The sequence below is a fragment of the Mesobacillus jeotgali genome (genome assembly GCF_031759225.1).
GTDB lineage: Bacteria > Bacillota > Bacilli > Bacillales > Cytobacillaceae > Mesobacillus > Mesobacillus jeotgali_B.
This window is the reverse complement of the sequence record NZ_CP134494.1, coordinates 57,672-115,342: the sequence shown is the minus strand read 5'-3', so window position 1 is coordinate 115,342 and position 57,671 is coordinate 57,672. Positions and strand designations below refer to the sequence as shown.

Sequence of the window (57,671 nt, the reverse complement as noted above, 5' to 3'; positions counted from 1 at the left end):
AGTATTTTGCTGCCAGTCTCGTTTAAGATGATTGCGCCATCCATCTTTGCCAGTTCATAAAGATAGCTGGGACTGAACCTGCAGTTGATTTCAAAGCCGCCGTCGACCAGGTTTTTGACTTTTTCATTGTATCCAAACACAATCAATCCGCCTGTCTTGGCCCGGAGCACATTATCGATTCCATCCCTTAGAGGTGTACCTGGAGCGATAAATTGAAGGATTTCACCTAACTCTTTTTCCTCAAGCTCTCTTTGTTCCAATCCATCAACCCCCTAAGGTGACTTTTAATGCATGGCTGACCGATGATACCCCGATAAGCTCCACTCCCCTTGGCGGTGTCCATCCGCCAAGATTATTCTCCGGCAAAATAATTCTTTCAAATCCAAGCTTCGCTGCTTCCTGGACGCGCTGTTCAATCCTCGAGACCCTCCTGACTTCACCGGTCAGGCCTACCTCGCCGATGATGCAATCCGAAGCACGAGTCGGTTTATCCCTGAAGCTTGAAGCAATGCTGACAGCCACCGCAAGGTCAATTGCCGGTTCATCCAGCTTCACTCCCCCTGCTACCTTCAAATAAGCATCCTGGTTAGCCAGCAGCAACCCGACACGCTTCTCCAGCACCGCCATCAGCAGCGAGACACGGTTGTGGTCGATACCTGTAGCCATGCGCCTTGGATTCCCAAAGCTCGTTGGCGAGATCAGCGCCTGGATTTCAACCAATACAGGCCGCGTTCCTTCCATAGACGCCACCACGGTTGAACCTGAAGCACCTTGGGATCTTTCCTCTAGAAAAATCTCAGATGGATTTGCCACTTCTTCAAGCCCGACTTCCTTCATTTCAAAAATACCCATTTCATTCGTCGATCCAAATCGGTTTTTTACAGCCCGGAGGATCCGATACGTATGGTGCCTTTCGCCTTCAAAATAGAGAACGGTATCAACCATATGCTCAAGCAGTCTTGGTCCTGCAATTGAGCCTTCCTTCGTTACATGCCCGACGATAAAAATCGCGATTCCCTTTGTTTTCGCAATCCTCATTAACTCGGCTGTACATTCTCTCACCTGTGACACGCTCCCTGGAGCAGAGGTCACTTCCGGATGGAAGATAGTTTGAATCGAATCCACAATGACAAAGTCGGGATTGCTGTTTTCGATCGTAAGGCTGATTTCTTGCAGGTTTGTTTCCGAATATACAAGCAGGTTATCCGATGTCACGCCAAGCCGGTCTGCGCGCAGCTTCGTTTGCCTCATCGACTCCTCACCGGAAATATAAAGGACTGAATGAGCTTTCTTTGCCAGCTGGTAAGAGACCTGCAGCAATAAAGTCGACTTCCCGATACCAGGGTCCCCGCCTATCAGCACAAGCGACCCTCTGACTACTCCGCCGCCAAGTACACGGTTCAACTCATTCAAGTCTGTCGTAATCCGCGGCTCGCTTACCGTTTCAATACTGGTGATCGGAGTGGCCTTTGCGGCAACACTCGTATTTCCTGTATTGGCAAAAGCACCTCTTCTTGTCGATCCAGTGCTTTCCACTTCCTCGACCATCTTATTCCATTGCCCGCATCCCGGACATTTCCCCATCCATTTCGGAGATTCATAGCCACATTCCTGGCACATGAACTTTGTTTTTCTTTTTGCCATTTTCTTAGCCTCTCAATAAAAAAAGTTATTATCTTTATAATAAAGCCAAACAAGTAATAAAAGAAATGATAGCGACTGAAGTCGGTATGTAATTTTTTGTGGCACCTAGTTTACTTAAATTATGTTCATATTCAGATGATGCGATTCCAACTATTTTAGAAAGACAGTATGGGCTTTTACGAATACGAACTTGCATTCGACATTTTATAGGTGGCAAACTTTTTGAGGGGGATTCAGTAAAACTTTCCTTTAGTAAAAAAGGGGTACACGTATTTGTACGTATACCCCTTTTGTTAACATGTTAAGCCATTTTAAGCTTTTGCGGTTTCTTCTGGAGCTTTGACTACAAATTCGCCATTTTCTACATCTATGACGACATTTTGTCCTGTGAGGACGGTGCCCTTGAGCAATTCTTCAGACAGCTGGTCTTCGATGTGCTTTTGGATCGCCCTGCGCAATGGGCGTGCGCCGTATTCTGGATCGTAACCTTCCTCGGAAATCTTCTCTTTAGCCGCTTCTGTCAGTTCTAGCGTGATTTCCTGCTCCTTCAAGCGCTTCACAAGCTGGTCGGACATCAATGTCACGATTTCTTTTAAATGTGGCTTTTCAAGCGCATGGAAGACGATGATTTCATCGATACGGTTCAGGAACTCAGGACGGAATGCTTTTTTCAGCTCTTCCATCACTTTGCCTTTCATATCTTTGTAATCCTGTTCGCCATCCTGGATATTGAAGCCAACATATTTATTACGCTTCAACGCCTCTGCTCCGACATTGGATGTCAGGATCATGATCGTATTGCGGAAATCGACTGTCCGGCCCTTTGAGTCAGTCAAACGGCCATCCTCAAGCACCTGCAGCAGAATATTGAACACGTCTGGATGCGCTTTTTCAATCTCATCCAGCAGGATAACGGAGTATGGCTTTCTGCGTACCTTCTCAGTCAATTGGCCCCCTTCATCATATCCAACATAACCTGGAGGTGAACCAACAAGACGTGAAGTTGAATGCTTCTCCATGTACTCTGACATATCGACGCGAATCATCGCATCTTCATCGCCAAACATGGACTCCGCAAGGGCTCTCGCCAATTCAGTTTTACCGACGCCTGTTGGGCCAAGGAAGATGAAAGAACCTATTGGACGTTTCGGGTCCTTCAAGCCTGCACGAGCACGTCTTACTGCCTTGGAAACAGCTTTTACAGCTTCATCCTGGCCAATGACACGTGAGTGTAGGATTTCCTCAAGGTTCAGAAGTTTATCTGTTTCTGTTTGCGCAAGCTTGGATACAGGAATATTCGTCCAGCTGGACACCACATGCGCGATGTCTTCCACCGTCACTTCACTGTTCTCCTTGCCCTGCTTTTCTTTCCACGACTTCTTCGTATTTTCCAGCTGTTCACGAAGGCGCTGTTCTGTATCTCTTAATGAAGCAGCCTTTTCAAACTCCTGGCTTTGTACAGAAGCATCCTTCTCCTTGCGAACTTCCTCCAGCTTCACCTCAAGCTCTTTAAGGTTTGGCGGAGTTGTATAGGAACGCAGGCGAACTTTCGAACCCGCTTCATCAATTAAGTCAATCGCTTTATCCGGTAGGAAACGGTCAGAAATGTATCGATCAGATAATTTTACCGCCGCTTCAATTGCCTCATCCGTAATTGAAACTCTGTGGTGAGCTTCATAGCGGTCACGAAGCCCTTTTAAAATTTGCACTGACTCCTCAGCTGTTGGCTCATCAACAGTGATCGGCTGGAAGCGTCGTTCTAGTGCAGCATCTTTTTCGATGTATTTCCGGTATTCATCCAATGTCGTCGCGCCGATACACTGCAGTTCTCCGCGAGCCAATGAAGGCTTCAGGATATTGGAAGCGTCGATCGCACCTTCTGCTCCGCCGGCACCGATCAGTGTATGAAGCTCATCGATGAAAAGAATGATATTTCCGGCCTGACGGATTTCGTCCATGACCTTTTTCAAGCGGTCCTCAAACTCACCGCGATATTTCGTTCCTGCAACCACAGTTCCCATATCAAGCGTCATGACACGCTTGTCACGGAGGATTTCCGGCACCTCGTTATTGACGATTTGCTGTGCCAATCCTTCCGCAATCGCTGTTTTACCAACGCCTGGCTCCCCGATCAAGACAGGGTTATTCTTGGTACGGCGGCTTAACACTTCAATGACGCGCTGGATTTCCTTGCTGCGGCCGATGACCGGATCAAGGCTGCCTTCCCTGGCGATTGCCGTTAAGTCTCTTGCAAGGCTATCAAGTGTCGGCGTATTGGCATTAGCCGTTCCGCCTCCCTGATGTCCGGAAGTTTCATTGCTTCCTAGAAGCTGAAGAACCTGCTGGCGCGCTTTGTTGAGGCTGACACCAAGATTGTTCAATACTCTTGCAGCCACGCCCTCTCCCTCTCGAATCAATCCAAGGAGGATATGTTCTGTGCCGACATAGGAATGGCCCAGCTTCCTTGCCTCATCCATGGAAAGCTCGATGACCTTCTTAGCCCTTGGAGTATAGTGGATAGTCTGGGAAGTTTCCTGTCCGCGGCCAATCAGGTTTTCAACTTCCTTCTGGATTTTCTCCGCTCCCAGACCAAGTCCGTAAAGCGCCTTTGCCGCAATGCCCTCACCTTCACGCACCAGGCCAAGTAAGATGTGTTCTGTGCCGATATTGTTATGTCCAAGGCGAATGGCCTCTTCCTGTGCGAGTGCCAATACTTTTTGTGCTCTCTCGGTAAATCGTCCAAACATCATAAGATCATCCTCCTGACTCGTCTTTTGTTTCCATTTTCAAACGTTCTCTTATTAAAGCAGCCCTGCGGATATCCCGCTCATTGGGTCTTAACGGCCCTCCTGCATATTGCTGTAAAAACCCGGGCTGAGTTAATATCATCAATTCATTCAAAATCGATTTTGATATATTTTTTATGAAACCCATATCTATTCCAAGCCTTAAATCAGACAGGCAACGGGCGGCTTCCTTCGTTTCAATGATCCTGCTGTTGGCAAGTGTTCCATATGACCGAAACACTCTGTCTTCTAATTGTATGTTCGAAGTCTTCGCTAATGCTTCCCGCGCCGACCTTTCCTGAGATATAATCTGGCTTACAACACTTTTTAAATCGTCTACGATGTCCTCTTCCGATTTCCCGAGCGTTATTTGGTTCGATATTTGAAAAATATTGCCGAGCGCTTCACTGCCCTCGCCGTAAATACCTCTTACCACCAAACCAAGCTGGTTAATCGCCGGAACAATCCGGTTCATTTGCTGAGTCAAAACAAGGCCAGGCAGGTGCATCATCACCGATGCCCTAAGACCGGTCCCCACATTCGTAGGACAGCTGGTCAAGTATCCAAATTTCTCATCGAACGCATAATTGACATATTCCTCGAGCCAATCATCGATTTCATTGGCCGCCTGTAAAGCTTCACTTAACTGGAAACCTGGGAATATACATTGAATCCTGATATGGTCTTCCTCATTGATCATGATGCTGACTTCTTCATTATCAGATAATAGGACGGCACCATGAACGGAGTTTTCCGCAAGATGCGGACTGATCAAATGCTTCTCAACCAACACCCTCTTCTGCAACGGTGGAATATCATCCATCTTGATTGTTTCCAACTGACCAAATGCAGCTGCTGATGAATTACTGGCACGTTCCATGATCGTACCAATCACTGCTTCTGCCTCTCCATTGGTGAACAGAGTCGGAAAATTATATTCATCAAGATTCCTTGCAAAGCGAATGCGGGAGCTAAGGACGATATCCGAATCAGGTCCATCATCACTCATCCAGGAGCTGACAGCCTGATTGATGAATTTCTCCAATGACAAGGCTACTCCCCTCCCTCTAGACCTGCTGACAATTTCCTTTCAAGTTCCCTTATTTGGTCCCTTGTCTCAGCAGCTTTCTCAAATTCCTCCGCTGAAATGAGGTTTTTCAAGGTTTGCTTAAGCTGGTCAACTGTCTTTCTTAGATGAAGGTCGCCACCGATCCTTTTAGGAATTTTTCCATTATGGACGGAATTTCCGCTATGGAGTCTCCTGACAATCGGGGTCAGCTGTTCGCGAAAAGCATCATAACAAGTCGCACAGCCAAACCTGCCTACCTTTACAAACTGCGGAAACGTCATTGAACATTGCGGGCATTGCACAACCTGCTCCGCTTCAAAAGCTTCCTTTTTCTTTTCAGGAAAAGCAGGCTCCATATTCAGCAAACCAGCAAGCAAGCTATTGATCGAAAAAGCAGGGCCGTTGTTCACCATAAACAATTCGCCTTTTTCTTGTGCGCATATTTCACACAAGTGCAATTCTGATTTTTCTCCATTTGAATAATTCGTGAAGTGCAGCGTTGCCGGCCTTTGATTACACTCTTGGCAGATCATGCCCTCACCTCTTTATCTGCTATGATATTATTTATACTTCAATGCCATAAGCATTGCCTTCAACATCCTCGCACGCAGCTCATCACGCTGCGGAAGCTCTATATACAGGACGGACCTGTCGAGCACACTCAGCATGATCTTCGCCTCACGGTCAGTGACTACATCCTCCTCAACAAGACGGAAGATGACATGCTCAGCGCTGCTTTGCGAAATTCGTGTCTGAATCAAAGACAGTAAATCATCAATCAAATGTGCATGATCATATGCCTGGACTTTGATGATCCGGATGTAGCCTCCGCCACCCCGTTTGCTCTCAACAAGATAGCCCCGTTCAATCGTGAACCTTGTATTGATGACATAATTGATCTGGGACGGCACGCACTGAAATTTATCGGCGATTTCACTTCGCTTGATCTCAACGATGTCCTTATCGCTCATTTCTAAAACCTGCTTAAGGTAATGTTCTATGATGTCCGATATATTCCTCACTAAACCTCCCCCAATCTGACTTTGACTATATTTGACGTTAATTATACAAAAAAATTTTTCCCGTTGCAATGAAAGCATCCTGGATTATGTTCGTCAAAATTATGTATGCCAAAACATGACAATAAGGGGTGTGTTGGTTATTATACCCATTTTAAGGTAAGTGGAAACTTATATCAGAGAACAACCATGAAAAATTTGTGATCAGGAACAGCTTAGGATTGCAGCTGGCAGAAGCGAAGGAAACAATGCAGCTTGAATTTGTATTTGGATGGGATAGAGTAATATGGGTAATTTGATATGAAAATGATTGATATATCTTATTGTCTAAGGATTTAACCTGTGCCTGTATCCACTAACTTGCTAACCTACCAAAGAAGATAATGAAAGCTAAAAATGCTGAAAGCCCTAATGTCAGTAAGATTGTTAATAAACTCCTGGCCATGCCCTTCCAATCTTTCATACCTGAGAGGCCGATGACTCCAATAAATAAAGTCAGTAAAGTGGCACCTAAAAGCAGGACGTGTGGATATGCTCCAAAATGATGTAATCATTTGGGCCTGTAGAGGAAACGACGAAAAATAGTAAAACCCAGATGATCGATAGAAAGAATGACCAATAATTCAATTGTCTTGTCATGGGTTCCTCCTATTAGCATTATAGATATTTGATCTATCTATTAAAGAAACAACAGTAGCTTATGATTTAATTAATTCAACAAAAGATTCATTTATCCTTCTGTGCTATATAGACACGGTTGTATTATTCTATGTATATAGATATCGACTGAGTTCCAGTCGTATATGGTTGTTTGCCAACATCAAGACCATTTCGCCTTTTTGTGGCGGAAGTTGCTTATAGTTCTTACAGAATTTTATGCTGCTGCTCCAAACTTGTCTTAAGTTGTGCTGGGTTAAGACAACTTTTCTACTTTTTCCTCCAAACCTGTCTCAAGTTGCCTCATCTTCTGACAACTTTTCTACTCTTCCTCCAAACTTGTCCGAAGTTGCCTCAAGTTCTGACAACTTTTCTACTTTTTCCTTCAAACCTGTCTAAAGTTGCTTCTACTTCTGACAACTTTTCCTCCTTTTCCACCAAACCTGTCTGAAGTCGGCTCATCTTCTGACAACTTTTCCTGCTTTCTCTCCAAACCTGTCTGAAGTTGCTTCTACTTCTGACAACTTTTCCTGCTTTCTCTCCAAACCTGTCTAAAGTTGCTTCTACTTCTGACAACTTTTCCTCCTTTTCCACCAAACCTGTCTGAAGTTGGCTCATCTTCTGACAACTTTTCCTGCTTTCTCTCCAAACCTGTCTAAAGTTGCTTCTACTTCTGACAACTTTTCCTGCTTTTCCACCAAACCTGTCTAAAGTTGGCTCATCTTCTGACAGCTTTTCATGTTTTTCCTTCAAACCTGTCTGAAGTTGGCTCATCTTCTGACAGCTTTTCCTGCTTCTCTCCAAACCTGTCTGAAGTCAGCATAAATATATTCAGTTGTTGCGATATTTCCCGCTTCCTTCTTATAAATCTGCACACAAAAAAAGAACAGCCATTACAGCTGTTCTTTCGTTTGCCCGGCGGCGTCCTACTCTCACAGGGGGAAACCCCCAACTACCATCGGCGCTGAGAAGCTTAACTTCCGTGTTCGGTATGGGAACGGGTGTGACCTTCTCGCCATCGCCACCAGACTATTTGATTGGAAGGAAATTATTTATTCCTTCAAAACTAGATAATGTTGTAAGAAGAATTCAAGAAGAACGAATGATCAATTTGGTTAAGTCCTCGAACGATTAGTATCAGTCAGCTCCACACGTCACCGCGCTTCCACCTCTGACCTATCAACCTGATCATCTTTCAGGGTTCTTACTAGCTTGCGCTATGGGAAATCTCATCTTGAGGGGGGCTTCATGCTTAGATGCTTTCAGCACTTATCCCGTCCGCACATAGCTACCCAGCGATGCCTTTGGCAAGACAACTGGTACACCAGCGGTGCGTCCATCCCGGTCCTCTCGTACTAAGGACAGCTCCTCTCAAATTTCCTGCGCCCACGACGGATAGGGACCGAACTGTCTCACGACGTTCTGAACCCAGCTCGCGTACCGCTTTAATGGGCGAACAGCCCAACCCTTGGGACCGACTACAGCCCCAGGATGCGATGAGCCGACATCGAGGTGCCAAACCTCCCCGTCGATGTGGACTCTTGGGGGAGATAAGCCTGTTATCCCCGGGGTAGCTTTTATCCGTTGAGCGATGGCCCTTCCATGCGGAACCACCGGATCACTAAGCCCGACTTTCGTCCCTGCTCGACTTGTAGGTCTCGCAGTCAAGCTCCCTTGTGCCTTTACACTCTGCGAATGATTTCCAACCATTCTGAGGGAACCTTTGGGCGCCTCCGTTACTCTTTAGGAGGCGACCGCCCCAGTCAAACTGCCCACCTGACACTGTCTCCCGCCCCGATCAGGGGCGCGGGTTAGAATTTCAATACAGCCAGGGTAGTATCCCACCGACGCCTCCACCGAAGCTGGCGCTCCGGTTTCTCAGGCTCCTACCTATCCTGTACAAGCTGTACCAAAATTCAATATCAGGCTACAGTAAAGCTCCACGGGGTCTTTCCGTCCTGTCGCGGGTAACCTGCATCTTCACAGGTACTATAATTTCACCGAGTCTCTCGTTGAGACAGTGCCCAGATCGTTACGCCTTTCGTGCGGGTCGGAACTTACCCGACAAGGAATTTCGCTACCTTAGGACCGTTATAGTTACGGCCGCCGTTTACTGGGGCTTCGATTCAGAGCTTCGCGTGAGCTAACCCCTCCTCTTAACCTTCCAGCACCGGGCAGGCGTCAGCCCCTATACTTCGCCTTGCGGCTTCGCAGAGACCTGTGTTTTTGCTAAACAGTCGCCTGGGCCTATTCACTGCGGCTCATCCGGGCTATTCACCCAAATGAGCACCCCTTCTCCCGAAGTTACGGGGTCATTTTGCCGAGTTCCTTAACGAGAGTTCTCTCGCTCACCTTAGGATTCTCTCCTCGCCTACCTGTGTCGGTTTGCGGTACGGGCACCATTTATCTCGCTAGAGGCTTTTCTTGGCAGTGTGGAATCAGGAACTTCGGTACTATATTTCCCTCGCTGTCACAGCTCAGCCTTCACGCAAGCGGGATTTGCCTCACTTGCAGCCTAACTGCTTAGACGCGCATATCCAACAGCGCGCTTACCCTATCCTCCTGCGTCCCCCCGTCGCTCAAACGATAAAGAGGTGGTACAGGAATATCAACCTGTTGTCCATCGCCTACGCCTTTCGGCCTCGGCTTAGGTCCCGACTAACCCTGAGAGGACGAGCCTTCCTCAGGAAACCTTAGGCATTCGGTGGATGGGATTCTCACCCATCTTTCGCTACTCATACCGGCATTCTCACTTCTAAGCGCTCCACCAGTCCTTACGGTCTGACTTCAACGCCCTTAGAACGCTCTCCTACCACTGACATCTAAGATGTCAATCCACAGCTTCGGTGATACGTTTAGCCCCGGTACATTTTCGGCGCAGAGTCACTCGACCAGTGAGCTATTACGCACTCTTTAAATGGTGGCTGCTTCTAAGCCAACATCCTGGTTGTCTAAGCAACTCCACATCCTTTTCCACTTAACGTATACTTTGGGACCTTAGCTGGTGGTCTGGGCTGTTTCCCTTTTGACTACGGATCTTATCACTCGCAGTCTGACTCCCACGGATAAGTCTTTGGCATTCGGAGTTTGTCTGAATTCGGTAACCCGATGAGGGCCCCTAGTCCAAACAGTGCTCTACCTCCAAGACTCTTACAACGTGAGGCTAGCCCTAAAGCTATTTCGGAGAGAACCAGCTATCTCCAAGTTCGATTGGAATTTCTCCGCTACCCACACCTCATCCCCGCACTTTTCAACGTGCGTGGGTTCGGGCCTCCAGTTGGTGTTACCCAACCTTCACCCTGGACATGGGTAGATCACCTGGTTTCGGGTCTACGACCACATACTCATTCGCCCTATTCAGACTCGCTTTCGCTGCGGCTCCGTCTTCTCAACTTAACCTTGCATGTAATCGTAACTCGCCGGTTCATTCTACAAAAGGCACGCCATCACCCATGAACGGGCTCTGACTACTTGTAGGCACACGGTTTCAGGATCTCTTTCACTCCCCTTCCGGGGTGCTTTTCACCTTTCCCTCACGGTACTGGTTCACTATCGGTCACTAGGGAGTATTTAGCCTTGGGAGATGGTCCTCCCAGCTTCCGACGGGATTTCACGTGTCCCGCCGTACTCAGGATCCACTCAGGAGGGAACGAAGTTTCAACTACAGGGTTTTTACCTTCTCTGACGGGCCTTTCCAGACCACTTCATCTACCCCGTTCCTTTGTAACTCCATGTAGAGTGTCCTACAACCCCAAGAGGCAAGCCTCTTGGTTTGGGCTATGTCCCGTTTCGCTCGCCGCTACTCAGGGAATCGCGTTTGCTTTCTCTTCCTCCGGGTACTTAGATGTTTCAGTTCCCCGGGTCTGCCTTCAATACCCTATGTATTCAGGTAAAGATACTGTTCCATTACGAACAGTGGGTTTCCCCATTCGGAAATCTCCGGATCAAAGCTTACTTACAGCTCCCCGAAGCATATCGGTGTTAGTCCCGTCCTTCATCGGCTCCTAGTGCCAAGGCATCCACCGTGCGCCCTTTCTAACTTAACCTAAAAGGTCATTTCTCTATTGAATAGAGAGAAAACTAAAATGGCGATCACTCGGTTTTTCTTGGTTCTTCTTACTTACGATTATCTAGTTTTCAAGGAACAAAAAAGCTTTGAGAGAATTGCTCCCTCAAAACTAAACAAACAAGCTAGTCAACAGTACGAATCGTAAGATTCGCATTCCGATTGCCATTACGGCAATATCCTTAGAAAGGAGGTGATCCAGCCGCACCTTCCGATACGGCTACCTTGTTACGACTTCACCCCAATCATCTGTCCCACCTTAGGCGGCTGGCTCCAAAAGGTTACCCCACCGACTTCGGGTGTTACAAACTCTCGTGGTGTGACGGGCGGTGTGTACAAGGCCCGGGAACGTATTCACCGCGGCATGCTGATCCGCGATTACTAGCGATTCCGGCTTCATGCAGGCGAGTTGCAGCCTGCAATCCGAACTGAGAATGGATTTATGGGATTGGCTCGACCTCGCGGCTTCGCGACCCTTTGTTCCATCCATTGTAGCACGTGTGTAGCCCAGGTCATAAGGGGCATGATGATTTGACGTCATCCCCACCTTCCTCCGGTTTGTCACCGGCAGTCACCTTAGAGTGCCCAACTGAATGCTGGCAACTAAGATCAAGGGTTGCGCTCGTTGCGGGACTTAACCCAACATCTCACGACACGAGCTGACGACAACCATGCACCACCTGTCACTCTGTCCCCCGAAGGGGAACGCCCTATCTCTAGGGTTGTCAGAGGATGTCAAGACCTGGTAAGGTTCTTCGCGTTGCTTCGAATTAAACCACATGCTCCACCGCTTGTGCGGGCCCCCGTCAATTCCTTTGAGTTTCAGCCTTGCGGCCGTACTCCCCAGGCGGAGTGCTTAATGCGTTTGCTGCAGCACTAAAGGGCGGAAACCCTCTAACACTTAGCACTCATCGTTTACGGCGTGGACTACCAGGGTATCTAATCCTGTTCGCTCCCCACGCTTTCGCGCCTCAGCGTCAGTTACAGACCAGAGAGCCGCCTTCGCCACTGGTGTTCCTCCACATCTCTACGCATTTCACCGCTACACGTGGAATTCCGCTCTCCTCTTCTGCACTCAAGTTCCCCAGTTTCCAATGACCCTCCCCGGTTGAGCCGGGGGCTTTCACATCAGACTTAAGGAACCGCCTGCGCGCGCTTTACGCCCAATAATTCCGGACAACGCTTGCCACCTACGTATTACCGCGGCTGCTGGCACGTAGTTAGCCGTGGCTTTCTGGTCAGGTACCGTCAAGGTACCGGCAGTTACTCCGGTACTTGTTCTTCCCTGACAACAGAACTTTACGACCCGAAGGCCTTCATCGTTCACGCGGCGTTGCTCCGTCAGACTTTCGTCCATTGCGGAAGATTCCCTACTGCTGCCTCCCGTAGGAGTCTGGGCCGTGTCTCAGTCCCAGTGTGGCCGATCACCCTCTCAGGTCGGCTACGCATCGTTGCCTTGGTGAGCCGTTACCTCACCAACTAGCTAATGCGCCGCGGGCCCATCTGTAAGTGACAGCCGAAACCGTCTTTCAGCTTTCCCTCATGTGAGGGAAAGGATTATCCGGTATTAGCTCCGGTTTCCCGAAGTTATCCCAGTCTTACAGGCAGGTTGCCCACGTGTTACTCACCCGTCCGCCGCTGATCTTCAAAAGCAAGCTAATGAAGATCCGCTCGACTTGCATGTATTAGGCACGCCGCCAGCGTTCGTCCTGAGCCAGGATCAAACTCTCCAAGAAAGAGTTATGAGTTAGCTCATAAGTTAAAACGTTGGCTCATGATCTTCTATAATAGAAGCCATGAAAATTTATTGTTTGTTGACGCTTGTTTGTTTAGTTTTCAAAGAACAATTCACCGACCAATTCATCACGTCAGCTTTAATATACTAACATGTATGTTTAATATGGTCAAATGTTTTTTGGTGGAGCCTAGCGGGATCGAACCGCTGACCTCCTGCGTGCAAGGCAGGCGCTCTCCCAGCTGAGCTAAGGCCCCGTATTATTTAGGAATAAGATGGTCGGGAAGACAGGATTCGAACCTGCGACCCCTTGGTCCCAAACCAAGTGCTCTACCAAGCTGAGCTACTCCCCGTTAAATGAGAAAAAATAATGGCGCGCCCGAAAGGAGTCGAACCCATAACCTTCTGATCCGTAGTCAGACGCTCTATCCAATTGAGCTACGGGCGCATATATAGAATTTTAAGCTTGCTTGGTGCCGAGGACCGGAATCGAACCGGTACGGTAGTCACCTACCGCAGGATTTTAAGTCCTGTGCGTCTGCCAGTTCCGCCACCCCGGCTAAGAAATGGAGCGGAAGACGGGATTCGAACCCGCGACCCCAACCTTGGCAAGGTTGTATTCTACCACTGAACTACTTCCGCAATATAGAAAGTTTTTCGCGTTAGCAAAAAACTTTGATGCGGGTGAAGGGAGTCGAACCCCCACGCCTTGCGGCGCCAGATCCTAAGTCTGGTGCGTCTGCCAATTCCGCCACACCCGCATATGAAATTATGAATCCGCCGAAGCAGAAGTTAAGGAAGATTATTTTCGCTGGCGCGAAAAAATCTTGGTGAGCCATGAAGGACTCGAACCTTCGACCCTCTGATTAAAAGTCAGATGCTCTACCGACTGAGCTAATGGCTCGTACAAAAGGTGCCGGCAAGAGGACTTGAACCCCCAACCTACTGATTACAAGTCAGTTGCTCTACCAATTGAGCTACACCGGCAAGTTAGTTAAGATGAGTTTCACTTAGTGAAATATATGGTGGAGGATGACGGGATCGAACCGCCGACCCTCTGCTTGTAAGGCAGATGCTCTCCCAGCTGAGCTAATCCTCCATATATATGCCCGGCGGCGTCCTACTCTCACAGGGGGAACCCCCAACTACCATCGGCGCTGAGAAGCTTAACTTCCGTGTTCGGTATGGGAACGGGTGTGACCTTCTCGCCATCGCCACCAGACTATTTGATTGAAAGAAAAGTATTTATTCCTTCAAAACTAGATAATGTTGTAAGAAGAATTCAAGAAGAACGAATGATCAATTTGGTTAAGTCCTCGAACGATTAGTATCAGTCAGCTCCACACGTCACCGCGCTTCCACCTCTGACCTATCAACCTGATCATCTTTCAGGGTTCTTACTAGCTTGCGCTATGGGAAATCTCATCTTGAGGGGGGCTTCATGCTTAGATGCTTTCAGCACTTATCCCGTCCGCACATAGCTACCCAGCGATGCCTTTGGCAAGACAACTGGTACACCAGCGGTGCGTCCATCCCGGTCCTCTCGTACTAAGGACAGCTCCTCTCAAATTTCCTGCGCCCACGACGGATAGGGACCGAACTGTCTCACGACGTTCTGAACCCAGCTCGCGTACCGCTTTAATGGGCGAACAGCCCAACCCTTGGGACCGACTACAGCCCCAGGATGCGATGAGCCGACATCGAGGTGCCAAACCTCCCCGTCGATGTGGACTCTTGGGGGAGATAAGCCTGTTATCCCCGGGGTAGCTTTTATCCGTTGAGCGATGGCCCTTCCATGCGGAACCACCGGATCACTAAGCCCGACTTTCGTCCCTGCTCGACTTGTAGGTCTCGCAGTCAAGCTCCCTTGTGCCTTTACACTCTGCGAATGATTTCCAACCATTCTGAGGGAACCTTTGGGCGCCTCCGTTACTCTTTAGGAGGCGACCGCCCCAGTCAAACTGCCCACCTGACACTGTCTCCCGCCCCGATCAGGGGCGCGGGTTAGAATTTCAATACAGCCAGGGTAGTATCCCACCGACGCCTCCACCGAAGCTGGCGCTCCGGTTTCTCAGGCTCCTACCTATCCTGTACAAGCTGTACCAAAATTCAATATCAGGCTACAGTAAAGCTCCACGGGGTCTTTCCGTCCTGTCGCGGGTAACCTGCATCTTCACAGGTACTATAATTTCACCGAGTCTCTCGTTGAGACAGTGCCCAGATCGTTACGCCTTTCGTGCGGGTCGGAACTTACCCGACAAGGAATTTCGCTACCTTAGGACCGTTATAGTTACGGCCGCCGTTTACTGGGGCTTCGATTCAGAGCTTCGCGTGAGCTAACCCCTCCTCTTAACCTTCCAGCACCGGGCAGGCGTCAGCCCCTATACTTCGCCTTGCGGCTTCGCAGAGACCTGTGTTTTTGCTAAACAGTCGCCTGGGCCTATTCACTGCGGCTCATCCGGGCTATTCACCCAAATGAGCACCCCTTCTCCCGAAGTTACGGGGTCATTTTGCCGAGTTCCTTAACGAGAGTTCTCTCGCTCACCTTAGGATTCTCTCCTCGCCTACCTGTGTCGGTTTGCGGTACGGGCACCATTTATCTCGCTAGAGGCTTTTCTTGGCAGTGTGGAATCAGGAACTTCGGTACTATATTTCCCTCGCTGTCACAGCTCAGCCTTCACGCAAGCGGGATTTGCCTCACTTGCAGCCTAACTGCTTAGACGCGCATATCCAACAGCGCGCTTACCCTATCCTCCTGCGTCCCCCCGTCGCTCAAACGATAAAGAGGTGGTACAGGAATATCAACCTGTTGTCCATCGCCTACGCCTTTCGGCCTCGGCTTAGGTCCCGACTAACCCTGAGAGGACGAGCCTTCCTCAGGAAACCTTAGGCATTCGGTGGATGGGATTCTCACCCATCTTTCGCTACTCATACCGGCATTCTCACTTCTAAGCGCTCCACCAGTCCTTACGGTCTGACTTCAACGCCCTTAGAACGCTCTCCTACCACTGACATCTAAGATGTCAATCCACAGCTTCGGTGATACGTTTAGCCCCGGTACATTTTCGGCGCAGAGTCACTCGACCAGTGAGCTATTACGCACTCTTTAAATGGTGGCTGCTTCTAAGCCAACATCCTGGTTGTCTAAGCAACTCCACATCCTTTTCCACTTAACGTATACTTTGGGACCTTAGCTGGTGGTCTGGGCTGTTTCCCTTTTGACTACGGATCTTATCACTCGCAGTCTGACTCCCACGGATAAGTCTTTGGCATTCGGAGTTTGTCTGAATTCGGTAACCCGATGAGGGCCCCTAGTCCAAACAGTGCTCTACCTCCAAGACTCTTACAACGTGAGGCTAGCCCTAAAGCTATTTCGGAGAGAACCAGCTATCTCCAAGTTCGATTGGAATTTCTCCGCTACCCACACCTCATCCCCGCACTTTTCAACGTGCGTGGGTTCGGGCCTCCAGTTGGTGTTACCCAACCTTCACCCTGGACATGGGTAGATCACCTGGTTTCGGGTCTACGACCACATACTCATTCGCCCTATTCAGACTCGCTTTCGCTGCGGCTCCGTCTTCTCAACTTAACCTTGCATGTAATCGTAACTCGCCGGTTCATTCTACAAAAGGCACGCCATCACCCATGAACGGGCTCTGACTACTTGTAGGCACACGGTTTCAGGATCTCTTTCACTCCCCTTCCGGGGTGCTTTTCACCTTTCCCTCACGGTACTGGTTCACTATCGGTCACTAGGGAGTATTTAGCCTTGGGAGATGGTCCTCCCAGCTTCCGACGGGATTTCACGTGTCCCGCCGTACTCAGGATCCACTCAGGAGGGAACGAAGTTTCAACTACAGGGTTTTTACCTTCTCTGACGGGCCTTTCCAGACCACTTCATCTACCCCGTTCCTTTGTAACTCCATGTAGAGTGTCCTACAACCCCAAGAGGCAAGCCTCTTGGTTTGGGCTATGTCCCGTTTCGCTCGCCGCTACTCAGGGAATCGCGTTTGCTTTCTCTTCCTCCGGGTACTTAGATGTTTCAGTTCCCCGGGTCTGCCTTCAATACCCTATGTATTCAGGTAAAGATACTGTTCCATTACGAACAGTGGGTTTCCCCATTCGGAAATCTCCGGATCAAAGCTTACTTACAGCTCCCCGAAGCATATCGGTGTTAGTCCCGTCCTTCATCGGCTCCTAGTGCCAAGGCATCCACCGTGCGCCCTTTCTAACTTAACCTAAAAGGTCATTTCTCTATTGAATAGAGAGAAAACTAAAATGGCGATCACTCGGTTTTTCTTGGTTCTTCTTACTTACGATTATCTAGTTTTCAAGGAACAAAAAAGCTTTGAGAGAATTGCTCCCTCAAAACTAAACAAACAAGCTAGTCAACAGTACGAATCGTAAGATTCGCATTCCGATTGCCATTACGGCAATATCCTTAGAAAGGAGGTGATCCAGCCGCACCTTCCGATACGGCTACCTTGTTACGACTTCACCCCAATCATCTGTCCCACCTTAGGCGGCTGGCTCCAAAAGGTTACCCCACCGACTTCGGGTGTTACAAACTCTCGTGGTGTGACGGGCGGTGTGTACAAGGCCCGGGAACGTATTCACCGCGGCATGCTGATCCGCGATTACTAGCGATTCCGGCTTCATGCAGGCGAGTTGCAGCCTGCAATCCGAACTGAGAATGGATTTATGGGATTGGCTCGACCTCGCGGCTTCGCGACCCTTTGTTCCATCCATTGTAGCACGTGTGTAGCCCAGGTCATAAGGGGCATGATGATTTGACGTCATCCCCACCTTCCTCCGGTTTGTCACCGGCAGTCACCTTAGAGTGCCCAACTGAATGCTGGCAACTAAGATCAAGGGTTGCGCTCGTTGCGGGACTTAACCCAACATCTCACGACACGAGCTGACGACAACCATGCACCACCTGTCACTCTGTCCCCCGAAGGGGAACGCCCTATCTCTAGGGTTGTCAGAGGATGTCAAGACCTGGTAAGGTTCTTCGCGTTGCTTCGAATTAAACCACATGCTCCACCGCTTGTGCGGGCCCCCGTCAATTCCTTTGAGTTTCAGCCTTGCGGCCGTACTCCCCAGGCGGAGTGCTTAATGCGTTTGCTGCAGCACTAAAGGGCGGAAACCCTCTAACACTTAGCACTCATCGTTTACGGCGTGGACTACCAGGGTATCTAATCCTGTTCGCTCCCCACGCTTTCGCGCCTCAGCGTCAGTTACAGACCAGAGAGCCGCCTTCGCCACTGGTGTTCCTCCACATCTCTACGCATTTCACCGCTACACGTGGAATTCCGCTCTCCTCTTCTGCACTCAAGTTCCCCAGTTTCCAATGACCCTCCCCGGTTGAGCCGGGGGCTTTCACATCAGACTTAAGGAACCGCCTGCGCGCGCTTTACGCCCAATAATTCCGGACAACGCTTGCCACCTACGTATTACCGCGGCTGCTGGCACGTAGTTAGCCGTGGCTTTCTGGTCAGGTACCGTCAAGGTACCGGCAGTTACTCCGGTACTTGTTCTTCCCTGACAACAGAACTTTACGACCCGAAGGCCTTCATCGTTCACGCGGCGTTGCTCCGTCAGACTTTCGTCCATTGCGGAAGATTCCCTACTGCTGCCTCCCGTAGGAGTCTGGGCCGTGTCTCAGTCCCAGTGTGGCCGATCACCCTCTCAGGTCGGCTACGCATCGTTGCCTTGGTGAGCCGTTACCTCACCAACTAGCTAATGCGCCGCGGGCCCATCTGTAAGTGACAGCCGAAACCGTCTTTCAGCTTTCCCTCATGTGAGGGAAAGGATTATCCGGTATTAGCTCCGGTTTCCCGAAGTTATCCCAGTCTTACAGGCAGGTTGCCCACGTGTTACTCACCCGTCCGCCGCTGATCTTCAAAAGCAAGCTAATGAAGATCCGCTCGACTTGCATGTATTAGGCACGCCGCCAGCGTTCGTCCTGAGCCAGGATCAAACTCTCCAAGAAAGAGTTATGAGTTAGCTCATAAGTTAAAACGTTGGCTCATGATCTTCTATAATAGAAGCCATGAAAATTTATTGTTTGTTGACGCTTGTTTGTTTAGTTTTCAAAGAACAATTTGTTTTGTTGCTCCGTTAGAAGCAACTCTTATATATTATCAGGTTGAAAACCCGATGTCAATAAGTTTTTTTGTTTTCTTTGCTGCTAACTAAGTAGCTCGTAGCAACAGATATAAATATAGCACCTTTATTCTGCAATGGCAATATCTTTTCACTATTTTTATTCATGTAATTAAAAGAAAGATAATTCATATTTCTGTGTCCAAATAATACAAAGAAACACAGTAAATCTTATGTTGTAATAGAAAGGATTAAATTCAATCGCGATCAGAACAAAAAAGACAAAACGACCTCAGCCGTTTTGCCTTTACTTCTATCTATTAACGATGACGCATCAACGGGAATAATAGTACGTCCCTGATGGATGGTGAATTTGTCAGGAGCATAACCAGTCGGTCGATCCCGATACCCAGTCCGCCTGTTGGAGGCATTCCGTATTCCAGCGCTTCAATGAAGTCATCGTCCATTTCATGCGCTTCGTCGTTTCCTTGTTCCTTTTCTTTTAACTGCGCTTCAAAACGCTCTCTCTGGTCGATTGGATCGTTCAGCTCGGTAAATGCATTTGCATGCTCCCTTGCTACGATGAACAATTCAAAACGGTCAGTGAAGCGAGAATCATCATCATTCTTTTTCGCCAAAGGAGAAATATCAACCGGATGGCCGTAGATGAATGTTGGCTGGATCAGGTGCTCTTCAACCTTTTGCTCGAAAAATTCATTGACGATATGGCCATACTGCATATGCTCGGTGATTTCCACTCCGTGCTCCTTCGCAAGCGCACGAGCTTCTTCCGTGCTCATTTGCGGCCAGAAATCCACTCCTGTATGTTCCTTGATCGCATCTACCATGTGGACTCTCTTCCACTCTGGCTTAAGATCGATTTCATACTCGCCATACTGGATTGTTGTTGTTCCAAGAACATCCTGAGCGATGTACGCAACCATGTTCTCAGTCAGGGACATGATGTCTCTCCAGTCAGCATATGCTTCATAAAGCTCAAGCATAGTGAATTCCGGATTGTGTCTTGTCGATACACCTTCATTACGGAATACACGGCCAATCTCATATACTTTTTCAAGGCCGCCGACAATCAGCCGCTTTAAGTGAAGCTCGATTGCGATTCGCATGTATAGCTGCATATCAAGCGCGTTATGGTGCGTGATGAACGGACGTGCTGAAGCTCCGCCGGCGATGGAGTGCATTAATGGCGTTTCAACTTCTAGATAACCTTGTCCATCAAGATAGCGGCGCATGGATTGGATGATGCGGCTGCGGTTGATGAAAGTCGTCTTGCTGTCATTGCTTGTAATCAGGTCAAGGTAACGCTGGCGATAGCGCTGCTCGACATCCTTCAATCCGTGGAACTTTTCAGGAAGCGGGCGCAGTGCCTTTGTTAAGAACACGAAATCTTGAGCTTTGATTGAAAGCTCGCCAACCTTTGTTTTAAATAGAGTTCCTTCTACACCGATAATGTCACCAAGGTCAGCAGAATCAAATATTCCGTATTGTTCTTCACCGACTGCATCCTGGCGTACATAAATCTGGATCTGGCCAGCAAGGTCCTGGATATGCGCGAAGCCTGCTTTTCCTTTTCCACGCTTAGTCATGATCCGTCCAGCTATCTTCACCGAAACATTCTTCGCTTCGATTTCTTCCTTTTCCAGTTCTCCATATTCACTAATTAGTTCTTCTGTCAGATGAGTACGCTCAAAACGTTTTCCGAATGGATCCATGCCTTTTTCACGCAATGAATTCATCTTGTCCCTTCTGACTCTGAGCTGGTCATTCAATTCTTCATGACTCATGTCGCTTTCACTCCAATATATAAAATAAATTTCTTATGTAATCCTGAGTATGTTGATGGATACTTTTATTATTTTACACAAACTATCGTATTCAGACATTAAAAATCTCTTTTTTATCGCCAAATAGATAAAAAACTGCCAGTTTGACCACTGGCAGTTACATTTAAGGTTAAAGGTATTATAGGAAAAGTGACGATTAATGTCAATTTTTATCCAACCTGGTTTGCTAATTGCTCTTTCGCTTCCGCTTCATCCGCAAATTTTTTCAGCAAACTGACAAGTTCGTCTCTTGTAGAGCATTCATTAATGCCGTTACGGACAGTTGCGTTGCCGCGGATTCCCTTCAGGTACCACGCAGCATGCTTGCGCATTTCACGGACGGCAATGTGCTCGTTCTTCAAATCAATCAGGCGGTCAAGGTGCAGGATGCTGACATCGATTTTTTCGCGTGCGCTTGGTTCACCCATTAATTCACCTGTTTCCAGGTATTTTACCGTACGATAGATCATCCATGGATTACCGAGTGCAGCTCGTCCGATCATGACTCCGTCCGCACCAGTCACGTCAAGCATTCTCTTGGCATCCTGAGGAGTCTGCACATCACCATTCCCAATCACAGGGATATTGACTGCCTGCTTCACGTCCCGGATGATATCCCAGTTCGCTGTTCCTTCATACATCTGTATACGTGTACGGCCGTGAAGGGCCACTGCACTTCCACCTGCACGTTCTACAGCTCGGGCATTCTCGATGGCGAAAATATGTTCGTCATCCCAGCCCATTCGCATTTTGACAGTAACTGGCTTATCAACTGCATCTACGACTGCTGATACCATTTCATAGATTTTGTTTGGGTCAAGCAGCCATTTCGCACCTGCATCACATTTCGTGATCTTCGGTACTGGACATCCCATATTAATATCAATAATGTCGGCATTCGTATTTTTGTCCACATATTGCGCTGCCTGGACAAGCGTTTCCTTTTCACCGCCAAAAATCTGCAGGCTGAGCGGCTTTTCTCGTTCATCTATATATAACATGTCGAGTGTTCGATTGTTTTGAGAAACAATGCCTTTGTCGCTGACCATTTCGGCACATACAAGTCCGGCGCCAAATTCTTTGACGGTCAGGCGGAACGCTGAGTTACAGATGCCGGCCATTGGCGCAAGGACAACCTGGTTCTTCATTTCAATATCGCCAATCTTAAGCATGCTCTGCCTCCTTTGAGTTGATCGATCTATAAACTCTACTGTGGGGTTAGTTCATCTATTTCGACACCCAGGAATTCTGCAATTTTGACTATCAGTCTTTCATCAGGCATCCTGTTGCCACGTTCGATTTCCCCAAGGATGGAAACCGATAAACCTAGCTCTTTAGCGAAGCTTTCCTGTGTAAAACCCTTCAGCTTTCGATAAGCGCGAATACGTCTTCCCCATTTTTCTGCTTCCATATTCGTACTCCTTCTCTATCCGGTATACTTAGTAAACAGTCTTTCAGCGGCCCCTTCATGGTCGGGAGCATGAGATTCGGTTCCATTTCAAGCAATGGAAGGATTACAAATGCGCGTTCGCTCATCCGAGGGTGCGGAATTGTAAGCTTCTCTGTTTCAATATTCTCGTGATTGAACAGCAAAATGTCAAGGTCCAAAGTTCTAGGACCCCACTTTATTTCCCTTTTTCTCCCAAGTTTTAACTCAATCTCCAGGCATGTATCGAGCAGTTCGAAAGAAGAAAGGCTTGTCTCTACTTGAATGGCCATATTCAAAAATTGATCCTGGTCAGTATAGCCTACAGGGTCGGTCTCATAGATGGAAGAAGTATTTACCACTGTGATGTCTTCACGGCTTTCAAGGAGGATAATGGCCTGTGTTAAATATCCAAGCCGGTCACCCATATTGGAGCCTAACGCAATATATGCTTTATTTTCCACTGTCATCTACTCCTTGTGATTTCGACTGCGACGGATTTATAGTGTCCGGGAATCGGCGGGTCCGGCTTGATGACTTTTACATGGCAGATTTCGACGAGCGAAAAGCTTTCCAGAATGGTTCCGGCAATTTTTTCAGCAATCGATTCTACAAGCTTGAACGGTTTTCCTTCCACAATGTCCTTGCAGACTTGATACAAGTCCGCATAGTTGATGGAATGCTCCAATTCATCGCTTTTTCCCGCTTTCGAAAGGTCCAGTTCCACCGTCAGATCGACTGCAAAGCGCTGGCCCAGCCTTGTTTCTTCAGGAAAAACACCATGGTACCCGTAAAACTCCATTTGGTTGACATGTATTTTATCCACGATATTCACCCTTTCCCATCAACGCGTCCATCATTTTTGCCATGCGCGACATTTCTTTTACATCATGAATCCTGACGATCTGACAGCCTTTCTGGATTCCATAACATACGGTCGCTCCCGTACCCTCTGTCCGTTCCGACACAGGAAGATTGAGGACTCCGCCGATCATCGACTTTTTCGATGTACCAAGGAGGACGGGATATCCTAGTGATACAAGCGTATCAAGATGACGCATCATCTCGAGGTTTTCCTTTAGATCTTTCGCAAACCCTATGCCCGGGTCAAGGATGATTTGATCGTCGCTTACCCCTGCTTTTTTCGCGATCGTAATGCTTTCATATAAATCATTCAATACGTCACGAATGAAGTTCGAATAATTGCGGTCATTCCGATTGTGCATCAGGATGATTGGAACCCCGGTTTCCGCTGCAACATCAGCGATTTCCGGATCTTCCTTCGCTCCCCAGATATCATTGATGATGGCCGCTCCAGCATCGACGGCACTTTTGGCCACCTTCGATTTATAGGTATCAATCGAAATGGGAACCTCGATTTCTTTAGAAATGGCTTTTATCGCCGGGACAACCCTGCTGATTTCCTCTTCGTCAGAAATCCGTTCATGCCCAGGCCTTGTCGATTCACCGCCGATGTCCAGGATATCTGCTCCGTCTGCAATCATTTGCCTAGCATGCTTAACGGCATTTTCAAGGTGGTTGTATTTTCCGCCATCCGAAAAAGAATCAGGTGTGACATTCAAAATTCCCATGATTAATGTTTTATCAGTAAAGTCCAGTGTATATGGACCAGCTTTTATCACGGTATTCATATTCGAGCTCCTCCATCCAATGTTGTTCTGCTCCATAATGTCTCCCGGTAAGCTTCATATTCACCAAAAAGAAGATTCGCCAGCTCTCCTGATTTCCCGGGAAACCTTCTACCCTCGAACTCATTAACCGGGACGATTTCCTGAATCGAGTTTGTCAGGAAAATTTCATCTGCTGCTTCCGCTTCTTCCTTTTTGTAAAAGCCTTCACGAACCTCGATGCCTGCTTTGCGGGCAAGAGCAATGACGAACCTGCGGGTGATTCCATTCAAAATTCCGGTCTGGACTGCAGGCGTAAAAAGAATGCCTCCCTTGTACCAGAAAATATTCGAGACAATTCCTTCAGCCAAAAACCCATCGCTTGTCAGGAAAATCCCTTCCGTATCCACCGCAGGGCCTGCCTCACGCTTGGCCAGTACATTGTTAAGATAATGGTGTGACTTCAGCCGCTCTGTTCCTTCAGGTGTGTTCCGCCTTAATTCGAGCAGCATAGCTTTTTTCTCACTCATACTCCCTGCTTGCGGCAGCGGCTTCGAAAAAACAATCACATTCGGCTCAAGGTATGTCCCAGTCTGCAAGCCTATTTCGCCGTTTCCTGCTGAAACGTTGAAACGGATATAGGCATCCTGAAGTTTATTTCTTGCTAATAATCCATCCAGGATCTTCACACATTGCTCCCTGGTGAATTCAGCTTCGATGTCCAAAACCCGCAGACTGTCATTCAGCCGCTCCAGGTGGTCATCCAGCAAAAAAGGGTGGCCATTATAGATTCTGAACGTTTCAAAGACACCTAAACCATAAAGGAATCCATGGTCAAAAGGAGAGATGCTGACCTCTTCCTTTTTCACGAACTCTCCATTCATATAAACAAACATTATAAACTTACTTCCTTTGCAGTCTTGTAATGAGTAATGAAATTGCGCATCAGCTGCTTTCCTGGAGTCGTTAAAATCGATTCCGGATGGAATTGGACACCTTCGACCGGCAGTGTCTTATGGCGAATCGCCATGATTTCTCCTTCTTCTGTCCACGCAGAAACCTCCAGGCAGTCAGGGAGGGTTTCTTTTTTAACGATGAGGGAATGGTAGCGTGCCGCAGGGAACGGATTCTCCACCCCTTCGAAAATCGTCTTGCCGTCATGATAGACCATGGACGTTTTCCCATGCATGAGCCGCTCCGCACGGACCACATCGCCGCCAAACACCTGGGCGATGGACTGATGTCCGAGACAGACACCGAAAATAGGCGTCTTTCCTGAAAAACTCTTGATGGCCTCGAGGCTGATGCCCGCTTCATTAGGGCTGCATGGTCCTGGTGAGACCATCAGGAACTGAGGGTCAAGCTCCGCAATTCCGCTGATGGACGTCTGGTCATTGCGGATGACTTTAAGTTCTTCGCCCATCTCGCCTAAATACTGAACAAGGTTATATGTGAATGAATCATAGTTATCAATCATCAAAATCATGCTTTACCCTCCGCAAGCTCTTTCGCCTTCCAAAGAGCAATTGCCTTCTTTAAGGATTCTTTGTATTCATTTGCAGGGATGGAATCAATGACAACGCCTGCTCCTGCCTGTACATGAGCCATCCCATCCTTGATGAGCATCGTCCGGATGATGATGTTCAGTTCCATATTGCCATTAAAACCGAACCAGCCCAACGAGCCAGTATATGGTCCGCGTCTCACAGGCTCTAGTTCTTCAATGATTTCCATTGTCCTCACCTTCGGGGCACCAGTAATCGTACCGCCCGGGAAGGTCGCATTGACGACATCGAACCATGTCTCCCCCTCTGCGAGCTCTCCTCTGACATTAGAGACGATATGCATGACATGCGAATACTTTTCAATGACCATGAACTCATTGACTTCGACCGTACCGTACTTGCAAACCCTTCCTAAGTCGTTCCTTTCAAGGTCGACAAGCATGACATGCTCGGCACGCTCTTTTTCATTGTTGATCAGTTCATAGGCAAGCTGCAAATCTTCTTCGTCTGTCCTGCCCCTTGATCTCGTGCCGGCAATTGGCCGTGTGCTGACCTCAGACCCTTTCACTTTCGCTAAAAGTTCAGGCGAACCGCTTACGAGCTGGAAGTTTTGCGTATGCAGATAACCCATATAAGGAGATGGATTCAGCTTGCGAAGCTGCCGGTAAACTTCCAGCGCTTCTGTCTCGATTGGCTTGGACTGCCTGACAGACAGATTCACCTGGAATACGTCCCCCTGGGCAATGTATCGCTGTACTTTCTCTACTGCTTCGATGAATTCAGCTTCATCCATGGAGACTTGAAGTTCATCTGCTGCAGGCCTATGTTCAGCTTCAACTGCTGGTACATCAGCCTCCCATTTTGTTAACCAATCTGAAAGCTTGTCCTCCGACTGCTTATCCTCGCCTTTTTCCGTCAGGGCCATCAGCCAAAGCTTGTCTGTTTGATGGTCAAAGACAAACCATTCTTTGAATAGCTGAAAGTAGACCTCCGGGATTCCGGAATCATCCTTAGCCAGCGATGGAAGCTTTTCGATATAGCGTGCATAATCATAGCTCAGGTAGCCGATGGCACCGCCCTGGAAATCAGGCAAGCCTTCCACTTCAGGTACCTGATAATTTTGCATTTGATCCTTCATTAGCTCGAGAGGATTTCCCTCAAGAATAGTCGAGGATCCTTGCTCTGTGATTGTCAGTTGATTGTTTTTACCAGAAAACACAATCCAGGGATTGAACGCGGCGATACTGTAACGCCCGCCTCTCCCGCTTTCGAGGATGACATGCTCTTTATATTGTTGTGCTATATGATCATATTGATGAAAAAAACGTGAAGCTGTATATGGTATTGTCTGTGATTGAATGCTATAGTCCGGCAAGTTTTTCACCTCAATTTTTTTCTCTTTATCCATCATACATGATGAAGGGCGCGCTTTCATTTTTAAAATGATGGTTTTTCAGAGAATTTGTCGTTTTAATTATTCCCGGCATAGAAAAAGAGACAAGCTGTTCAGCCTGCCTCTTCCTATAACTATTCTTCAAATTGATAAAGCGGGGTGCTCAGGTAGCGTTCTCCGTTACTTGGGATGACTGCCAGAACCTTTTTGCCTTTGCCCAGCTTTTTCGCTGTTTCCAGTGCTGCATAGATGGCTGCACCTGATGAGATTCCGCCAAGGATGCCCGCTTCTTTTGCTGCACGGCGGGCATATTCGAATGCCTGTTCATTCTCGACCTTGATGATTTCATCATAAACATTCGTATCAAGTACGCCTGGGACGAATCCGGCGCCGATTCCCTGGATCTTGTGAGGCCCCGGCTTTCCGCCAGATAATACCGGTGAGTCTGTCGGCTCTACTGCAATAATCTTGATATCCTTATATTTTTCACGAAGGACTTTTCCTGCCCCTGTAATCGTTCCGCCTGTGCCGATGCCAGAGATGAAGGCATCCAGCTGGTCACCCATCTGCTCGACGATTTCCGGACCTGTCGTTCTTTCGTGGATGCTTGGATTTGCTTCATTCTCGAATTGTTGAGGCATGAAGTATCCCTTTTCCTTCGCCAGTTCTGACGCTTTGCGGATGGCACCGCCCATTCCTTCTGGTCCAGGAGTCAACACAAGTTCAGCTCCATAGGCACGCAGAAGATTCCTGCGCTCCATGCTCATCGTTTCTGGCATGACGAGGATCGCTTTGTACCCTTTGGCTGCCGCCACCATTGCCAGGCCGATACCAGTATTGCCGCTAGTAGGCTCGATGATTGTATCTCCTTGTTTCAACACTCCCTTAGCTTCAGCATCCTCAATCATCGCCAATGCGATACGATCCTTGACGCTGCTGCCCGGGTTCATGTATTCGAGCTTCAAATAAATATCCGCACTTTGGTCATCACCAAGACCATTAAGCTTCACAATTGGTGTCTGGCCGATCAACTCAGTAATTGAATTTGCAATACGTACCAAATTACCCACCCCTTTAATCCGACTATTTTAATTGGTTTTATTAAAATTTACCAGTACTTTTAGTCTATGTCAATCAGTATGCTTCGACAAAAACTGAAATCAGTCTTTAGCCTAGGCTCTTTTCCTACAAAATTATCCCACCGATGCCAAAGCAACATTGAAAAGAGCCCTATCCTTTTTAAACTAACCTATTTTGAATCTCGCTAAACAAGAAAAGCACCGGTTCATGCCAACCGGTGCTTCCCCATTATTTCTTCCCGCTGTCGCCATAAAACCAGTTGACATCTGCATCATTCCAGAAAGCCCGAGCAGACACAGGGATATCCATTTGTTCAAGGGCAATTTGCCTGCGTATCTGATTCTCCACTTCATTGTAGGCATATTTTTTCCCTTCAAGCTTCTCATGAAGATAGACGATCGCATACCCATTTTCTATTTTTACGGGTCCTGTCCACTCTCCGGATTTCAGCGTTTTTGCCGCATCAATGACCTCCGGGGAAATAAGCTCATCTTCTTCCGTAACAAAGCCGATGTCTCCACCTGCATTCGCCGAAAACTCATCGAGTGACCGCTCCATCGCAAGAGCAGCGAAGCTGGAGCCATTCTTCAGCTCCTTCACAGCTGAATCCCCTTCTTCTTTCGTTTCGACAACGATTTGGGATAGGTGATAAGAGGCAGGTATATCAAAAAGACTATTATTCTGTTCGTAAAACGACTTCATATCCTCTTCAGATACTTTAACATCCTTTGTTAGAATTTCTTCGAGCAGCAGACTGTATTTGATCTGCTCCTTCCATTTTTCTTCTGTTTTTGGCTCGTTACCTGCTAAGGAATACAAGGCCTTATAAATAGTCATTTCACGTTCGATTGCCTGATCAGACAGCTTGATATCATATTTATCTGCCATCTGTTTGACTACTTCCTGGTCAATCAGGTCCCTTAATGTTTCTTGGCCGTATCGTTCTTCGAGCTCAGTGAGCCATTCCTGGCGGGAGATTGACTCTTTGCCAATCTTCGCAACGGATTCCTGTTTCCCTTCAAGGATCGCAGGCTTGGCTAGCAGCATCACAAGAGTTATTGCGTTCAATATGGCTAACCCGGCAATAATGTACCAAAGCTGCTTCTTTTCCACTTCTCATCCCCCAGATACCGCTTATTTTGCTTCTCTCTCTATCTCTTCCAGTTCTTCTTTAGTGAACATATATTTCTCATTGCAGAAATGGCAGTGTGCTTCTGCCTGACCCTCTGTCTCGATCATATCTCGGATTTCATCTGCACCAAGGCTGATCAAGGCGTTGCTGAATCGGTCCTTCGAGCAATTGCATTCAAAGTTCACAGGCATTGTATCAAGAACTTTTACATTCTCTTTACCAAACAATTCTTCCAGCAATTCTTCCGGAGATAGTCCTTTTTCAATCAGCTTTGATACTGGCGGGATCGATTGCAATCGCTGTTCGATCGCTGTAATCGTTTCTTCTGTTGTACCAGGCATCAGCTGGATGATGAATCCTCCCGCTGCCTTGATGGAGTTATCTGGATTAACCAGTACACCTACACCAACTGAAGAATTGACCTGTTCAGATGTTGCGAAGTAATAAGTGAAGTCCTCACCTAGCTCACCTGATACAATTGGCACCTGTCCTGTAAAATAGTCGCGCAGTCCCAAATCCTTCACGACCGTAAGCGTTCCGTCTGTACCGACGCCTTTTCTTACATCAAGCTTGCCGTGCTCGTTCAAGTCGAAGTGGACATGGGGATTCGACACATAGCCCCTTACCTGTCCCTTGGCATTGCTGTCCACAAGAATAAGTCCAAGTGGGCCTCCGCCTTCGATTTTGATCGTTAATTTATCATCGCCCTTGAGCATCGCACCCATCATGACGCCAGCTGTCATGGACCGGCCAAGTGCGGCAGATGCTACAGGCCATGTATAATGGCGGCGCTGTGCCTCTCCAACGGTTTCGGTTGTTTTTGCTGCATATGCCCTGATCTGTCCGTCAAAAGCAAGTGCCTTTACTAAATAATCACTCATTTTTCTACTCCCTTCGTGCTGTAAAGTTGTATGCGTCCCCTTTGCAGGAAGCTTAATTGTTTTTTTCCATATTACGCTTATAGATAAGCTGCAGTCCCTTTAATGTCAAAAATGGATCGACGGCATCGATGATATTCGATTCCAGGGCAATCAAATTTGCCAGGCCTCCAGTTGCGATGACTTTTGGAGGAACTTTACTCTTATCTTTCATCCGTTTAACTATTCCCTCTACTTGTCCAACATATCCATATAGAATGCCAGCTTGCATGGCCGAAACCGTGTTCTTTCCAACCACATCATCCGGCCTGCTGATTTCTATCCGCGGTAGCTTAGCTGCCCTTGAATAAAGGGCTTCAGTGGAAATGCCGATCCCCGGTGCAATCGCTCCGCCCATATATTGATTATGCTCATTTATATAGCAGTAGGTTGTCGCAGTCCCAAAGTCGACAATGACCAGCGGGCTGCCATACTCATGAATGGCCGCGACCGCATTGACAATCCTGTCCGCTCCGACTTCTCTTGGATTTTCATATTTAATGTCAAGTCCGGTCTTGATGCCAGGCCCCACGACCAACGGTTTGATGTGAAAGTACTTCTGGCACATCCGCTCAAGCGAGAACATGATCGGAGGCACGACAGAAGAGATAATGATTCCATCTATATCTGAAAAAGAAAGTTCGACATGGTCAAATAGGTTTTTGACAATCATGCCAAATTCATCTTCCGTTCTATGGCGATTCGTTTCGATTCTCCAATGGTGCTTCAACTCTTCCTTATCATAAACACCTAACACAATATTTGTATTCCCGACGTCAAAAACAAAAATCAAGCTATTCACCAACTTATTAATAGTTTTCTGAATCAATACTGAAAATATCATATCATAATCGCTGGGAATTCACTAAAAAAAGTCGCTTAGGATGCGAAAGCGACTTGAGGTGCTTAAAGCCATCGCATCTTGCAAGACACTCAAACAAGTACTATCAATAAAGAAAACAAACAGGTGCCCCGTAAGAGCACCTGCTTCATAAATTCTATTCTTTTGGATTTTCATCGATGGCCTTTGGATCTTCGATGACTGAGTCAACTTTCTTGTCAGTTTCTTCGATTGCAGGCATTTCATCTTTTTTCTTGTTGATTGTTACTTTCATGTCGTCGTTATCGACACTGATTTTGCGATCAGGAAGACGGCCATGGTCGATCAAATGCTTGATTTGTTCTGCGTCAAGAGTTTCTACCTCTAACAATGTGTTCGCGATGATATCAAGCTTATCACGATGCTCTGTCAGAAGGTTTTTCGCTCTTGCATAGCATTCCTTGATGATTGTCTGAATTTCCACATCAATTTCATATGCGATCTTGTCAGAATAGTTTTGTTCATTGTTCAGGTCACGGCCTAAGAATACCTGACCCTGTGCCTGGCCGAACTGCATTGGTCCGAGCTTGTCACTCATACCGAATTCAGTAACCATCCTTCTCGCAATGCCTGTTGCACGCTGGAAGTCATTGTGTGCACCTGTGCTTACTTCGCCGAATACGATTTCTTCAGCTACACGGCCGCCAAGGAGGCCAGTGATTTTATCAAGAAGCTCTGGCTTCGTCATGAAGTAACGGTCTTCCTTTGGAAGCATGACAGCGTATCCGCCTGCCTGCCCGCGAGGAACAATCGTTACCTTATGGACCATTTCTGCCTCATCAAGTACAACCCCAATGACGGTATGGCCCGCTTCATGGAATGCAACAATATTTCTTTCTTTCTTCGAGATGACACGGGTCTTCTTGGCTGGACCAGCTATGACGCGGTCTGTTGCCTCATCCAGATCCAGCATGTCAATCTTCTTCTTATCTCTCCTTGCTGCAACAAGCGCAGCTTCGTTCAGTAGGTTTTCAAGGTCCGCACCAGAGAAGCCTGGAGTACGGGCCGCAATACTTTTCAAGTTAACTGACTCATCCAGAGGCTTATTTCTAGCATGTACCTTCAATACTGCTTCACGGCCTGTTACATCAGGGCGGTCAACTGTGATCTGGCGGTCAAAACGTCCTGGACGCAGCAATGCCGGGTCAAGGATATCAGGTCTGTTCGTCGCTGCAACGATGATGATCCCTTCGTTGGCTCCGAATCCATCCATTTCTACAAGCAACTGGTTAAGCGTCTGTTCACGCTCGTCATGCCCTCCGCCAAGTCCAGCGCCACGCTGGCGGCCGACTGCATCGATTTCATCTATGAAAATGATACATGGAGCATTCTTTTTTGCTGTTTCGAATAGGTCACGCACACGAGATGCACCGACACCGACAAACATTTCCACGAAGTCGGAACCACTGATCGAGAAGAATGGCACTCCAGCTTCGCCTGCAACAGCACGGGCTAGCAAGGTCTTACCAGTACCCGGAGGTCCCACCAAAAGGATTCCCTTTGGTATGCGAGCCCCAAGGTCAGCAAATTTGCGAGGGTCTTTCAGGAACTCGACAACCTCGACAAGTTCTTGCTTTTCTTCATCTGCACCCGCTACATCCTTGAAGCGGACTTTCTTCTTTTCTTCGTTATAAAGCTTCGCTTTGCTCTTGCCGAAGTTCATGACACGGCTTCCGCCGCCCTGAGCCTGGTTCAGCAAGAAGAAGAACAGAATGAAAATGATGATAAACGGAATGATGGACGTAAAGAATGTCACCCATCCACTTGTTTCCTTAGCAGGTAAAATTTCAACCTCTGCAGCTTGTGCTGCTTGTTCAATCCTGTTTAGGGTATCTGGATTGCTCCAGACATATGTGATGAAGCCTTTACCTTCCTCTTGGCCTTTCATCTGGCCTCTTACCTCATACACACCACGTTCAGGCTGCAGTGTCAGATCACCATCAACATTGCCTGCCTCAAGTTCCTGCATGAATTTATCGTAAGAGATTGGTTCAGTTGGCTGGTTATTGCCATTAAAGAAACTCACAACTCCGATAATGACTAAAAATATCAATAAATAAAAGATGGTATTACGGAAGATCCGATTCATCCCTTACCTCCTCCCACGGTAGACAAACTATACTAAATAGTATCATAGCAAATTATGCTAATACAAGAAATTAACATTCAGAATATTTGCTTCTTAATCAAAATGTAGAATTTCATTCACTAAATCGTAACCGTTTTACTTTGTGTACACTTCTGGCTTCAGGACTCCGATATATGGCAGGTTGCGGTATTTTTCCGCATAATCAAGACCATATCCGACGACGAACTCGTCAGGAACGATGAATCCTACATAGTCAGCAGTAATGTCTGCCTTTCTTCCTGTAGGTTTATCTAGCAGTGTGACAATCTTGATTGATTTTGCCTTGCGGTATCTGAAAAGCTCAACAAGATAGCTGAGTGTCAAACCGCTGTCGATGATGTCCTCGATGATCAGGATATCTCTTCCTTCTACAGAGGTATCAAGGTCTTTAAGGATTTTTACCTCTCCGGAAGAAACCATGGCATTTCCATAGCTGGAAACATCCATGAAGTCCATTTCAAGGTACGCATCCACACGTTTGAGCAGGTCGCCCATGAATGGCATCGCACCTTTTAAAACACCAATTGCTAGCGGAAAACGGTCCTTGTATTCATCCGTTAATTGAGCCGCCAGCTGCCTTGTCTTTTCCTGAATTTCCTCTTCTGTAAATAATACCTTTTCAATATCATTTTTCATCATGATCCTTGTGCCCCCTGGAAGATATCAATACTTTATATAAGTTAATAGTAATAACCTGTTTCCTTTTGTTGCTTCATTGTTCGATTTTTTCAGGCCCGGAAGCCAAAGGATCCTGCCTTCACTGTCTGTCACAATAGGCCATTCATCTCTTTGGGCCAGCGGAATTTTCATATCGATGAAAATATCCTTTACTTTTTTTGAACCCTTCATCCCCTTTAATGACATCCTGTCGCCATTTTGCCTTGTCCGGATAATCAGCGGAGTCCCTGATTGTTCCAGGTCAACGATATAGCGATCATTGGAAAGTTCACGTTCATGAGAATCATTGAGCAATTGAGCATCAATGAGATCGCCATTCGGCAAAATCAGCTGATCTGGTCCAGATAATTCGAAACGATAGCTTTGCCCTTCTGGCGGATTCAATTCAAAGTGGCAATTTCCATACGATCGTATAATTCTTAAACCGCCGGGGAAATCAAGAGTGCCTGATGGATGGGGATTGCGAATTATTGAAAAAATCTTTTCAATATGTATAGCGGAAAGAGAAGCAGGTCGATCATTGTAAAGATAATTTAATATTAGTTTAATCCCTCTTCTTTGTAAAGGCATTGGCATTTCCTGAAAAGAACTGATCCTAATACTTATCCTTTTGTCCTCTTTCTTCATTACTTTATTCAATTCTTCGCTAGTTAATTCAATAAGATACTCCTCATCCATCTGCAGTTCCTCGCTGAAACGCTGGAAGTGCTCATGGACCGCTGGATTCTCTTCTTTTAAAAAAGGGAGAACATTTTTCCTGAATCGATTCCTGCTATAGTATTCCTTTTCATTGCTGGGATCGATTCTTGGCTCCAAGGAATGAATGGAGCAGTACATTTCAAGGTCAGCTTTTGTCAGGCATAAAAAGGGCCTGAAAATCGTGAACGGACCGAAGCCCCTTGAAAAGGGCATCCCTGCCCTGGCTTTCCCGGAACTTCCCCTGGTGAGCCTCATCAGTACCGTTTCGACCTGGTCATCACCATGATGTCCCAATGCAAGGTAATGAAGCTGGTGCTGTTCCATCACTTTCTGAAAAAAGTCGTAACGGCATGCACGGGCAGCCTGCTGGGAGCTTAACCCTGTCTCGCGCATATAGGCCGGTACATCGACCCTTTTCATTTCAAAGGGAATATTGCGTTCATCACAAAAAGCTTTGACAAACAGCGCATCCTGATAGGACTCATCCCCGCGGAACATATGGTCCACGTGGACTGCTACAATGTTGAGCGAATTCCTTACCCGCTGCTCAGATAAAAAGTGGAGCAGCGCGATTGAGTCAGGGCCTCCCGACACACCAACTGCAATTGACTTATTATTCAGCTGAAAACCATGCTTTTCAAGAAAGGTATTTACCTTTGTCTCAATCATCTTGTTCTTCCTTACTAGTATTGCCGGTTTAAGACTATACCCATGTCGGCAACCCATTAATCTTCTAATAAAACAAGTTTATCTTTTTTCAGCTTAACACTTTCAGGCCTCTTTTTTCAAAAAACAGAGCTTTAATCCCTTATGTACGGACTAGAATGCAAAAGGTTTCAACAAATCAGGTAATCTGGCTATAAATATAGAAAAAATATAATAAAGAGATAATCAAAATAATGGTGACTGTTTCAAGCGCAGAGGATTTCTTCTTATTCTTATTCTTATTCTTATTCTTATTGTATCCCGTCCGTGTTTGCCGTCCCGCTGCGTTTGAATTTGTCCTCGCTGGATTTGCCTTTGTATGTGATTGCGCTTGTTTTGGCGATGCCGTTTTTTGCTGTCGGGTGCTTCTGTTCGGTTCCGAAGCTGGCTGATGGACTTGCAGCAGGTCGGACCTCATCTCCATGGCGGATTGATATTTACCTGCAAGCGCCTTGTAGATGACCTTTTCATAGATCCTCAACTCTCGGCTTTGTTTTACTTTTTCCATGATTTCATTTATTCCGCCCGACTTCTTCGTAAACCTTTTCGGATAGGCGGTGTTCACCATGATCATGCCGACAGCAAATAAATCATAGCCTGGTTCTGCTTTCCTGCTTCCGAGACCCCAATAACCCCGGTCAAAGAATTCAGTGAATTCTTTTATCGACCGCCCCTGCATTGTCGTACCGCCGACATCTATACAGCGAATCCTTGCAGGTGGTCCAGTCACAATTAGGTTATCCGGCTTCAAATCGCCAAATACCCAGCCATTTTCATGGAGCAGCTGCAAATCTGCAAGCAGCTGAAGGAGCATTACACCTGTCCAGTCAGGGCCTTTTTGCTGCAGGAAAGCAAGGAAATCAGGTCCCTTAATGAATTCCATTGCATAAAAGCTCACCATTTTTCCAGGACGTTCCCAGTCATCCACATCCAGCAAAGAAGGTCCGAGGGCAGATCCCTGGACCTTGGCAAAAGATTTCAACACATTGACCTCAGAAGTGATCGACATTCCATTGTCACTCATTTTCAATGCGACTTGTTTGTTATTGTGCCTTGCCAGATAAACAATCCCATTCGCTCCAAAGCCAAGCTCTTTTATGATTGTATATCGATTGTGATGCCATTTCCCTTCGATGATCGTACCAGGAATGACTTTACACAGATTCTTCAAAGAAGGATTCATCATCACCGGACAATAGGCTCCTTAAAGATCGTTTTTTATTAAAATGGGAAAGTGCCTCGCGAATGGCAGGACCTGTCGGCGTAATTCCTCCGGTTGTCAGCTTGGCAAAAATACTCGTGAGCGACTCAAGCCTCGGCGTCCAATCCAGCAATTTTTCGACATCTTTTCGTTTCCCGGGAAATACAAATACCGAAAAGCGGTTGTCTCCGGACCTTGCATTCAAGCTTAAACTCAAGTCCAGCAAGGCTTCCTTCACTGTAGGAAGCTTGTGCTTCATACTTGCGCTCGTATCGACAAGAATCAACACATCCAGCTCGACTGTTTCCCCAAGCTCGTCCACAACCTCCATCACCTCGCCGCGCTGCTCTGGCGGAAGGTCTTCCACTGTACGGCCTCCTCCAAGGATTTGCTGGAGTTCCTTATTGACTACACCTTGAAGTGTCTGGGTCATCGCTTTCCTCGTCACCATCTGGACAGTTTGCGATAATTGCTGCGCGTACACAATCTGGCTTACACCACCGCCCGACATAGCGATTCCCTCGATTTCTGTCATGCCCTGTTCATCTATAACATCCTGTTCCATCACACCAATGACATTGACTGTAATCCCCTGCTCCTTGGCCAGCGCAGCCATCGCAATCGGATCTTCACCCTGGTTCGAACAGCCATCCGTAATGAGCAATATTTGCCTGATTGTACCTGTTTTCATGCAATCCCCTCGCTTCCAGGCCCTAATTTTACAATCTAGTAAAAGATAGAAGCCTATAATAAATTTTGTTACCATTTTCGACGAAGCTGAGGGGAAATATACATAAAGGAAGAGCATATTGCTCAAATTAAATAGTTAAGCTCTCTTTTGATAATTGGTCACAGGGATTGAAGCCCATTTCGGGATATTGTGATCGATTTTCGCAACAACGACGGTCATGTCATCTTCGATAGAGCCGTCACGGGAACGGATGACCTCCTCCATGATCAAGTCGGCAATCGCCTGCGGATCCTCTGTCTGAAGCTCCATGATTTTCCGTTTCATCCATAAATCATAATTCTCGACATGCTTAGGCCCTTCGAATACACCATCGCTCATCATCACCAGCAGGTCGCCTGCCTTAAGCTGTTCGCTAACGACATCCACCTCGAATTCCTGCAGTATGCCCATCGGCAAGTTGCTCGCCTGGACCTTCATCACCTTTCCGCCACGCTTGATGAAGCTTGGCGTCGAACCAATTTTCAAGAATCGGGCAGATGCGTTTTGCAGATCGATCATCACCAAGTCCAGCGTGGAGAAAATTTCATCGGTTGTCCTTAATGATAGGATTGAGTTCACAGATTTTATCGCTACTTTTTCTTCAATGCCAGATTGCAGGATTTGTTGAAGCAGCAATAAAGTATCCCGGCTTTCGGAATGTGCTCTTTCACCATTGCCCATTCCATCACTGATGGCAATGGCATACTTCCCTCCGCTCAGCTCAATCGTAGAATAACTGTCTCCTGAAATCAGGTCTCCATCCTTTGCGGCATGTGCCACTCCTGTTGCTACAGCAAAGGCTTTGGCAGAACGGAATGTCACATGGCAAAAACCATTCGGGAATGTCGAACATTCTTCAGAATTGACCACGATATTTTCTTTCAGGATATCCGATAGCATCGGTGCGATCAGCTTTTCGCATTCACCATGTCCCTGGCAATATGGAATGGTCATGTCGATATCCACATTTCCTTGTTCGAGACTGTAGATTTCAACATGCTCGATATGGATGCCGAAATCCTGGAGAGCCTCGAGGATTTGTTCCTCTTGCTTAGAGTGGTTTTCACGCTCGCGCTGGATTTCCTTAGCGAAATCCCCCATGACTTCTGATACGCCTAGCAATTGGTCTGCCACAAGACGCCTGCTTTCCTGAACCTGCTTCTTAAGCTTTTTATTTGCCTGATAATAGGTAAGCTGCTGCTGCATGATTTCCATGACCTTTTTCGACCTGGTGCAATGCTTGTCCCAATCGCGTGAAAGTTTTTGCGGTACGGCACCAGAATTTTGATCCATCTCTTGCATAATCTCGCTCATATAGTCATAGGTTGTATTAAAGTTCCTTGTCCAGCAATGGTCTTTCTTAAAGCATGTCTGGCATGTTTTTTCTGTGACATTGCTCAAGAAATAATCCATATCGCGGTCCGTTTCCAGTGTTTCATCCTGCACCTGCAGGGTAGTAAAGCTTTTCGACAGAGCTTCAAATACATTGGAGAACTGGACGACACGCTGCGCAGTCACATCTCTCATTTTTCTCATATATTGTTGCTGTTCGGCTGAATACTCCGCCGTTCCCGGAATATGTTTGGCGATTTTTGACGTAAGTGATTGCGGCGTCAGGAAAAACAACAGGACTGCTGCAGCCGATTCGGTCAGCGTCTGGCTAAGCGCACCGCCTCCTTCGCCATACATGCCTATCAACAGCGTGGCGATGAAAAGGCCAAGTGCCACCCCTGGCTTCTTTCCTTCTTTTAGCAAGCCGCCAAGCAATCCGGAGAAAGCCAGCAGGCTCATATGGTAAAAACTCGACACATTTGCGAGACTGAAGATCAGTCCTGTGACGACACCAACTGTCGAGCCTACTGTAGCACCAGCGACAAAAGAAAAAATGAGGACCAAATAACGGGACATTATGTGCTCTACCGACAAATCATAGACTGTCCACCCAATCGTTCCCGTCATCACGGACGCAAGCATGATGATCAAACAGACAATTTCCTCCGTTTTCAATGACTGCTTGCGCTTTCCGGCTGTCAATAAAGGAATGCTTTGCATGAAGATGAATGTCAACACAAGACCCAACCCAGCTTCGACTCCAGTCATCATTCCCTCATACATCGTGATATTTCCTGACAAAATTAGAGCTTTTAACATTTTGGCTATTAAAATAGTAAAAAATATATAAACCGGAAGGACTTTCATCGGGTTCTGGATCCATTTGCCCGTCACCTTGAATAACAGTAAAAATAAGAATACAGAAGCGAAGGTGAAGGCGGCGTCAGTAAAAGTCAAGGTTGCAGCCCCGGCAACCAGACCAAACAGCGCAATAGGCGCGCGGTCTTTCCGGATCAAATACACAGCCGCAAAAAATGGAAGGCTAAAAGGGGTTAACTTTGCCAGTATTAAGGCACGGCCAAGCAAGAATCCAATAATCAAGAAGATATAGCCTTTTTTCAGGAAAAGGTTTTCAATTTTGGATTGCAGCTTCGACATGCCTTTTGCAAACCTGAATCGTGATTCCTCGAGATGAACTTCACCGATCGGTTCCATCATGTTCCTTTCTACCTTTTGCATTTAATACACTCCCCGTTTTTTTATCGTTGCGATTATTATAAAAGGGAGCAATCCAGAAGTTTGTCAAAAATAAGGACAAGCACCAAAGTTTCGTTCGACGCATTTCCCCGAAAATAATACAATTCCTCGAAATACCACGGAATATTTTCATCTTCATGCCAAACAACGCTAAAATTTACCTATTAATATTTTTCGCTTTTCTTTTAAAAATGCATTGACACTATTTTAATATCTATGTATTATATTTCTTGTGCCTCAAAACACATATTAATATGGCGGTGTAGCTCAGCTGGCTAGAGCGTACGGTTCATACCCGTAAGGTCGGGGGTTCGATCCCCTCCGCCGCTACTAAGAAAAGCGTAGGCGACTGCTTAGCTCCGACAAGCGCTGGAGGGCCGGCAGGTGAAGTCGTTCTTTGACTTCATCGGACGGACCGAAGCGACTCGAGGAGCTAGGAGCCGAAGCTGGACATCATATTAAGACAATTTTATATATGGCCCCTTGGTCAAGCGGTTAAGACACCGCCCTTTCACGGCGGTAACACGGGTTCGAATCCCGTAGGGGTCATCAACGTAAGAAGCCCTCGTTCCTTTATGGAGCGAGGGTTTTTGTGTTCGCGCTTTTCGCTTATTTACTGCAATGCCAGCGCATTGCTTTTACCTAATTTCATTTGCTATCGCATGATCATCTTACAAAACCGTTCCCCTCTTGCCATTATTTGGGTAAATACGCAATTATTGCGGATGTTTGTGCAATTCCAGTCGTTTTTCGAGAGATTCTCCCTTCAGATTAAGAGATTATGTAAGATTTTTACGCAATTATCGAAGTCCATTAAGAGAATAATTTTTCCAATCTATCTTCAATCCCCTTAATGGGTGTTTTTTGGCCATTTTTTCGTGTCCTTCCCCCTAAATATACTTAATGAATACTTATATTATGTAATAGAACCTTCTAGTATTGGTTTTTATCCTAGGAAAATCATTAACTAAGGATAAAAACCTGCAATTGAGTCCTAATCCAGCCCCCAAAACAAAACAAAAAGACAAGCCCATTAAAGACTTGTCTTGGTATAGCATGATTCCTGCTATTATATATATTCACTTAGCAGCAAGTTACCCTCTTCTAGCTCCTCTTCCTCCGCGCTTGGATTCAGTGTTGCGCTTTAGAGATGACAAACGGTCTTCACTGTCCTTGAGGAATTTCGCCATTTTGGACTCGAAATTCTCAGGACGGGCATTGCGGTTGTCGTTTCCTCTTCCGCCGCCACGTGGACGTTGAGAGTAAGGTCGTTCAGATCTTTCTGGTCTAGCTGGTCGTTCTGGTCGGTCGACTGCCTTCTTGATTGATAACCCAATTTTACCGTCTTTCTCAACATTGATTACCTTTACTTCAACCTGGTCGCCTACTTTCAGGTGGTCATTGATATCCTTGACATAGTTATCTGCGACCTCACTGATGTGTACAAGACCGGTTGAGCCTTCCGGCAGTTCCACGAACGCCCCGAAATTTGTAATGCCTGTTACCTTTCCCTGTAGCTTGCTGCCTACTTCGATTGACATAAAAAAGTTTTGCCTCCTTAAAGATATAAAAAATCAAACTTACATTATATTATACAGAATATAAAAAAAGAGTGTCAATAAGGCGAATCTTGGGAGTCCTTTTTCTCTTTAGGAAGGTTGAAGATGATTTCATTCTTTTCGGACAGGAAGTATTCCTTGCGGGCAAGCTTTGCTATGTACTCATCATCGTTCAATTTGACAATTTCCTCATCCAGAATCTCCTGCTCTTTTTGGAGGTTTGTTAACTTTTGTTCTAGCTGTTCCTTATCTTCTTGCTTCTTTTCGAGGGCTGAAGACTGGGAGATGTAGGTTGAGATCATCAAATATGAAATGACCGATGCGAATAGGGCAAAGACTGCGAGGCGCCTGAAAAGCAGCTTTCGCTTCCTGCTTTCTGCTATTCCTGCTTTTTCACGCTGCTGTACATATTGATTTTCAATCTTGGCTATGTTCTTTTTCCTGATGGCACTCATTCCCCGCAGTCCTCCTTATATTTTATTTACGTTTAGTTTAATTCAATAGGCTACTTTTTGAATTTCTTTATCCATTTTATCGGCTTAGTAGAATAATTCTTTACTATTATTAGAAATCCTGCCAATTTATTATATAACTTCTCGACGCTTTTTTTAACCGTTTTCGGCAAAAGTTTCCAAAAAAGCAGGAAGATTAACTTAATCGGCTTCCAGATTAAGTGATTGAGCAGCCATAGCAAAACGGCAAGAAGCCATTTTAAAAGAGAATAAAGGCCTCTTCCCGTCAATATCAAGAGTGACAGAGCAGTAGCGGCCAAAAACTGGAGAGGCCTGACAATCAGCAGTCTGACAGCCTTCACCAGGAATACATATACATTGATCGTATAGGTGATAGCCCGCTCCAGCAATTTAAGATAAAGCTTCTTGAAAAGGCTCTGATAGGCCGCAAAGCCGCATAATAAGGCGAGGAAGATATAAAAACGCAATTCCCCCATATTCACTGAAAACAACACATAGAAAATCGACAGACCCTGGAATACCCAGAACAGGATGTCATTGATGAAGACAATCCAGGATTTCCGTTTGGATCTTTTCAGAAATCGATTATGTGTATCTAGTGAAGCTCCGAATAGAGTGCCCATCCATATCATGGCGAGCATGGTCAAAAATTGAGTCGAAAGCGTCATCGGAATAACTTGCTAAAGAAGCCTTTAGCCTTCTCCCCATGCTGGTCATCAAGATAGACCAGGTCAAAGATTTTCCCTTTGATCGACACAATTCCTTTGTCGACATCCAAATTCTTCATCTGAAGGTTCTGGCCCTTGATCGCAAGGAATCCCATGACAGTCTCTAATAAAAACTCTTCATTATCGAAGCTTTCAACCTGCTTTACTCCTGTGATTTCCAGTGTCCGTCTGCCTCTCATCACTAAATCGTGGTCTGGCAAATTGCTCTTCGTTTGATTCGTTTCGTAATATTGGCTCATTAATACCCCTCACAATCATAATGCACTTTTGTACATGTTTATGATTGAAAAAGAGAGAATAGAACAAGCCTTCACACGAAGCTCGCCTTACTCTTCGTCGTCCCCGGGAATCCGCTCTTCGCCGAGGATTGTATACATTTCGGCAGCCTCTTCCTTGCGTGAATTTTCCTGGATGCGTTCGATTTTTACAGAAACAACCTTTTGTCCGAAACGGATCGCCAACTCATCTCCTGCTTTTACATTCGTACTCGCCTTCGCCGGCACACCGTTGATCGAAATCCTTCCTTGGTCGGAAACTTCTTTCGCCAATGTTCTTCTTTTGATCAATCTTGATACTTTTAAAAATTTATCCAGCCTCATCGTATCTAAACCCCTTTTTGATTATTGGTTTCTTTTACCTGTACACTTCGTAAACTTTATTGCTTCTACGGAAACAGCATTGAATTATAAACCTTGCTTCTTCGCTTCCTCCCAGAAAGCATCCAATTCATCCAGCGTGTACTCTTCTACAGACCGGCCATTCGCCTCTGCTTTTTGTTCGATATAAGCAAAACGGCGCATGAATTTCCGGTTCGTCTTGTTTAGTGCCTCTTCCGGGTTGATGTTATAATGCCTTGCAAAATTCACAAGCGCAAATAAAAGGTCCCCGTACTCTAACTCGATATCTTCCTGGATGCCTTTTTCAGCGATTTCTTCTGTGAGCTCGTCGATTTCTTCTTTTACCTTTTCAAGGATCGGTGCTGCAGTCTTCCAGTCAAACCCTACTTTAGCGGCTTCCTTTTGCAGTTCAAATGCCTTAAGCAGATTCGGAAGTCCTTTTCCGGCTCCCTCCAGCATGGACTTTGTGGCACCGCCTTTTTCCTGCTCCTTGATTTCCTGCCAATTTTTCAGGACATCTTCTTCATTTTCTGCCATTTTGTCCCCGAACACATGAGGGTGCCTGCGGACCATTTTTGCTGATAGGCCTTCAATGACATCATCGATGGTAAAATAACCCTCGTCCTCACCGATCTGGGCATGGAGCATCACTTGAAGCAGCACATCGCCAAGCTCTTCAATCATATGATCGATATCATCATTGTCGATTGCCTCCAGCAATTCATATGACTCTTCAATCAAATACTTCTTGAGTGACTGGTGGGTCTGCTTCTTGTCCCAAGGGCAGCCATTCGGACCGCGCAGTTCTGATATAATTCCACGCAGCTTCAAAAAATCCTTGTACAAAATTTCCTCATCTATAACAGGCGGAACATAAACTGATGTCAGATTGCTTAGCTCCATCTCTCTGTCTAACTCGAATAATGGGACCTTTTTGATGACCTCCTCGCTGCTTCCCGCAGCTGTCACAATGAATACCTCATAATCATCAGGTAATTTTTCCATCAGCGTCAGCTTAACGTCAGAAGCAACAAAGGCATCATATACCTGTCCAATGATGGTGTGGCTCTTCAGCAGCAGGTCTTCCTTTGATAGCGCTGTGCCATCAAGCAATTGGAAGCCTTCGATTGGATCGATCGCCAGGGACTGGAACATGGCGTCCAGGAAACTTTGGCCGCCGCCGATTTCAATTTCCGTACTCCGCCTTGGCCCTCGTTCAAGCAAAAGCTGGACAGTCCGCTCCGCAATCAAGGGATGCCCAGGAACGGCATAGGTTACAGGAGCCTTGGCCGCTTCAGTCAGCAGAAACTCTGTGATTTCCTCATAAACATCCTCGAACTGGTCATGATTCTCATACACTTCGTCGAAGGATTGAAACTGCAATCCTTCCTTCTCAAGCTCCGTAACGACCGGATGCTCTTTCGTCCGCAAAAAGAGGTTTTTCTCCTGTTTTAATTTTTTATATACACCAAGCGGCAGCTGATCAAGGTCGCCTGCACCCAGTCCGATGATTAATATCTTATTTTTCATAGCCTGCTTCCTCCTTCTCTTAAACGTTTTATTATTCAGGGATTACCTGGAGAACAGCTGGACAATCCTGCTGCCGAATGGCAAAGTCACCAGTTCCTCTTCTGTTAATGCCCGCGTTTTGATCAATACTAGAAAATAAACAAGTGCTCCCAGCACCACTGCGCTTAATGCCTGGAAAACAGCGCCGAGTCTGTCTGGTTCAATATAGCCATAACCGAAATCCGTAATATATAGAAAGAATCGTAAAGAAATAGCCATCACTGCTGAGGAAAGCAGGATCTTCACAATGAATACAAGCGATAGAACGGGCAGGCCGAGTTCACGTCTTAGTTTAAATATAAGGATGAACATGACTGAAACCATGGCAGCCAATGTGGCAAAAGCAGCTCCCATCGTTCCGTTATTCGGGATCAGCATCAGGTTCAATATGTATTTCAAGCCAAATCCGCCAAGTATGACTGCTGCCGGAAAGAGGGATTTATCAAGTCCCTGCAAAATGCTCATGATCGTCAGGATGACCGAGCCAAATAAAATCATCAGGCTGAGCACTCCAAGCACATTGGACCCATCGGAATTCTCAAACAGCATGATATTAACTGGAACGATGATGCTATATAGGCCAACCGCGGCAGCAGCACCAAAAATCAGGCTTGTCTGAAGTGCGAGCCTCACTTTGGGCAGTATCTTCTCGTGGCGATTACTCGATTTGTCACCTGAAATGGCCGGTACAAGGCTTAATGACATCGAAGTGGCGACAACTGTCCCAAGCTGGATCAGCGGCTGCCCCCTGTCAAAAATACCTTTTGCCGATTTCGCTTCCTCCGCTGACAGTCCCATTGCCAGCAATGAAGCATACATATTCAAGGAATCTGCCAGCTGCAGCAATATTAACAGCATGCCACTAATGCTGATGGCAAATCCCTGGATGATCAGCGCTTTTACGACCCAGGCGGCATCCTGGAATAAATCCCTTATATGAAAATAGGTGAAGGGATTGGTTCCTCCATTTTTCAGGTAAAATAATCCGAGTATCAAAACGGATATTACCCCACCTGTAATCGATCCGAAAACAGCTCCGGCTCCGGTGACATAGAGAGAGAATCCCTGCTGCACAAGTACTGCAGACAAAACGAGAATGGTCGCGACCCGGATGAACTGTTCTGAAACCTGCGAAATCGCTGTCGGTACCATGTTGCCCTTCCCCTGGAAATATCCCCTGAACACAGAGGTGAACGGGAAGAGCAGGAATGGCACTGACACAACCTTAAATAAAGGCTTTAGTTCGGGATCCCCGATTTTATCGGCAATCCATCCAGAGCCAATATAGAAAAATGAAAAAAGGAGCAAACCAACCATAACGAGAAAGACGAGCGAAATGGCCAAAAGACGATCAGCCCTGTCCCTATTCCCAGCAGCCTGCTGCTCCGTATAAAGCTTCGATATGACAACTGGAAATCCATATGTAGATAAAACCATGACAATTCCAAAAAAGGGATACACCTGCTGATATATGTAAAAACCAATGTCCCCAACGATATTCTGAAACGGGACACGGTAGACAGCGCTTAAAATTTTCGTAACAAGGGCGGCCAAAGTAAGGATCATGGCTCCCTTCATCAATTCCTTTGAATCTGCAACGGGCCTCATCGCCCATCTCCTTCCAATTTCAGTTTCAAACGTATTATATCATAAGGGCCAAAGCAACAGCCCCCAGCAAAATAGACAACAATAAATTGTTAGATAGCTGTAACAAGAAAAGCGGAAGCGCCTTGGTCAGCCGCGACCAGCGCTGGGTTTCCATTTTTACAAACCTTCTGAACACGAAAAGAGGCAGCCTCGTCAGCTGCCCTTTCAGGTAAGATAATAATTTGGTGAAGGTAATTATTGCTCCATCTGTCTTGCCAGGAAGCCTGCAGCTGTTTCAACAGCTTTTTGTTCGACATCTCCTAAAGATCCTTCTTTAGAGAAGATGATTACTGCTCCAATCGGATCGCCGTTTGCAATGATTGGCCCAATTGTATAAGAAGAAGCAGGCTCTTCGTTTCCTTCAACTAACGAGATGGTAGTCTGCTGGTTCACAAGGGACGAAGTACGGTCTTCCATCGTCTTTTCAACAAGTTCACTGATGTTTTTATTCAAGTAGTCTTTTTTGGAACCACCCGCAAGTGCGATATACGTATCTCTATCGCAAATCAATACCGGGTTGCCTAGGCTATCATATAGCGCTTCTGCATACTCCTTCGCAAAATCGCTCAGCTCACTGATAGGAGAATATTTCTTTAAAATAACCTCACCATCACGGTCCACAAAGATTTCGAGAGGATCCCCTTCACGAATACGAAGTGTTCTTCTTATTTCCTTAGGAATTACGACACGACCTAAATCATCGATTCGACGAACAATACCAGTTGCTTTCATCCAACGTTGCCTCACTTTCATCTGATGATTATTTTTTTAGATAAGGTTGTTTTTCAGTAATTGCTGCTATTCGTATAAGTTCTGGCTATAATGGATCGAAAGTTTACGAAAAGAGCATCGGTAAAAATAATGCCTTTATTAATCAACCTTACCAAGATTTGAACTTAGTATCTTTCATATGGAAAGTTCTATACACTTCTCATTATTTTTTTCATTGAAGTGATAAAGGTGCCAAAAACGGATAAACCTTCCAGCTAATAATTGCGTACACACAAAAATTACCCTTGTCTATCTTTTTTGAAACACCTTCTCGTTTTACATTTAGATTACAAAATATTTCCACATGATTACGATACTGTATTTTCCTGTTCTTTTTGGGAGTCGTGAAGTCCCCTGATCATCTCGAAAGTAATCTCGAACCAACGGTCATTTTTCATTCCTCTGGTGTGGACAACCATTTTCAGCTTATTGCCTTCCATTCCAAGACCCACTGCATTCCTGTACTGGCTGCTAAGCTTGAATACCTTTTGTCCGTCGATCCGGCTGCTTCCATCCTCTGTTAAAAGGATTGTCACATCCTGTTTTGCCATTTTAATCGATTCGACGCCTGCGGTGATGGCATATACCTTGAGTTCCGCCACTTTAAATAATGCTTCAACTTCTGCTGGGTAATCTCCGAATCTGTCAGTGATTTCTTCTTTTAGTTCGTCAACATCCCTCAATGACTCGATACCACGGAAACGCTTATACATCTCGATTTTCTGGTGTCCATCAGAGATATAGCTATCAGGTATATAGGCATCAAGCTCAAGATCGATTTCAATCGAAGGTTTGCGGACTTGGTCTTTTTCCGGCTTCCGTTCTTCTATCGCTTCCTTAAGCATCTGGGAATACAGATCGAAACCGACCGAATCAATAAAGCCATGCTGCTGGGCGCCTAACAGGTTACCGGCACCGCGGATTGATAGGTCACGCATCGCAATCTTGAATCCAGAGCCCAGCTCCGTGAACTCCTTGATGGCCTGGAGACGTTTTTCAGCAACCTCGGTGAGCACTTTATCTTTCCGGTAGGTAAAGTAAGCATAGGCAACCCTGTTGGAGCGACCTACCCTTCCTCTAAGCTGGTAGAGCTGGGAGAGACCCATTTTATCCGCATCATAAACAATCAATGTATTGACATTCGGAATATCCACACCCGTTTCAATGATCGTGGTGCTGACAAGGACATCATATTCACCTTCAAGGAATCCAAGCATCACCGATTCCAGTTCATTTTCGGTCATGCGGCCATGGGCAAAAGTGACACGGGCATCCGGCACAAGCATTGAAATTTCTTCCGCCTTCCGCTCGATGTCTTCCACACGGTTATAAAGGAAATATACTTGTCCGTCCCTGGCAAGCTCGCGTTCAATCGCCTCGCGGACAAGCCCTCCGTTGTATTCCATTACATATGTCTGGACAGGGAAGCGGTTCTCTGGCGGTGTCTCGATGACGGATAAGTCCCTGACACCAAGCATCGACATATGCAGCGTCCTTGGAATAGGAGTCGCTGTCAAAGTCAGGACATCAACATTTGTTTTCAGTTTCTTGATTTTTTCCTTATGGGTAACCCCAAATCTTTGTTCTTCATCTATGATCAGCAGGCCAAGGTCTCTGTAGGTGATCTCCTTTGATAACAGCCTGTGGGTTCCGACGACAATATCCACACTTCCAGCTTTTAACCCCTTGATCGTCTCCGTCTGCTGCTTGCGGGTACGGAACCTGCTCAACAAGCCGATGTTAATCGGGAAGTCCTGGAACCTTTCCCTGAGTGTCTCATAATGCTGCTGCGCAAGGATGGTTGTTGGCACCAGGAAGGCTACCTGCTTACCATCGGCAATCGCCTTGAAAGCAGCCCTGATTGCGACCTCTGTTTTACCATAGCCAACATCTCCACACAGCAGGCGATCCATCGGGCGCTCCCGTTCCATATCGAGCTTGATTTCATGGATGGATCTAGCCTGATCTTCTGTTTCCTGATACGGGAAGGAAGATTCAAAGTCCCGCTGCATCTCGCCATCAGGAGAGAAAGCATGCCCGACGCTGGCCTCACGCTCTGCGTAAAGCTTGATCAAGTCGTCCGCAATATCCTGGACAGAGGACTGGACCTTGCTCTTGACCCGTTTCCAATCGCTTCCGCCGAGCTTATAGACCTTAGGCTCTTTTCCTTCTGAGCCAACGTATTTTTGGACAAGGTCAATCTGCTCGACCGGGACATAAAGCTTATCTGTACCCTGGTAGCGGATATGGAGATAATCCTTATGGATGCCATTGATCACGAGCGTTTCAATGCCCAGGTATTTACCGATACCATGGTTCACATGAACAACATAGTCGCCAATCTTAAGTTCAGAATAGCTCTTGATCCTCTCGGCATTTGACAGCTTCTGCCTTCTTGCAGGTTTTTTCGTTTTCTTATTAAAAAGCTCTTCTTCCGTAATCACAGCAATCTTCTGGATCGGAAATTCAAAACCCGTATTCAGGCTGCCCTGGATGATCTGTACTTTCCCAGGCAGCAATTCCTGCTTACCGCTTACTTTTACTGCATCGATTTCATAGTCTTCCAGAACCCGCTCAAGCTTTTTGACTCTTTCAGCATCCGGTCCAAGGAATACGACTGCATAGTTTCCTTTGCGCCAGCGATCGACTTCCCCTTTCAGCACATGCATCTGTCCGTGGAAGTTCTGCATCTGTTTGCAGGATATATTGATGATGTTTTGCGGACTCGTGTTAGGAACATGCCTTAAAAATAACGATAAATACACAATCGGCTTTCCGGCTTTACTCATCAAGTCAGGAAGCTGGTGTGAAATTTTCAGGTCATGTGTGATCTGGCCTTCACCAAGGAGGCTCGTATACCATTCCGCTTCTTCCTTGCCAAGTGACTCATTCATTTCCTGTACTCTGCTTATTTCATCAATGAACAGGAAACCTTTTGACGGCAAGTAATCTATTAAACTTTGAGGCTTTTCGTAGGCTATAGATAGATACTTGAAAAGTTGGTCAGGTATTTGTCCATTGCGGAGCTGTTCCAATTCATAGCCAATATTTTGTGACAGCAAAGTCTTTGCTTTATCATCCTTGAGCTTCTTTAAACTGCTTGAGAGTCCGCTTTCAAGCCCCGTAACCAAACGATCCAGCTGTTCACTTTCGATTGGATGTTCTGTCGCCGGCCCAATGGCGACCGTTTTCATTTTTTCCTTCGAACGCTGATCCTCTAGCGAGAATGTCCTGATGGAATCGACCTCCGCATCAAATAACTCAATCCTGATCGGATCTGCGGATGTCAGCGGGTAGATATCGATAATACCGCCGCGGACGCTGAATTCACCAGGAGCCGATACCATTCCTGCCCTGACATATCCCATGCTGACAAACCGGTTGAGAACCGAATCGAGATCGATTTCTTCGCCAAGCTTGAAAGTCAGCTGGAATTTTGCCCATAAATCCTTCGGCGGAAGCAGCTTCCTTAAGCCGGCCATCGGGACAATCACGATACCCGAACTTTTCTTAGTCCAATGATTCAGAGCTTCTATCCTTTGTGCCTTCAGTTCTGGACTTGAAATACTTATTTCAGCGGCAATCAATTCATTTGCCGGGTAAAGATAGACATCATTTTCCCCTATTAAATTCACAAGATCATCATATTGTTTTTGCGCTTGCAATAAATTATGTGTCACGATCAGGACGGGTCGCTTCGTCTGTTCGTAGATGGCGGCTAAAAAGACCGTCCTTGCCGAACCAGACAGGCCTGCGACGAGCTGTTCCCTGAGCCCCTCATCCATTCCGGAAATAACAGATTGGACATCATCCTGATGACTAAATAGAGCTTTCAGCCCCTGCATCCAAACCTCTCCCTCTCTATAAAAAAATGCTAATCTTTACTTTTGAAAATACGGCCAATATACAAACAGAAAAATGCTTTGGATATGGAATCCAAAGCTTTTCAGTGAATCAGGTAGTCATGCTGGTGGAAGTCCGGGTTGCGTTCCAGGGCTTCCTGACAGTCTTCACAGATTGTTTTTATATTGATGTCACCATTTCCTGCGTAAGATACCATCTCCTGGCGCTCTTCCTCGGTCAGCTTATGCAGCCCTAAACTTTCACTGTGGACAGACAATCTGTCCAGTGAGCCGATATTTATGCCGCAATGACGGCAATGATAATGTATAGCCATGCCCGTCCCTCCCAAAATAAGTCATTATACATTATTGACTCTTTGGCAGGAACTTATGCACTTAGCCTATTGTATGTTTCTTTTTTTACATTATATTACTTGATCAAGAGATTGGCATGTTTAATTCGTTTTTCTTTCTAAATTACATTATTGATTGAATGTGTTCATCACTTCTAAGAAAGGCCTTTTCATCCATTCTTCACAAGCATCGGCAGATTTCATGACAGCCTCGGCCATCTTTTCATTTTCTTCGGCAGTAAAACGGCCAAGTACCCAATCCGTTATCGCCATCCCATTTGTCGGCCGGCTGATGCCTACCCTGATTCGCTTGAATTCCTGTGTCCCAGTATGGGCAATCGTCGACTTAATCCCATTATGGCCGCCTGCGCTGCCTTTTTGGCGCAATCTGATCCTGCCGGTAGGCATATCGAGATCGTCATAGATCACGACCAAATCCTCGAGATCGATATCATAAAAATCCATAACAGCCCTGATTGATTCACCAGAAAGGTTCATATACGTTAAAGGCTTGAGCAAGATGACCTTTTCACCGCCAACGAATCCTTTTCCATATAAACCTTTATGCTTTGCCTGATCCAACGGGATATTCCAGCGCTTTGATAACTCATCGATGACTTCAAAGCCGATGTTATGCCTTGTTTTATCGTATTGCCTCCCTGGATTCCCAAGTCCAACAAATAACTTCACTTTCCACACCCCTAACCAAACACATATCATTTCTTCCCATCGCCATACTCCCTTAATTCATGGGAGGACTGAAAGAACATCTATATATCTAATGTACATGAAAACCGCAAAAGACGTAACCTTTTTCAGGCTACGTCTCGTACTGCTTTATTCTCCGCTCGCTTCTGTTTCTCTTCCTTCTTCATTCTCAGGCTCTCCTGGTTCTTGTTCTTCACCGGAATTGATTTCTTCTTCCACTTTAGGAGGAAGGATCGAAACGACTACCGTGTTTTCGTCATCGTTTATTTCATAATTCCCTGTTTTGATATCAGCAAGTGTCAGGTTTTCATTAACTTGCAGGTTCGTGACATCCACATCAATGCTCTCAGGGATATTTCCTGGAGTCGCTGTGATGTTCACCTCGTGGATTGGCTGCTGAAGGACGCCGCCATCCTTGACACCAGCTGCATCGCCAACGATGTTCAAACGGACGCTTGCATGTACCTTGGAGCTTTTATCGACCACAAGGAAATCAGCATGAAGGATTTCCTTCTTGATATGGTCTTCCTGGTAATCAGTCAGCATGACACTATGCTGGCTGCCGCCAACATCAAGAGAAATGACTCCATTACGTCCATTTTCACGGATGGTCTTCACAAACTCGATGCTGTCAACATAGATCGATTTGCTATCAGTCTTCCTTCCATAGACCACTGCCGGAATATTGCCCTCCTGGCGTAATTTCCTCAAGGCAGAACGTTGAGTACCTGTTCGCTCAGTTGCTTTCAATGTTGCACTCATGGTTTTGTCCCCTTCCTATTTCGTAAGTTCTTGTCTATATAAAAAATGCCCCAAAATAGGAAGGTCTAAACGTTATACTTTTTGTGAGATGTGCCTTAGTACAAATTTTTATTAGCATGGATGTCTCTGTTAAACACAGCTGTTGACCATCGTTCCAGCTCTTCATTTTCCTCGGAAATTGCTAAGGGGTTTTTGACAGCTTTGACCCTGTTTCCTTGGAACCTGTCACAATAACATCCTTTTCTTGACAGCTTTGATCCCGTATCGTCAAACCCTGTCATAATAACTAGCTTTTCTTGACAGCTTTGACCCTGTTTCCTTGGAACCTGTCACAATAGCGAGCTTTTCTTGACAGCTTTAGCTCTGTTTCCTTGAAACCTGTCACAATAACCAGCTTTTTTTGACAGCTTTGGCTCTGTTTCCCTGAAACCTGTCACAATAACGAGCTTTTCTTGACAGCTTTGGCTCTGTTTCCTTGTAACCTGTCACAATAACGAGCTTTTCTTGACAGCTTTGGCTCTGTTTCCTTGTAACCTGTCACAATAGCGAGCTTTTCTTGACAGCTTTGGCCCTGTTTCCTTGAAACCTGTCACAATAGCGAGCTTTTCTTGACAGCTTTGGCCCTGTTTCCTTGAAACCTGTCACAATATCCAGCTTTTCTTGACAGCTTTGATCCCGTATCGTCAAACCCTGTCACAATAATCAGCTTTTCTTGACAGCTTTGGCCCTGTTTCCTTGGAACCTGTCACAATAACCAGCTTTTTTGACAGCCCCAGCCTTTTCAACGGTAAGGTATGTAAAAAGCACATGCGCCATGGTCTCAACCTGCTATATTTTAAGCAACTAGAAACAAGAGTAGGCTTGCCGCATGGCAAGCCTGAATTTTCTTATAAAAATCAATCAAACAATGTGCTGACAGATTGCTCTTCGTGGACGCGGATGATCGCTTCCCCAATCAATGGGGCAACTGACAGCTGGTGGATTTTTTCAACGCGCTTTTCTTCAGCAAGCGCGATTGAATTTGTCACAACCAGTTCTTTAATCTTGGAGTTTTCGATACGCTCAATGGCTGGACCTGACAATACAGGGTGCGTACAGCAAGCGTATACTTCTAGTGCGCCATTTTCAACCAATGCATTGGCAGCCAATGTAATCGTTCCTGCAGTATCAATAATATCGTCAATCAAGATGGCAACCTTGCCTTCAATATTACCAACGATGTTCATGACTTCCGCCACATTTGGCTTTGGACGACGCTTATCGATGATCGCGATTGGCGCTTTCAATCTTTCAGCCATCTTCCTTGCACGTGTAACACCGCCATGGTCAGGAGATACAATGACAACGTCTCCGTTCAATTCCTTGCTCTTGAAGTGATCAGCAAGGATTGGCACACCCATCAAGTGGTCGATTGGAATATCGAAGAATCCTTGAATTTGCGGAGCGTGAAGGTCAAGCGTGATCACGCGGGTAGCGCCAGCTGTCTCAAGCAGATTTGCCACAAGCTTGGCTGTGATTGGCTCACGAGCACGGGCTTTGCGGTCCTGCCTTGCATAGCCGTAATATGGCATAACAATATTGATTGTTTTAGCAGATGCGCGCTTCAATGCGTCGATCATAATAAGCAATTCCATGATGTTTTCATTAACTGGAGAGCTAGTCGACTGGATGACATATACATCACAGCCACGGATGCTTTCTTCAATGTTAATCTGGATTTCTCCGTCGCTGAACTGGGATACAGAGCATTTACCTAGCTCTACCCCGATTACCTTTGCGATTTCCTGGGCAAGTTCAACATTTGAGTTAAGTGAAAAAACCTTCAAATTTGGGTCAAGATACTGGTTTGACATTTTGGACCTCCAAGACTCTTATTTCTTTACGTTCATTTTCCCTACATAATCTTCTTTGTTGACTTGACGAGCACGTGCAAGCGCCAGTGCCTCACCTGGAACATCTTCAGTGATCGTGGAGCCGGCTGCTACATACGCGCCTTTTCCAATCGTCACTGGTGCAACAAGATTTGAATTACAGCCAATGAATACACCGTCTTCAATCTTCGTCAGGAACTTGTTTTTGCCATCATAATTCACTGTGATCGAGCCGCAGCCGATATTCACATCAGCACCGACTTCTGCATCACCGATATAGCTAAGGTGGGAAGCTTTGCTTCCTTTGCCAAATACCGCTTTCTTAATTTCGACAAAATTGCCGATCTTCACTTCATCATGAATATCAGAATCAGGCCTGATATGCGCGAAAGGCCCAATGTTGACTTCGGAGCCAATCTTGCTGTCAAAAGCCGCTGATTGGCGGATAACTGTATTATTGCCAATCTCGCAGTTGCTGATTTCCGTATTAGGTCCAATCTGGCAATCAGAACCGATGACTGTGGCGCCAGAAAGAGTTGTTCCCGGGAAAATAACCGTATCTTGTCCAACCTTCACGTCTGGTCCAATATACGTGTTATCAGGGTCAATGATTGATACGCCATTGCGCATATGATACTCATTGATCCGATTTTTCATCGTGCGTTCCGCTTGTGCAAGAGCAACGCGGTCATTGACGCCGAGTGTCTCTGCGAAGTTATCTGTCACATACGCAGATACAATCTCGCCCTGATTTTTCAAAATTTCAATAACATCTGGAAGATAGTACTCACCCTGGACATTATCATTTGATACATTCTGGATTGCCTCGAATAACATTTTGTTGTCGAAGCAATATGTACCTGTATTGATCTCATTGATGCTTCTTTCCTGCTCATTCGCATCCTTATGTTCGACGATTTTCTCGACAAAGCCTTCAGAGTTCCGGACGATACGGCCGTAGCCAGTCGGATCTTCAGCTCTTGCAGTGAGGATGGTTGCTTTTGCGCTTGTCTCTTCATGATGTTTGAAAAGGGCTTCCATTGTTTCACCTTTGATCAAAGGAGTATCACCGCAAACGACGATTGTGACCCCTTCTTTATCAGCGAGCATGTCTCCTGCCTGCTGCACAGCATGAGCTGTACCCAGCTGTTCTGCCTGCAGGGCATACTGGCTCACTTCACCAAGCTGCTCTTTCACTTTTTCTGCTCCATGACCGACAATGGTCACGATTTCGTTTATATCAAGACTTTTCACCTGGTCAATTACATGCTGTACCATTGGCTTGCCGCATACAGGGTGAAGAACTTTGTACAATTTAGACTTCATTCTTGTTCCCTGACCGGCTGCTAAAATGATTGCATAACGATTAGACATTAGCAGGCCTCCAATTTACCTTTTTATCCATTACGAATATATCTTAAATAGCCGGCCATTTCAAGAATAGAAGAACAAGTACAATTATTTGTCAGTTTAGGGGGGAAGGTATATGCCGAAAAGTGGAGGCGGCTGTCCAACTCCGAAAAGCGCTGGAGGGCCTGACAGTGAAGTCGTTCTTTGACTTCATCGGCAGGACCGAAATCGAAAAGTATAGCCGACTGTCCAGAAACACAGAAACTGGAGACTCCGACAAAGAAGCGCTTTTTGCTTCTGCCGGCGGAGTTGAAGTTTCGGAGTTTCTAGGAGGCGACACTAGACAAGCGTCTCGGGGAGTTAGGAGCCGCAGCTGGACAAGTTCCGAAGAGACTTTTGGAAAAATAGGTTTAACCAGCGGACAAACCGGGGAAATAAAAAAGAGCCTAACTTATGCAGCAGGCTCTTGATGTTATGCAATTATATATCCTAGGAAGCGCCAGCTTCTTCGAATTCAACTTCTAATTCACCTAAACGGTGGTACTCTGCCAATACAGCGTCCTGGATTTTTCCGCGTGTGCCCGAATTGATCGGATGCGCAATATCACGGAACTCGCCATCAGGAGTGCGTTTACTTGGCATTGCAACAAATAGGCCGTTGTTTCCATCAATCACCCTGATATCATGGACAACAAACTCGTTGTCAAGCGTGATGGAAGCGATCGCTCTCATCCGTCCATCTGTATTAACGCGGCGTAATCTTACGTCAGTTACTTCCATTCTGTTCACCACCTTTACAAATAGATAAAATTCTAGTTAAATAATTCCACGTTGAAATCAAATCTCCTTCTTTTACAAGAAAATTTTTTCGAAAAAATAGGGCAAAATTGTGAATTTTTTCTTATTGAAAACCTTTTCTCTTTTAAAAAGGCTATAAAATAGGCTTTTTTGGCTATTGACGCATAATAAATTCCCTTTCAAAATTTATTACTTTTTTGGGCTTTCTTAAAATCCTATACAGGAAAAACTTTTTGATGTTGTCCCTTCTTGTGACCGTCACACCGATTTCTCTTCTTTCATGGGCATAAGTTGTCCCTTCTAGTGACAGTCAAACCGATTTCTCTTCTTTCACAGGCACAAGTTGTCCCTTCTTGTGACTGTCAAACCGATTTTTCGCTTTCCACGGGCACAAGCTTTGCTGTCTTGCAATTTTTCAAGTCCCACTCCAGATGTTTTGAAACATTCATACAAAATAAAAAAACGCCCGTTATTTAACGAGCGCTACTACTTCAATTTCCACCAGGGCATCCTTTGGCAGTCTTGCCACTTCTACTGTTGAGCGAGCTGGCTTATGCACATTGAAATACTCTGCATACACTTCATTTAATTGAGCGAATTCATCCATATTTTTAATGAAGACTGTTGCTTTTACGACTGTTTCTAGTGAAGCACCTGCAGCCTCAAGTACTGCCTTCAGGTTTTGGAATACCTGATGAGTCTGGGCCTGGATATCTCCCTCCACCATTACACCCTCTGGAGTCAGAGGAATCTGGCCAGAGCTGTAGAAAAGATTGTTCACAACCACACCCTGCGAATATGGACCGATTGCGGCTGGCGCGTTTGAAGTCTGTACAATATTCATATTGTCACCCCATCTATTGTTTATAGAACAACTATTCTCTGCGAGCGAAGTAATTTCCTTCACTCACGGTAATTTTACGTTCTCTTACGTCGACATCTGAAAGGCGTACGAGTGAGAGATACTCATCGACGAGTCTCTCTTCAATGTTCTCCGATTCAAC

General features: G+C 46.2%; 45 protein-coding genes, 11 tRNA genes and 6 rRNA genes (2 of these 62 cut by a window edge). 3 read left to right on the top strand and 59 right to left on the bottom strand.

Annotated features, from left to right (window positions below; translation table 11 throughout):
* The 42 genes from disA to spoIIE form a co-directional block, all read right to left on the bottom strand.
* On the bottom strand, window positions 1-260 hold the 5' end (the start) of the coding sequence (gene disA / locus RH061_RS00605; RefSeq protein ID WP_311073253.1) for a DNA integrity scanning diadenylate cyclase DisA. 814 nt of this gene lie to the left of the window's left edge; only the first 260 of its 1,074 coding nucleotides appear in the window; its start codon is at window positions 258-260; its stop codon lies beyond the left edge, outside the window.
* Window positions 261-264: 4 nt separating this feature from the next.
* Complete coding sequence (gene radA, locus RH061_RS00600) at window positions 265-1,644, bottom strand: DNA repair protein RadA (protein WP_311073251.1); 1,380 nt, start codon at window positions 1,642-1,644, stop codon at window positions 265-267.
* 311 nt (window positions 1,645-1,955) lie between these two features.
* On the bottom strand, window positions 1,956-4,394 hold the full coding sequence (gene clpC / locus RH061_RS00595; protein ID WP_311073249.1) for an ATP-dependent protease ATP-binding subunit ClpC: 2,439 nt from the start codon (window positions 4,392-4,394) through the stop codon (window positions 1,956-1,958).
* 4 nt (window positions 4,395-4,398) lie between these two features.
* The gene (locus RH061_RS00590; RefSeq protein WP_311073247.1) at window positions 4,399-5,481 is read right to left on the bottom strand and encodes a protein-arginine kinase McsB; all 1,083 of its coding nucleotides are present in this window, start codon (window positions 5,479-5,481) and stop codon (window positions 4,399-4,401) included.
* A 2-nt stretch (window positions 5,482-5,483) separates the two neighbouring features.
* Window positions 5,484-6,032 (bottom strand): protein-arginine kinase activator protein McsA, encoded by a 549-nt coding sequence (locus RH061_RS00585; protein ID WP_311073245.1) that lies wholly within the window; start codon window positions 6,030-6,032, stop codon window positions 5,484-5,486.
* 27 nt (window positions 6,033-6,059) lie between these two features.
* Window positions 6,060-6,521 carry a CtsR family transcriptional regulator gene (locus tag RH061_RS00580; protein WP_167834072.1) on the bottom strand — a complete coding sequence of 154 codons (462 nt, stop codon included), beginning with the start codon at window positions 6,519-6,521 and terminating at the stop codon, window positions 6,060-6,062.
* Window positions 6,522-7,028: 507 nt separating this feature from the next.
* Window positions 7,029-7,157, bottom strand: coding sequence for a hypothetical protein (locus RH061_RS00575; RefSeq protein ID WP_311073243.1), 129 nt, complete (start codon window positions 7,155-7,157; stop codon window positions 7,029-7,031).
* Between the two features lie 372 nt (window positions 7,158-7,529).
* Complete coding sequence (locus tag RH061_RS00570; RefSeq protein WP_311073241.1) at window positions 7,530-7,949, bottom strand: hypothetical protein; 420 nt, start codon at window positions 7,947-7,949, stop codon at window positions 7,530-7,532.
* 139 nt (window positions 7,950-8,088) lie between these two features.
* Window positions 8,089-8,204, bottom strand: a 5S ribosomal RNA gene (rrf, locus tag RH061_RS00565).
* 82 nt (window positions 8,205-8,286) lie between these two features.
* Window positions 8,287-11,221: ribosomal RNA gene (locus RH061_RS00560) — 23S ribosomal RNA — on the bottom strand.
* Window positions 11,222-11,427: 206 nt separating this feature from the next.
* A 16S ribosomal RNA gene (locus RH061_RS00555) occupies window positions 11,428-12,977 on the bottom strand.
* Window positions 12,978-13,157: 180 nt separating this feature from the next.
* Window positions 13,158-13,233: transfer RNA gene (locus RH061_RS00550), tRNA-Ala, on the bottom strand.
* A 19-nt stretch (window positions 13,234-13,252) separates the two neighbouring features.
* Window positions 13,253-13,329, bottom strand: a tRNA-Pro gene (locus tag RH061_RS00545).
* An 18-nt stretch (window positions 13,330-13,347) separates the two neighbouring features.
* Window positions 13,348-13,424, bottom strand: a tRNA-Arg gene (locus RH061_RS00540).
* 23 nt (window positions 13,425-13,447) lie between these two features.
* Window positions 13,448-13,536, bottom strand: a tRNA-Leu gene (locus RH061_RS00535).
* A gap of 7 nt (window positions 13,537-13,543) precedes the next feature.
* Window positions 13,544-13,618 (bottom strand) — tRNA-Gly (locus tag RH061_RS00530).
* Between the two features lie 37 nt (window positions 13,619-13,655).
* Window positions 13,656-13,737, bottom strand: a tRNA-Leu gene (locus RH061_RS00525).
* A gap of 67 nt (window positions 13,738-13,804) precedes the next feature.
* Window positions 13,805-13,880, bottom strand: a tRNA-Lys gene (locus RH061_RS00520).
* 10 nt (window positions 13,881-13,890) lie between these two features.
* Window positions 13,891-13,963, bottom strand: a tRNA-Thr gene (locus RH061_RS00515).
* 36 nt (window positions 13,964-13,999) lie between these two features.
* Window positions 14,000-14,075 (bottom strand) — tRNA-Val (locus RH061_RS00510).
* 8 nt (window positions 14,076-14,083) lie between these two features.
* Window positions 14,084-14,198, bottom strand: a 5S ribosomal RNA gene (gene rrf / locus RH061_RS00505).
* Window positions 14,199-14,280: 82 nt separating this feature from the next.
* A 23S ribosomal RNA gene (locus tag RH061_RS00500) occupies window positions 14,281-17,215 on the bottom strand.
* A gap of 206 nt (window positions 17,216-17,421) precedes the next feature.
* Window positions 17,422-18,971, bottom strand: a 16S ribosomal RNA gene (locus RH061_RS00495).
* Together the 16S, 23S and 5S rRNA genes with 9 tRNA genes alongside form the textbook arrangement of a ribosomal RNA operon.
* Before the next feature lie 433 nt (window positions 18,972-19,404).
* Complete coding sequence (gene lysS / locus RH061_RS00490) at window positions 19,405-20,889, bottom strand: lysine--tRNA ligase (protein WP_311073239.1); 1,485 nt, start codon at window positions 20,887-20,889, stop codon at window positions 19,405-19,407.
* 209 nt (window positions 20,890-21,098) lie between these two features.
* Window positions 21,099-22,100 carry a tRNA dihydrouridine synthase DusB gene (gene dusB / locus RH061_RS00485; protein WP_311073237.1) on the bottom strand — a complete coding sequence of 334 codons (1,002 nt, stop codon included), beginning with the start codon at window positions 22,098-22,100 and terminating at the stop codon, window positions 21,099-21,101.
* A 35-nt stretch (window positions 22,101-22,135) separates the two neighbouring features.
* The gene (locus RH061_RS00480) at window positions 22,136-22,339 is read right to left on the bottom strand and encodes a helix-turn-helix domain-containing protein (RefSeq protein WP_311073236.1); all 204 of its coding nucleotides are present in this window, start codon (window positions 22,337-22,339) and stop codon (window positions 22,136-22,138) included.
* On the bottom strand, window positions 22,291-22,818 hold the full coding sequence (folK, locus tag RH061_RS00475) for a 2-amino-4-hydroxy-6-hydroxymethyldihydropteridine diphosphokinase (RefSeq protein ID WP_311073234.1): 528 nt from the start codon (window positions 22,816-22,818) through the stop codon (window positions 22,291-22,293). The genes RH061_RS00480 and folK overlap by 49 nt, the downstream gene beginning before the upstream one ends.
* Window positions 22,819-22,820: 2 nt before the next feature.
* Entirely contained in the window at window positions 22,821-23,180 is a 360-nt protein-coding gene (folB, locus tag RH061_RS00470; protein ID WP_311073232.1) for a dihydroneopterin aldolase, read from the bottom strand.
* Window positions 23,173-24,006 (bottom strand): dihydropteroate synthase, encoded by an 834-nt coding sequence (gene folP / locus RH061_RS00465; RefSeq protein WP_311073231.1) that lies wholly within the window; start codon window positions 24,004-24,006, stop codon window positions 23,173-23,175. The genes folB and folP overlap by 8 nt, the downstream gene beginning before the upstream one ends.
* The gene (gene pabC, locus RH061_RS00460) at window positions 24,003-24,878 is read right to left on the bottom strand and encodes an aminodeoxychorismate lyase (protein ID WP_311073228.1); all 876 of its coding nucleotides are present in this window, start codon (window positions 24,876-24,878) and stop codon (window positions 24,003-24,005) included. The genes folP and pabC overlap by 4 nt, the downstream gene beginning before the upstream one ends.
* Window positions 24,878-25,468, bottom strand: a complete 591-nt coding sequence (gene pabA, locus RH061_RS00455; RefSeq protein ID WP_311073226.1) for an aminodeoxychorismate/anthranilate synthase component II — start codon at window positions 25,466-25,468, stop codon at window positions 24,878-24,880. Before pabA ends, pabC begins: the two co-directional genes overlap by 1 nt.
* Window positions 25,465-26,862: an anthranilate synthase component I family protein gene (locus tag RH061_RS00450; protein WP_396654879.1), complete on the bottom strand. Its 1,398-nt coding sequence runs from the start codon at window positions 26,860-26,862 to the stop codon at window positions 25,465-25,467. The genes pabA and RH061_RS00450 overlap by 4 nt, the downstream gene beginning before the upstream one ends.
* Before the next feature lie 152 nt (window positions 26,863-27,014).
* Window positions 27,015-27,941 carry a cysteine synthase A gene (gene cysK / locus RH061_RS00445; RefSeq protein ID WP_396654842.1) on the bottom strand — a complete coding sequence of 309 codons (927 nt, stop codon included), beginning with the start codon at window positions 27,939-27,941 and terminating at the stop codon, window positions 27,015-27,017.
* A gap of 247 nt (window positions 27,942-28,188) precedes the next feature.
* The gene (locus RH061_RS00440) at window positions 28,189-29,073 is read right to left on the bottom strand and encodes a peptidyl-prolyl cis-trans isomerase (RefSeq protein WP_311073224.1); all 885 of its coding nucleotides are present in this window, start codon (window positions 29,071-29,073) and stop codon (window positions 28,189-28,191) included.
* A gap of 21 nt (window positions 29,074-29,094) precedes the next feature.
* Window positions 29,095-29,973, bottom strand: coding sequence for an Hsp33 family molecular chaperone HslO (gene hslO / locus RH061_RS00435; RefSeq protein ID WP_311073222.1), 879 nt, complete (start codon window positions 29,971-29,973; stop codon window positions 29,095-29,097).
* Between the two features lie 52 nt (window positions 29,974-30,025).
* Window positions 30,026-30,802, bottom strand: a complete 777-nt coding sequence (locus RH061_RS00430) for a type III pantothenate kinase (RefSeq protein WP_311073220.1) — start codon at window positions 30,800-30,802, stop codon at window positions 30,026-30,028.
* Window positions 30,803-31,007: 205 nt separating this feature from the next.
* Window positions 31,008-32,978, bottom strand: a complete 1,971-nt coding sequence (ftsH, locus tag RH061_RS00425) for an ATP-dependent zinc metalloprotease FtsH (protein ID WP_311073218.1) — start codon at window positions 32,976-32,978, stop codon at window positions 31,008-31,010.
* Between the two features lie 135 nt (window positions 32,979-33,113).
* Entirely contained in the window at window positions 33,114-33,653 is a 540-nt protein-coding gene (gene hpt / locus RH061_RS00420) for a hypoxanthine phosphoribosyltransferase (RefSeq protein WP_209438078.1), read from the bottom strand.
* A 27-nt stretch (window positions 33,654-33,680) separates the two neighbouring features.
* Window positions 33,681-35,063 (bottom strand): tRNA lysidine(34) synthetase TilS, encoded by a 1,383-nt coding sequence (tilS, locus tag RH061_RS00415; RefSeq protein ID WP_311073216.1) that lies wholly within the window; start codon window positions 35,061-35,063, stop codon window positions 33,681-33,683.
* 175 nt (window positions 35,064-35,238) lie between these two features.
* Window positions 35,239-36,285 (bottom strand): protein kinase domain-containing protein, encoded by a 1,047-nt coding sequence (locus RH061_RS00410; RefSeq protein WP_311076222.1) that lies wholly within the window; start codon window positions 36,283-36,285, stop codon window positions 35,239-35,241.
* Window positions 36,254-36,991: a vWA domain-containing protein gene (locus RH061_RS00405; protein WP_311073214.1), complete on the bottom strand. Its 738-nt coding sequence runs from the start codon at window positions 36,989-36,991 to the stop codon at window positions 36,254-36,256. Before RH061_RS00405 ends, RH061_RS00410 begins: the two co-directional genes overlap by 32 nt.
* Before the next feature lie 135 nt (window positions 36,992-37,126).
* Window positions 37,127-39,601: a stage II sporulation protein E gene (gene spoIIE, locus RH061_RS00400; RefSeq protein WP_311073212.1), complete on the bottom strand. Its 2,475-nt coding sequence runs from the start codon at window positions 39,599-39,601 to the stop codon at window positions 37,127-37,129.
* 274 nt (window positions 39,602-39,875) lie between these two features.
* Between spoIIE and RH061_RS00395 the strand changes: the two genes are divergently transcribed.
* Both RH061_RS00395 and RH061_RS00390 read left to right on the top strand, forming a co-directional pair.
* Window positions 39,876-39,949 (top strand) — tRNA-Met (locus tag RH061_RS00395).
* A gap of 147 nt (window positions 39,950-40,096) precedes the next feature.
* A tRNA-Glu gene (locus RH061_RS00390) sits at window positions 40,097-40,168 on the top strand.
* A 545-nt stretch (window positions 40,169-40,713) separates the two neighbouring features.
* On the opposite strand, the gene RH061_RS00385 is transcribed toward RH061_RS00390, so the two are convergent.
* From RH061_RS00385 to glmU, 14 genes are all read right to left on the bottom strand, one after another.
* Window positions 40,714-41,160, bottom strand: a complete 447-nt coding sequence (locus tag RH061_RS00385; protein ID WP_311073210.1) for a S1 domain-containing RNA-binding protein — start codon at window positions 41,158-41,160, stop codon at window positions 40,714-40,716.
* 74 nt (window positions 41,161-41,234) lie between these two features.
* Window positions 41,235-41,633: an FtsB family cell division protein gene (locus RH061_RS00380; protein WP_311073209.1), complete on the bottom strand. Its 399-nt coding sequence runs from the start codon at window positions 41,631-41,633 to the stop codon at window positions 41,235-41,237.
* Between the two features lie 50 nt (window positions 41,634-41,683).
* Complete coding sequence (gene yabQ / locus RH061_RS00375; RefSeq protein WP_311073207.1) at window positions 41,684-42,319, bottom strand: spore cortex biosynthesis protein YabQ; 636 nt, start codon at window positions 42,317-42,319, stop codon at window positions 41,684-41,686.
* Window positions 42,316-42,618 carry a sporulation protein YabP gene (yabP, locus tag RH061_RS00370; protein ID WP_214710346.1) on the bottom strand — a complete coding sequence of 101 codons (303 nt, stop codon included), beginning with the start codon at window positions 42,616-42,618 and terminating at the stop codon, window positions 42,316-42,318. The genes yabQ and yabP overlap by 4 nt, the downstream gene beginning before the upstream one ends.
* An 87-nt stretch (window positions 42,619-42,705) precedes the next feature.
* The gene (locus RH061_RS00365) at window positions 42,706-42,978 is read right to left on the bottom strand and encodes an RNA-binding S4 domain-containing protein (protein WP_311073205.1); all 273 of its coding nucleotides are present in this window, start codon (window positions 42,976-42,978) and stop codon (window positions 42,706-42,708) included.
* A gap of 84 nt (window positions 42,979-43,062) precedes the next feature.
* Entirely contained in the window at window positions 43,063-44,526 is a 1,464-nt protein-coding gene (gene yabN / locus RH061_RS00360; RefSeq protein WP_311073204.1) for a bifunctional methyltransferase/pyrophosphohydrolase YabN, read from the bottom strand.
* 42 nt (window positions 44,527-44,568) lie between these two features.
* Entirely contained in the window at window positions 44,569-46,173 is a 1,605-nt protein-coding gene (locus tag RH061_RS00355) for a putative polysaccharide biosynthesis protein (protein WP_311073203.1), read from the bottom strand.
* Window positions 46,174-46,407: 234 nt separating this feature from the next.
* Window positions 46,408-46,944 (bottom strand): stage V sporulation protein T, encoded by a 537-nt coding sequence (gene spoVT, locus RH061_RS00350; protein WP_311073202.1) that lies wholly within the window; start codon window positions 46,942-46,944, stop codon window positions 46,408-46,410.
* A 347-nt stretch (window positions 46,945-47,291) separates the two neighbouring features.
* Window positions 47,292-50,828 (bottom strand): transcription-repair coupling factor, encoded by a 3,537-nt coding sequence (gene mfd, locus RH061_RS00345; RefSeq protein WP_311073201.1) that lies wholly within the window; start codon window positions 50,826-50,828, stop codon window positions 47,292-47,294.
* A gap of 101 nt (window positions 50,829-50,929) precedes the next feature.
* Window positions 50,930-51,160, bottom strand: coding sequence for an anti-sigma-F factor Fin (locus tag RH061_RS00340; RefSeq protein WP_311073200.1), 231 nt, complete (start codon window positions 51,158-51,160; stop codon window positions 50,930-50,932).
* Between the two features lie 147 nt (window positions 51,161-51,307).
* Window positions 51,308-51,868, bottom strand: coding sequence for an aminoacyl-tRNA hydrolase (gene pth, locus RH061_RS00335; RefSeq protein WP_311073198.1), 561 nt, complete (start codon window positions 51,866-51,868; stop codon window positions 51,308-51,310).
* A 147-nt stretch (window positions 51,869-52,015) separates the two neighbouring features.
* Window positions 52,016-52,648 (bottom strand): 50S ribosomal protein L25/general stress protein Ctc, encoded by a 633-nt coding sequence (locus RH061_RS00330; RefSeq protein ID WP_311073197.1) that lies wholly within the window; start codon window positions 52,646-52,648, stop codon window positions 52,016-52,018.
* Window positions 52,649-53,544: 896 nt separating this feature from the next.
* Window positions 53,545-54,501: a ribose-phosphate diphosphokinase gene (locus RH061_RS00325; protein WP_102264801.1), complete on the bottom strand. Its 957-nt coding sequence runs from the start codon at window positions 54,499-54,501 to the stop codon at window positions 53,545-53,547.
* 18 nt (window positions 54,502-54,519) lie between these two features.
* Window positions 54,520-55,893, bottom strand: coding sequence for a bifunctional UDP-N-acetylglucosamine diphosphorylase/glucosamine-1-phosphate N-acetyltransferase GlmU (glmU, locus tag RH061_RS00320; RefSeq protein ID WP_311073195.1), 1,374 nt, complete (start codon window positions 55,891-55,893; stop codon window positions 54,520-54,522).
* A 167-nt stretch (window positions 55,894-56,060) separates the two neighbouring features.
* Here glmU and RH061_RS00315 point away from each other — a divergent pair, with 167 nt between their 5' ends.
* Window positions 56,061-56,339: a hypothetical protein gene (locus tag RH061_RS00315; RefSeq protein ID WP_311073194.1), complete on the top strand. Its 279-nt coding sequence runs from the start codon at window positions 56,061-56,063 to the stop codon at window positions 56,337-56,339.
* 19 nt (window positions 56,340-56,358) lie between these two features.
* Here RH061_RS00315 and spoVG read toward each other — a convergent pair whose 3' ends face one another.
* The 3 genes from spoVG to purR all read right to left on the bottom strand — a co-directional run.
* Window positions 56,359-56,649 carry a septation regulator SpoVG gene (spoVG, locus tag RH061_RS00310; protein ID WP_023613316.1) on the bottom strand — a complete coding sequence of 97 codons (291 nt, stop codon included), beginning with the start codon at window positions 56,647-56,649 and terminating at the stop codon, window positions 56,359-56,361.
* A gap of 487 nt (window positions 56,650-57,136) precedes the next feature.
* A complete protein-coding gene (locus RH061_RS00305; protein WP_167834216.1) occupies window positions 57,137-57,511 on the bottom strand; it encodes a RidA family protein in 375 nt (124 codons plus the stop codon).
* A 31-nt stretch (window positions 57,512-57,542) separates the two neighbouring features.
* Window positions 57,543-57,671, bottom strand: the 3' portion of a protein-coding gene (gene purR / locus RH061_RS00300) for a pur operon repressor (RefSeq protein ID WP_311073193.1). Its footprint extends 696 nt past the window's final position; only the last 129 of its 825 coding nucleotides appear in the window; the start codon falls outside the window, past its right edge; it ends in the stop codon at window positions 57,543-57,545.

Excerpts from the sequence above, each read along its gene's own strand:
- RH061_RS00380 (WP_311073209.1), bottom strand. The coding sequence starts at position 41,633 with ATGAGTGCCATCAGGAAAAAGAACATAGCCAAGATTGAAAATCAATAT.
- tilS (WP_311073216.1), bottom strand. The coding sequence starts at position 35,063 with ATGATTGAGACAAAGGTAAATACCTTTCTTGAAAAGCATGGTTTTCAG.
- RH061_RS00330 (WP_311073197.1), bottom strand. The coding sequence starts at position 52,648 with ATGAGTGCAACATTGAAAGCAACTGAGCGAACAGGTACTCAACGTTCT.
- RH061_RS00405 (WP_311073214.1), bottom strand. The coding sequence starts at position 36,991 with ATGAAAACAGGTACAATCAGGCAAATATTGCTCATTACGGATGGCTGT.
- yabP (WP_214710346.1), bottom strand. The coding sequence starts at position 42,618 with ATGAGCCAATATTACGAAACGAATCAAACGAAGAGCAATTTGCCAGAC.
- pabC (WP_311073228.1), bottom strand. The coding sequence starts at position 24,878 with ATGTTTGTTTATATGAATGGAGAGTTCGTGAAAAAGGAAGAGGTCAGC.
- RH061_RS00480 (WP_311073236.1), bottom strand. The coding sequence starts at position 22,339 with ATGGAAGCAGAAAAATGGGGAAGACGTATTCGCGCTTATCGAAAGCTG.
- RH061_RS00385 (WP_311073210.1), bottom strand. The coding sequence starts at position 41,160 with ATGTCAATCGAAGTAGGCAGCAAGCTACAGGGAAAGGTAACAGGCATT.
- RH061_RS00575 (WP_311073243.1), bottom strand. The coding sequence starts at position 7,157 with ATGACAAGACAATTGAATTATTGGTCATTCTTTCTATCGATCATCTGG.
- spoVG (WP_023613316.1), bottom strand. The coding sequence starts at position 56,649 with ATGGAAGTAACTGACGTAAGATTACGCCGCGTTAATACAGATGGACGG.
- hpt (WP_209438078.1), bottom strand. The coding sequence starts at position 33,653 with ATGAAAAATGATATTGAAAAGGTATTATTTACAGAAGAGGAAATTCAG.
- yabQ (WP_311073207.1), bottom strand. The coding sequence starts at position 42,319 with ATGACGCTTTCGACTCAATTTTTGACCATGCTCGCCATGATATGGATG.
- mfd (WP_311073201.1), bottom strand. The coding sequence starts at position 50,828 with ATGCAGGGGCTGAAAGCTCTATTTAGTCATCAGGATGATGTCCAATCT.
- folP (WP_311073231.1), bottom strand. The coding sequence starts at position 24,006 with ATGAATACCGTGATAAAAGCTGGTCCATATACACTGGACTTTACTGAT.
- ftsH (WP_311073218.1), bottom strand. The coding sequence starts at position 32,978 with ATGAATCGGATCTTCCGTAATACCATCTTTTATTTATTGATATTTTTA.
- yabN (WP_311073204.1), bottom strand. The coding sequence starts at position 44,526 with ATGAAAAATAAGATATTAATCATCGGACTGGGTGCAGGCGACCTTGAT.
- RH061_RS00325 (WP_102264801.1), bottom strand. The coding sequence starts at position 54,501 with ATGTCAAACCAGTATCTTGACCCAAATTTGAAGGTTTTTTCACTTAAC.
- RH061_RS00570 (WP_311073241.1), bottom strand. The coding sequence starts at position 7,949 with ATGAGCCAACTTCAGACAGGTTTGAAGGAAAAACATGAAAAGCTGTCA.
- RH061_RS00365 (WP_311073205.1), bottom strand. The coding sequence starts at position 42,978 with ATGAGGCTGGATAAATTTTTAAAAGTATCAAGATTGATCAAAAGAAGA.
- RH061_RS00355 (WP_311073203.1), bottom strand. The coding sequence starts at position 46,173 with ATGAGGCCCGTTGCAGATTCAAAGGAATTGATGAAGGGAGCCATGATC.
- pabA (WP_311073226.1), bottom strand. The coding sequence starts at position 25,468 with ATGATTTTGATGATTGATAACTATGATTCATTCACATATAACCTTGTT.
- hslO (WP_311073222.1), bottom strand. The coding sequence starts at position 29,973 with ATGAGTGATTATTTAGTAAAGGCACTTGCTTTTGACGGACAGATCAGG.
- RH061_RS00340 (WP_311073200.1), bottom strand. The coding sequence starts at position 51,160 with ATGGCTATACATTATCATTGCCGTCATTGCGGCATAAATATCGGCTCA.
- RH061_RS00585 (WP_311073245.1), bottom strand. The coding sequence starts at position 6,032 with ATGATCTGCCAAGAGTGTAATCAAAGGCCGGCAACGCTGCACTTCACG.
- radA (WP_311073251.1), bottom strand. The coding sequence starts at position 1,644 with ATGGCAAAAAGAAAAACAAAGTTCATGTGCCAGGAATGTGGCTATGAA.
- RH061_RS00305 (WP_167834216.1), bottom strand. The coding sequence starts at position 57,511 with ATGAATATTGTACAGACTTCAAACGCGCCAGCCGCAATCGGTCCATAT.
- lysS (WP_311073239.1), bottom strand. The coding sequence starts at position 20,889 with ATGAGTCATGAAGAATTGAATGACCAGCTCAGAGTCAGAAGGGACAAG.
- dusB (WP_311073237.1), bottom strand. The coding sequence starts at position 22,100 with ATGCTTAAGATTGGCGATATTGAAATGAAGAACCAGGTTGTCCTTGCG.
- spoIIE (WP_311073212.1), bottom strand. The coding sequence starts at position 39,601 with ATGCAAAAGGTAGAAAGGAACATGATGGAACCGATCGGTGAAGTTCAT.
- glmU (WP_311073195.1), bottom strand. The coding sequence starts at position 55,893 with ATGTCTAATCGTTATGCAATCATTTTAGCAGCCGGTCAGGGAACAAGA.
- spoVT (WP_311073202.1), bottom strand. The coding sequence starts at position 46,944 with ATGAAAGCAACTGGTATTGTTCGTCGAATCGATGATTTAGGTCGTGTC.
- clpC (WP_311073249.1), bottom strand. The coding sequence starts at position 4,394 with ATGATGTTTGGACGATTTACCGAGAGAGCACAAAAAGTATTGGCACTC.
- RH061_RS00410 (WP_311076222.1), bottom strand. The coding sequence starts at position 36,285 with ATGATGAATCCTTCTTTGAAGAATCTGTGTAAAGTCATTCCTGGTACG.